The organism is Streptomyces sp. NBC_01264 (genome assembly GCF_026340675.1).
GTDB lineage: Bacteria > Actinomycetota > Actinomycetes > Streptomycetales > Streptomycetaceae > Streptomyces.
Genome location: NZ_JAPEOX010000001.1, coordinates 688,417 through 745,612 on the forward strand (window position 1 = coordinate 688,417; position 57,196 = coordinate 745,612).

Sequence of the window (57,196 nt, forward strand, 5' to 3'; positions counted from 1 at the left end):
GGCGGGAACCTGCTCGGGCCGGGAGCGTGTGTACCTGCACGTGAGAGTGCCGGTGCGGGACCGGTCGTGAACCTCGGGGAGAGCACCCAATGCAGCACACAGCAAGCATCGGCCGGAGCGCGGCGGCCCTGGCGACGGTCCTGGCGGCCGCCGCTCTGATGACGGGCTGCACGCCGACCGCCGACGGCGGCGGAGCCGCGGCCCCGTCGGCGCCGAGCACGGCCTCGCGGCCGGCCGGGGCCACACCCACCGACGGCGACAAGGGCAGAACGACCAGCGGCGGCGGGACCGGAGGTTCCACGGGCGGCGCGTCGCCCTCGGGCGGCTCCACCTCCGGCGGAACCGGCGGGACGGCCGGGACCGGCGGGACAACTGGGACCGGCGGAACCGGCGGCGGGACGCAGAAGCCCTGTGCGGTCGGCGACATCGAGGTCTCCGAGGCGCACCAGGCCGACGTGCGCCCGCCGGGCACGGGAACCGGGGCCGCCGTCGTCTCCGTCATCAACACCTCCAAGTCCCCCTGCAAGGTGTACGGGTACCCGACGGTCACGGGGGCGGGCAACGGTTCCCCGGAGAAGGACAAGCCGCTGGCCACCACCCACACCGGCCCCGCCGCGGCCAACGTGATGCTGGCCCCGGGTGGCCGCGCGTGGACGAAGCTCGCCTTCGTCCAGGTCCAGGGCGAGGCGGACGGCTACTGCGTGTCCGGCGCGACCCCGGGCTCGTACCCGACGGCGGTCATCGGCGTGCTCGGCGCCGGGCAGCACCAGATCGCCATGGACGACGGCGTGTTCGCGTTCTGCGACGACAAGGTGACCGTCACCGCCTGGTCCTCCGTCAAGCCGTCCTAGGACGGACGGGCGCACCGGTCCCGGACCGGCCCACCGGCCCCGGACCGGTCAGAGGGGCTTCAGGCGGGTGCGCAGCAGGCAGAACTCGTTGCCCTCCGGGTCGGCCAGGGTGTGCCAGCTCTCGGCGCCGGTCTGGCCGACGTCGGCCGGACGGGCGCCGAGGGCGAGCAGACGCTCCAGCTCGGCGTCCTGGTCCCGGTCGACCGGGCTGACGTCGATGTGCAGGCGGAGCTTCCCCCTGCGCGGGTCGCTGCTCGGGCTGAGCACGAGGGTGGGTTGCGGACCTCCGAAGCCGGCGCCGGGCGGCCCGATCTCGATGCTCCCGTCGTCCTCCCGGGAGAGTTCCACGTAGCCGAGGGCCTCGCTCCAGAACCCGGCGAGGCGTTCGGGGTCGGTGCAGTCGATGACCAGCTCACTGATGCGGCTTACCATGCCCGCCAGTGTACGAAGACCGCCCCGCCCCCGGTCCGGGAGCCGCGCCGGGCACCGGACCGGGGGCCGGTAGCGCTACTTGATGACCTCGACCTTCTTGTCGCCCGCGGCCGCGTACGCCGACGCGCTCGCGCCGAGGGCGGTAACGGTGAGGGCGAGCAGGACGGATACGGCGGCGGCAGCCGTGGCGCGCTTGCGGGTCGTCTTGCGGGTCATGAGGTCCCCCTGATGGTGTGTGGTGGTCGTCCCCGCAGCTTCGCATCCGTTCCCGGGGCCGACAAGTGAGCCCGGGTCGGACGGATCAGGCGAGTGGAGGCGGTCGGCGTGCGCGCGATGGTGTTCGAGCGGTACGGGGAGCCCGGCGAGGTGCGGCAGGTGGCCGATCCGCTGCCGGCCGCCGGTGGCGTGGTCGTACGGGTCGAGGCGACGGGGCTGTGCCGCAGCGACTGGCACGGGTGGATGGGCCACGATCCGGACATCACGCTCCCGCACGTGCCCGGCCACGAACTGGCCGGTGTGGTCGAGGCGGTGGGCCCGGGAGTCGTCAACTGGCGGACCGGGGACCGGGTGACGGTTCCGTTCGTCTGCGCCTGCGGCAGCTGTCCCGAGTGCGCCGCGGGGCAGCACCAGGTGTGTGCCCGGCAGACACAGCCGGGATTCACTCACTGGGGGTCCTTCGCCGAGTACGTGGCCCTGGAGCACGCCGACGTCAACCTGGTGGCGGTGCCCGGGGAGCTCTCGTACGACACCGCGGCCGGGCTGGGCTGCCGTTTCGCGACGGCCTTCCGGGCCGTCGTCGCCCAGGGGCGGGTGGCGCCGGGCGAGTGGGTCGCCGTACACGGCTGCGGCGGGGTGGGGCTGTCGGCCGTGATGATCGCGGTGGCGGCGGGGGCCCGGGTGGTGGCCGTGGACACCGCTCCGGGGGCCCTGGAGTTGGCGCGGGCCTTCGGGGCCGCGCACTGCGTGGACCCAGGGCGGGTCGACGTGGTCGAGGCCGTACGGGACGTCACGCGCGGCGGTGCGCACCTGTCGCTCGACGCGCTGGGTTCCCCGGTCACGGCGGCGGCGTCGGTGGCCGGGCTGCGCCGGCGCGGACGGCACGTACAGGTCGGGCTGCTGCCCGCGGCGCAGGGGGTCGCGGCGCTGCCCATGGAGCGGGTCATCGGCTGGGAGCTGGAGATCCTCGGCAGCCACGGGATGGCCGCGCACGCGTACCCGCCGATGATGGAACTGGTCCGCTCCGGGGTGCTGCGGCCGGACCTGCTGGTCGCCTCCACGATCCCGCTGGACGGGGCACCGGCCGCGCTGGCGGCGATGGGGACGGCGCCGGGACACGGCATCACGATCATCCGGCCGTGAGGGGCTTGTGGTGCCGGGAGGGCATGGCTACATTCCTTGATTACACGTGTAAGCACGAGATGTGGCCACGCGAATCGGCCACTCCTCCCACGCGTCCCCTCGTGCCACCCGCACGCTCCCTTCACACCCCTCGTCCCCCTCCTTTCCACCCTCCGCGAGAGGCAGCACCACCATGTCCACGACCCCCGCCGACCCGGTTCTCGGAGTCGCCGTCCCCGCGACCGCGACCGACCGGGGCAGCAGGCGCAGCGGCACCTCACCCTCGGAGTCGCGCTGCTCGGAGCCGCAGCCGCGCTCGCGCTCGTCGTGCGGAGGGACGTGACACAGCCGCCCTTCCAGGGGCTCGACGACCGCCGGCTGTCCTGGATGGGCGGACCACACGACGGGTTCCCCTCCGTGGTCGCCGCGCTGCTGAACTGGTTCGGGGGCCCGGCCGGCTCGGTCGTCCCGCTCGCCCTGCTGCTCTTCCTGCTCGTCCGGCGGCGCTGGGTGTCGGCGGGGTTCCTCTTCGTCGTCTACATGGCCGGAAACATGCTCGTCGTACAGGGCCTCAAGCACCTGGTGGACCGGCCGCGCCCGGAGAACCCGCTGGTCCGGGTCGACCACGGCTCCTTCCCCTCCGGACGCGCGGCCGGTGCGGCGCTCCTGGTCGTCATCGTCGGTGCGGTCCTCGTCCCCGCCGCCCGGCGCCGGGCCTGGTGGATCGGCGGCGCGGTCTTCGTCGCGGCGATGATGTGGAGCCGCACCTGGCTGCACGCGCACTGGCTCAGCGACACCTTCGCCGGAGCGGTGGCCGGCGTGGGCGCCGGGCTGGTCGCCTGGTGGCTCTGCGCCCCCGCACTGGCCCGGGAGGCCGGGCGGCACGCGGAGCGCGGGCTGCGCTAGGGCGTCTCTTGTACGGCTGCCGGCCGGGGGCGGCGCAGCCGCGGTACGGTCAGGACGGCCGCCAGGGCGGCCGCCACGAGCACGGCCCCGATCGTGAGGATCCAGACCGGGACGCCCCCGGCCGTGAGCAGCTCGTCGGTGTACTCGACCCGGCGGAACGGGGCGTCCCCGGCGGTGGCGCGCAGTTCGTGGTCGCCGTCGATCCGGGACGGGACCGGGAAGCTCTGGTCGATCGCCGTCAGGAACACCGGCTCCGTGCCCGCGAATTCGGCGACCGGTCCCTTCGGGGTGATCCGTCCGGCGAAGGTCACCTCCGGCGCGTCGCCGCCGATGGCGGAGACGGGTTCCATGCGGTGCTCCGCCAGGACGTACAGGCCCAGGGACTGGGCGCTTGCGGCGAGCCGTGACAGCCGCATCGGGTAGACGAGCCGGTCGCTCTCGAAGCGGATCAGCAGCGGATCCAGGGTGCCGCGCAGGGTGGCGCCGGGCTCCCGGGGGGCGAGCCGTACGGCGACGTACTCCCAGCGCTGGTCCACGTACGGCTTCAGCTCGGCGGTGAGCCGGTCGGGGAGTTCGAAGCCGTTGGCCTCGAGCCAGTCGCCCAGCGCCCCGGGGTCGGTCGCGGTCAGGCGGGCCACGTCGAAGTCGCCGAGCCGCTCCCGGCCGATGACGCCGACCTCGGCCCCGGCGCTTCCTGGCGGCGGCGCTCCGGCCGTGTCCCCCCGGCCCGAGTCGAGGGGCCAGTCCCCGCGCCGGGGCCAGAAGTAGCCGCGGGTGCGGTACTCGGGCCCGGTCAGGTCGACCAGGTGCGAGAAGAGCCCGGCATCGCCGAGGCGCACCGTGGCCCGCCCGGGCACCGGCATGACCCAGGCGGCCCGCTTGGCATCGCCGCCGACCGTGAACTGCATGGCCACCTGCTCGGTCCGGCCGTCCCAGCGGACCACGGAGGCCTCCCGGGAGACTCCGATCCGCGAGGTGCCGTCCGGGACCATGGCCCCGCAGCCGCAGGCGTAGGCGGGGCTGACCAGGGACCCCAACTGCGTCGCGAGCAGGGCGAGGAGAAGGAGTCCGGCCCTCCGCCTGATCCACGCGACCGTTCGCCGTCCTGCCACTTGCATGCCCGCCACCCGCACGCCTGCCGCCCGCGCCCTTGCCGTCCGCACCGTCTCCCCCGCATTCCTCGCCCGGCCGGCCGAGGGGCCGCCCACGGGCGGACCCGTCCGCCCCGGTCTCAGACGGCCGGCACCTCGATCCGGTTCCGGCCATCTGGGCGCCACCTGCCGGTCACCTCCTCCTGTCAGGCTGCGGGCACCCCAGAGTTGTATATACAACTTCTCCGAGGATGGATGGCAGGAGCCACGATGTCCGTACCGGCGATTACCCGCCCGCCCGCGCCCTGGCTGCGCGACAACTGTCCCTGCGCCGAGTGCCGCGACCCGCGCACCGGCCAGAAGCTGTTCCAGATCACCGAGCTGCCCGCCGGCCTGGCCGTCGGCGCCGGTGCGCGAAGCGCCGGCCCCCGACGGCGGACCGGGCTGGGAGGTGGTGTGGCAGCCGGACGGCCACCGCTCCGTGTACCCGCTCCAGTGGCTCGAAGCCCACGGCCCGGACGGAGCGGAGTACCGCGCGGCCGGGGACGGACGGACCGAGGCGGACAAGGAACTGTGGGCGGCAGGTGACCTGGAGGGGCGGATCCCGCAGGCCGGCTGGGACGCCTACATCAGCTCCCGCGAGGTCCGCGAGCAGGTCCTCGACAGCGTGGTCCGGCTGGGCTTCGCCCTCCTGCGGGAGGTTCCGTGCCGGGACCGGATGGTGCTGGACGTGGCCCGGACCTTCGGCTTCGTCCGCGAGACGAACTACGGGGAGCTCTTCGAGGTCCGTGTGGAGGCCGACCCCAACAACCTGGCCTTCACCGGCGCGCTGATCACCCCGCACACCGACAACCCCTACCGGGATCCCGTACCGACCCTCCAGCTGCTGCACTGCCTGCGCAACGAGGCCAAGGGCGGCGACTCCGGACTGGTCGACGGCTTCCACGCCGCCGCGCTGCTGCGGGAGCGCTCCCCGGAGGCCTTCGAGGTGCTGACCCGCGTGCCCGTGGAGTTCGCCTTCGCCGACGCGCACTGCGAACTGCGGGCCCAACGGCCCCTGATCGACGTGGACCCGCTCGGGCGGATCCGCGAGGTCCGCTTCAACAACCGCTCCATCTCCACCCTGCACCGGCCCGCCGCCGTGCTGGAGGAGTTCTACGCGGCCTACCGCCTCTTCGGCGAGCTGCTGGAACGGCCCGGGCTCCGGCTCGACTTCCGCCTCGCCCCCGGGGACTGCGTGGTCTTCGACAACACCCGCCTGCTGCACGCCCGTACGGCCTTCGCCGAATCGGGGGGCCGCCACCTCCAGGGGACGTACGCCGATCTCGACGGGCTGCTCTCCACCCTTGCCGTCCTGCGCCGCGAAGGAGCCTCCGCGTGAACGACCACGACCACGACAACCCCGACTCCGGCGCGGTCGACGCGCTCGCCCGCCTCTTCGAGGGCGAGGGCAGCGCCGAGTACTTCGGCGAGGCCGTCACCCAGGCCGGGCACATGCTCCAGGCCGGGGCCCTCGCCGAGGCCGCCGGGGCCCCCGCCCACCTGGTGGTGGCGGCGCTGCTGCACGACATCGGGCACTTCCACGGAACCGTGACCGGCCGCGACCTGATGGAGGGCGGCCAGGACAACCGGCACAGCCACACCGGGGCCGACTGGCTGGCCCGGTGGTTCGGGCCGGAGGTGACCGAGCCGGTCCGGCTGCACGTGGCCGCCAAGCGGTACCTGTGCACGGCCGAGCCGGGCTACTTCGACCTGCTCTCCGAGGCCTCCGTGCACACCCTGCGCGTCCAGGGCGGCCCGATGACCGCCGAGCAGGCGCGGGCGTTCGAGGCGCTCCCGGGGGCGGCCGACGCGGTGGCCGTGCGCCGCTGGGACGAGCAGGCCAAGGACCCCGACCTCGCCACCCCGGACTTCGACCACTTCCGGCCGCTGCTGGAGGCCCTGCTGATCGAGAACGCCTGATCAGGGGCTGAGCGGGCTCGGCGGGCTCGGCGGGCTCGGCGGGCTCAGCAGGCTCGGCGGACTCGGGGGGCTCAGCGGACCGAGCAGGCGTCCCAGCGCACTGGCGGCGGTCGTGTGCACGGTGAAGGACACCGTCCCCGGCAGGTAGCGGTCCTGCGACCACTCCACCGGGACGCCGGCCGGGTCCGTGGACCGGCGCCGTTCGCGCAGCAGGGCCTCGCCCGCCGGGCAGCCCAGCAGCCGTGCGTCGTCCGCGTCGGCCGCCGCGATGTCGATGGTGTGATGGGCGTCGGCGAAGAGGACTCCGTGCCGGGCGAGCTGCTCGGAGTACGAGACCGTGTCCGGCGGCATGTCCGCGACCAGTACGCCGACCGGCTCCGGGTACGTGGTGCGCTCCACCATCACGGGCACCCCGGACAGGGTGCGCAGCCGCAGTACGCGGTACACGAGGGCGCCCGCGTCGATCCGCAGGTGCTCCGCCTCCTCGGCGTCGGCCTCGCCGCGCTCCACGGCCACGGTCCGCCCTCCGGGTTCCTCGCCGAGGGAGCGGGCCCACCGGGTGAAGCTACGGAGCTCCGCGACTCCCCCGGCCTCCCCCGCGCCGCCGCCGAGGACGACCCGGCGGGTGCCCCGCCGCGAAGTGATCAGCCCGTCGGTCCGCAGGGCGGCGAGGGCCTGGCGCACCGTACCCCTGGAGACCCCGTAGCGGCGGGCGAGCTCGTCCTCGGCGGGCAGGCGCGCGCCGGATCCGTACTCGCCCGCGGTGATGGCGGTCCGCAGGTCCCCGGCGACCTTCAGGTAGAGCGGTGTCCTGGGGGCCGGGTCGCGCGGTGCCTCGTTCACGGGGCCAGCCTGCCATGACCCGGGCGGGGCGAAAGGCCCGGGAGGTCGGGACGTTCCACCCGGTATTGAGACGATGCCCGTCATCTAAATTCGAAGCGTGACCGGAAGGACCGGTGGCCGTGGCACGGCCCGCGCGGCGGGAGCCGCACACCAACGCGTAGAGGAACCACACATGTTCGGCATGATCATCGACACCACCCCCGACACGACCGCCGGCGCCGGCCCGGCGCTGCGCCTCGACCCCGAGGGCGGCCCGTTCCGCGAGCTCGCGGCCGTCCGGATCCAGGTGCCGGCCGGCGGGACGATCCCGGCCCACGCGCACGGGGCGTCCGAACTGCTCCTCACCGGCGTCACCGGGACGGTCGAGGCCTCGTGCGGGTGCGGCGCCAAGACGGTGGCTCCGGGCACCTTCGCGATGCTGCCCGCGGGCAAGGAGATCACCCTGGTCAACCACGGCACGGAGCCGGCGACGGTCCTCGCGGTGTTCTCCCAGAGCGAGTTCACGCAGGGACTCCCGCGCGCCGCGGCGAAGGGCTGCGGCTGCCAGGGACACGGCGGCTGACCTCCCGGTCCCCTTCGGGCGGGCCGCTCTTTACTGGCCACCGGCCTGATCCCATACTTCTCGCGTGAGAACGACGGATAAGCAGCCCCGCACCAGTCCACTGGTGCCCGACGCGGTGGCCCGGGAGATCGCCCGGCACGACTGGAGCTCCATCGACTGCGGCTGCGGCCGCCCGGCCGGGCATCTCGATCACCTCGCGGACACGTTGTGGGACGCGGCCGAGGGACACCCGGCCGCGTTCCGCGCCCTAGAGGGCCATGCCTTCCACACCGGCGTGCTGCGGCCGCCCGCCCCGGCGGTGTCCGGGGTCCTGATGGCCGTCTGGGCCGCCGGCCCGCCCCGGCAACTGACGCGCGAGGCCCTCCTGTGGGCACTGCTGAGCCTGCTCGGCGCCGAGGACGACGGCTCCTCGCACGAGGCCGGGCTGTACGGCCAGTGCGCCGCGCACATCCGCGCCGAGCTGCCGGGCCTGCGCGAGGCGGCGGCCCGGTGCCCGGGCTCCGTCTCGGCCGCCTACGCGGACGGCATCCTGCGCCTCCTCGACCTGACGGCCTGACTGACTGACCGCGTGACGGCCTGATCGCCTGACGGCCTGATCGCCTGACGACCCGACCACCTCACCGCCGACTGCCCGGGTGCCCGGCCCCGGTGCCGGGCCCGACCGGGTCCGGCACCGGGGCGCTTCAGGACCTGGGTGCGGGCACCAGGCAGTCCCGGAGGGTGGCCGACGTGACCTCGGTGAGGGAGGGCGCGAAGGTGCGTACCGGCGACGCGGGGACCTCCAGCAGGGACGGGACCACCAGCACGCCGCAGCCGGCCGCCTCCGCCGAGGCCGCGCCGTCCGGGGAGTCCTCGACCGCCACGCAATTCCACGGCTCCACGCCGAGGCGCGCCGCGGCGGCCCGGTAGGGGTCCGGGTGCGGCTTGGTCAGGGAGGTGTCGTCCGCGGACAGGGTCAGGGCGAAGGGCACGTGGGCCAGCGAGCCTCCCACCACCGAGTCCACGACCACCCGCGGCGAGGCGCTGACCAGCGCGAACGGTATGCCTTCGGCCTCCAGGGCGGTGAGCAGCTGCTGCGCGCCCGGCCGCATCGGCGCGCCCTCCTCGACCCGGCCGAAGAAGCTCTCGGTCAGGACCCGCGCCACCTCCCGCACGTCCCCCGCGCCGGAGACCCGTACGAGGTGCGCGGCGGTGTCCTCCACCGCCCGGCCGACCACCTCGGGCGCGTCGGCGTCGGTCAGGGCGTGGCCCAGGTCCGCGGCGATCTCCACGGTGGTCTGCCACCACAGGACCTCGGTGTCGACGAGGGTTCCGTCCATGTCGAAGAGGACGGCGGCGAGTCGGGTCATGAGGCTTCTTCCGGGTCCGAGGCCGTGGCCGGGGCCTCGGCCGTGGTGGCGACGACGAGGACGGGGCGTTCGGCCAGTCCCACGGCCGCCCGCGCGCCCGGTACGAGCGCTCCCGCCTCGCGCGAGGGCAGGTCGGCCTTGACCCGGATGCCGTCGGGCAGGTCCAGGTGCAGCCGGGTCACCGACCCGAAGAACGAGGCCGAGACGACGGTTGCCGCGCCCCGCTCGTCCGCCGTCACCGTGACGTTCTCGGGGCGTACGAGGACCTCGACGTCCGGGGTCGAGGGCACCGGGCCGTCCACCGGCAGCCGGGAACCGGCCACCTCCACCGTCCCGGAGCCGGCCAGCCGTCCGGGGAGCCGGTTCATGGTTCCGACGAACTCGGCGACGAACGGGGTCGCCGGCCGCTCGTACAGCTCGGCCGGGGCGGCGCACTGCTCCAGGCGGCCCGCGTTGAGCACGGCGACCCGGTCGGCCATGGACAGCGCCTCCTCCTGGTCGTGCGTGACGAACACGGTGGTGATGCCCAGGGAGAGCTGGAGCCGGCGGATCTCCTCGCGCAGACCGGACCGCACCTTCGCGTCGAGCGCGGAGAGCGGCTCGTCCAGCAGCAGGACGCGGGGGCGCAGGGCGAGGGCGCGGGCGAGCGCGACGCGCTGCTGCTGCCCGCCGGACATCTGGTACGGGTACCGGTCGCCGTGGTCGGGCAGGCCGACCAGGTCGAGCAGTTCGGCGGCGCGCTCGCGGCGGGCGGCCGCGCCGACCTTGCGGACCCGCAGGCCGAAGGCCACGTTGTCGCGGGCGCTGAGGTTCGGGAAGAGGCTGTACGACTGGAACACCATTCCGGCGTCACGGCGGTTGGCCGGGATCCGCGTGATGTCCTGTCCGTCGAGGAGGACTTCGCCGGAGTCGGGCTGCTCGAAGCCGGCGACGACGCGCAGCGCAGTGGTCTTTCCGCAGCCCGACGGGCCCAGCAGGGCGACGAGTTCGCCGGGCTCGATGGTGAGGTCGAGTCCGTCGAGGGCGACGGTGGAGCCGAATGCCCGGCGCAGGCCGCGGAATTCGACGCGCGCTCCGCCGGGTGCCGCTTCGCTTTCCGCGGACTTCCTGGCCTCGGGAAGGGTGAGGGACATGCGGGTCAGGACTCCTTGCCGGAGGTGCGGGAGGTACGGGAGTTTCGCGAGGGGCCGGGAGACACGGTAGCGGGGGCGGTCCCGGCCCGGGAGAGGAGGAGCAGCAACAACCAGGTGATGAGGAGGCTGAGGACGGAGACGGCCACCGACATCCGGGCATGTGCTCCGGAGATGGACACGATCCACACGGCGAAGGGCTGGAAGCCGAGCAGCGAGGCGATCGTGAACTCTCCGAGGACCAGGGCCAGGGTGAGGAAGGCGGCTCCGGCGAGGGCGGTCCGCAGGTTCGGCAGGATCACGCGCAGGACCACGTAGGGCCAGCTCGCGCCACAGCTGCGGGCGGCCTCGACCAGGGTCGGGACGTCGACGGCGCGCAGGCCCGCGTCGAGGGAGCGGTAGACGAAGGGCAGTGCGAGCACGGTGTACGCGAGGACCAGGACGAGGGGGAAGTCCGGGTTCTGGACCGCGAGGAAGGTCTGGTAGAGCGGAGTCCTGGAGAGGTGTTCGGGACCCCACCGCAGCACCGTGGTGATGCCCGTGACCAGCGCGATCGGCGGCACGACCAGCGGCATCATGCACATCACCTCCACGACCGGGCGCAGCCGCGGCGAGCCGATGCGTACGGCGACCAGTGCGGGCACGGCGAGGAGCAGCGACGCGGTGATGGTCGCTGCGGCGAGGCACAGGGAGAGCAGCAGGCTCCGGGTGAACCCCTCGGCGCCGAGCAGCTGGGTGTACGCCTCGAAGCTGATGCCCTGGCCGGGGACGTGCACGGTGAAGACGAAGGAGGCGAGGAGCGGGAGCAGGAAGTACGCGCCCGCGAGCGCGAGCACGGCTCCGCGCCACACCCGGGGCCGGGAGCCGGAGCGCAGCCGGCGCGGCGCACGGGTCCGGGGATCCGCGGCGGCCGGGGCGCTCGGAGCCGCCGGGGCCGCCTCGTCGTTCGGGGCGGGCGTCGGGGTCATCGCAGCCATCGGGCGCTCCGTCGCTGGAGGGGCAGGTAGACCGCCATGACCAGGCCGGCGATCACGATCATGTCGAGGCCGAGGGCCAGGGCCACGTTCTCCTGGCCGGTCAGCACGTTCCCGGACAGGGCGTCCGCGATCTTGAGCGTGACCAGCGGGACGGAGCCGCCGACGAGGGCGGCGGCCGTGGCGTGCGCGGCGAAGGCCGTACCGAAGAGCAGCACGAACCCGCCGAGCAGGGAGGGCGCGAGGACGGGCAGGCCGACGTGGCGCCAGAACTGCCATCCGCTCGCCCCGTTGTTCTGGGCGGCCTCGCGCCACTGCGGGCGCAGTCCGTCCAGCGCGGGAACGGTCACCAGCACCATGAGCGGGGTCAGGAAGTAGAGGTAGACCACGGTGAGGCCGGTGAAGGAGTAGAGGTTCCAGCCGAGGCCGGTCAGGTCGGCGAGCTGGGTGACGACTCCGGAGATCCCGACGGTGGCGATGAACGCGAAGGCGAGCGGGACCCCGCCGAAGTTGGCGAGGACGCCGGAGGCGGTCAGCGTCGCCCCGCGCAGGGCGCGGGAGGGCGAGGTGACGACGGCCTGCGCGATGAGGACGCCGAGCACGCCGGCCACGAGTGCGGTGAGGCCGGAGAGCTGGACGCTTCCGATGAGCGAGCCGAGGTAGGGCCCCTGGAGGGAGCGCGCCAGGTGCTCGCCGGTCGCTTCGGTGGCGCCGCTGACCGGGTCCGTACGGGTGACCGCGCCGAAGGCGATGGCGCCCAGCGGGACGCCGAAGCACAGGCCGGTGAAGACGAGGAGCGGGAGGGCGGCCAGCCAGGTGCGCGGGCCGCGCCGCCGGCGGCGGGTGGTGCTGCCGCCGGCGGTCCCCGTCGTTGGGGGGATGGTGGTGGAGGCGGACATCAGCTGAGGGCCTTGTCCCACTTCTCGGCGAGGGTGGCCTTGGCCTTGTCCAGCTCGGTGGAGGCCGGGAAGGTCGGGGTGCCCTGGACCTGCGGGAGCTTGGTGACGGCTTCCTTGTCGACGGTGCCGGCCTGGGTCATGGCGGGCAGCAGCACGGGACGGGCGAAGCCCTTCAGCCACAGGTTCTGGCCCTCGGCGCTGTACAGGAACTCCATCCACAGGCGGGAGGCCGCCGGGTGGGGGGCGTCCTTGTTGATGGCCTGCGAGTAGTACTGGGCGTAGACGCCGTCGGTGGGGATGGCCACCTTCCAGTCGACGCCCTTGCCCTTGAACTGCTCGGCGTAGCCGGCGTTCAGGTAGTCCCAGTCGATCGAGATGGGGGTCTCGCCCTTCTCGACGGTGGCCGGGGTGGACTCGACGGGGATGAAGTTCCCGCTCTTCTTCAGCCGGCCGAAGAAGTCGATGCCGGGCTGGATGTCCGCGAAGGAGCCCTTGTTCGCGAGGGCCGCCGCGTAGACGCCGCCGAAGGCGGAGCCGGACTTGGTCGGGTTGCCGTTGAGGGCGACCTTGCCCTTGTACTCGGGCTTGGCCAGGTCGGCGAAGGACTGCGGGCAGTTCGGGATGCGGGCGGCGTCGCAGCCGATGGAGACGTAGCCGCCGTAGTCGTTGTACCAGCGGGCGTCCGCGTCCTTCTGGGCGGCGGGGATCTGGTCCCAGGCGGTGACCTTGTACGGGGCGAAGAGGTTCTCGGCGGCGCCGCTGCGGGCGAAGGCGATGCCGAGGTCCAGGACGTCGGGGGCGCGGGTCTGGCCCTTGCGGGACTTGACCGCGGCGATCTCGTCGGCGCTGGAGGCGTCCGGGTTCTCGGCCTTGATCTTGACCTTGGGGTACTTGGCCGCGAACGCCTTCTGGATCTCGCCGTAGTTCGCCCAGTCGGCGGGCAGCGCGATGACGTTCAGCTCGCCCTCCTTCTCGGCGGCCGCGACGAGGCCCTCCAGGCCTCCGAAGTCGGCGACCGAGGTGGCGGCGCCGGGCTGGGTCTTGTTCTTGCCGTCGCCACCGGCGGAGCCGGCGGTCTTGTCGGGTGCGGCGCCGCACGCGCTGAGCGTGGTGAGCACGGCGGCACTGAGCAGGACGGCCGCACCGCGACGGGCGGAGGAACTGAGCACGGTCTCTCCCGGAGACGAAAACGCATGAGCACGCTGGGGGAAGGATTCACTTGTCTGAACAAGTTGGCTCCAGTTCGCCCTGGGTCGCTGTACGGACGGTGAACGGCGGCTGTCGCGTGGAGCACGTCTCGACGAAGACCGGAGACTGGCCGGATACAGCCATGACGGAAGACCTCAAGATGATCTTCGGACCCGGCACGGCCTAGGCTGGTGGCGGGCGACAGGCATCGGGCAGTGCCGCCGGTGCACATATCCACGCGAGGGGGAACAGGACACCATGGCTACGGTGCGGTATCTGGAGATCGCCGAGGCGCTGCGCCGCTCGATCCTGTCCGGCCAGTACCCGGTGGGTGCCCAACTGCCCTCGGAGAGCGACCTGGCGGCGCACTGGTCGGCCTCGCGCGGCACCGTCCGCCAGGCCGTGGCGACGCTCGCCGCCGAGGGGCTGATCGGCTCGCGGCAGGGGGCCCGCAGGATCGTCCTGCGCCACGAGCGCAAGCACAGTTTCGGCGAGCTCAACAGCTTCGCCCAGTGGGCCGAGGGAGTCGGCCACCAGGCCGCGAGCCGCTTCCTGTCGCGCACCCGCCGCCCCGCGACGACCGAGGAGGCCGACCGGCTGGCCCTGCCGCCCGGCACGGAGATCCTCGCCGTCCTGCGGCTCCGGCTGCTCGACGGGGAGCCGACGATGGTCGAGCGGACCACCTACGCCGACTGGGTGGCGGCGGCGGTCGAGCAGATGCCCGAGGACTGCCGCTCGGTGATGGACGGACTGGCGAACGACTCCGGGATCGTCGCCCACTACGGCGAGCACCTCATCGACGCGCTTCCCGCCGGCAGCGAGGACGCCCGGCTGCTGGAAATCCGCCGCGGCAGCCCGCTTTTGCGCCAGCGGCACGTCTCCGCGACCCGTACGGGTCGCCCCATCGAGTGGTCCGACGACCGTTACCGGGCCGGCAGCGTCACCTTCAGTGTGAACAACTCGGCAGTAGCAACCCCGTTGGAGCGCCGGGCCGGGGACCGGTAGGGGGCCGGGAGGGAGCCGCCGTCACCGCCCCGCCCCGAGTTCGGCGGCGCTCTCCGCGACGGCTTCCGGGAGCCAGTCCGCGACCCGCCCGAAGCGGAAGCCGAGCCCGGCGGCCCGCCCGTTGTCCATCGCGTAGGCGCGGTCGAAGGAGAACGGCGAGGCCTCGGACCCGGCCGGGACGGTCCGCAGGCGCGGCGCCCGGCCGACCCGCTCGGCGACGGCCCCGGACAGCCCGAGCACGTCGAGCTCCCCGTGCGAGGCGGCGTTCACCGGCCCGGTGAAGTCCTGCTGCCCCGCCCAGTGGAGAAAGCGGGCGATCTCGTGGTGCTGGATGAAGGAGGTGGGGTACGGGGCCGCGTGCACCGCCACCGGGATCCCGGCGGCGATCCGCTCCACGTAGTGCGCGAGCCGGCCGGTGAACTCCGCCCGGCCGCCCCCGAGTACATGCGCGGTGCGCACCGCGACGTGACCGAAGGCGGGCTCCGCCCCCAGGACCTGCTCGGCCCGCCGCTTGCCCTCGGCGTAGGCGCGCGCCTCCGGGGTGGGCGGCGCGGGGTCGTGGACCTCCATCGTCGAGGTCATCACGTACCGCCCGGTGAGGCCGGCGAAGACCCGGCGGGCGGTCTCCGCCTGCCGGGGCGTGTAGCAGACCTGGTCGAAGACCACGTCGAAGGTGCGCTCCCCCAGCGCCGCGCGGAGCCCCGCTTCGTCCTCCCGGTCGGCGATCAGGTGGCCGACGCCCCGGGGCGGGGAGGCGGAGCCGCGGTTGAGGACGGTCACCTCGTTCCCGGCGTCCCGCTCGAGGGTGACCAGGTGCTTTCCGAAATAGCGGCTTCCGCCGATGACGAGAATCTTGTTCATGTCCGGGACTCTGCCGCTGTACGGTCCCCAGTGGAACTACCGGAATGCTGTTCGCGTCGTAAGGGAAACTGATGATCGATGTGCAGCGGCTGCGCATCCTGCGCGCCGTGGCCGAGCACGGCAGCTTCAACAAGGCCGCCGCGGCACTGCACCTGACGCCCTCGGCCGTCTCCCAGCACATCGCGGCGCTGGAGCGCGGCCTCGGGCACCCCGTCGCCGTGCGCAGCACCCGAGGAATCACCCTCACCGAGCCGGGCCGGCTGCTGGTCGAGGCGGCGGAGGCGGTGTCGGCCGAGCTCGACCGGGTGCGTCACGAGATCGACCGGGTCACCGCCGAGCGGCCCCGGCTCACGGTCGCCACCTTCGTGAGCGGCGGCCGGAAGCTGCTGCCGGGCGCCCTCGCCCGGTTCGTGGCCGCGCACCCGGAGGTGGAGCTGACGGTCCTGGAGGCGGAGCCGGAGGAGGCTGTCCCGATGGTCCGCTCGGGCGCCGCCGATCTGGCCCTGACCTACCACTTCGACGGACCGCTGCCGCTCCGGCCGGGGGCCGCGCTCGACTGGCTGCCACTGCGGGAGGATCCGCTGGCGCTGGTTCTGCCGCCGGGGCACCGGTTCGCGGGGCGCGCGTCGGTCGCCCCGGCCGAACTCGCCTCCGACCGCTGGGTGCTGGGCTGCCTGAAGACGGAGGCCTACCTGCGGCGGTACGCGGAGGGAGCCGGTTTCGAACTCCGGGTGGCGGCTTCCACCACCGACTACTTCTTCGCGCGCTCCCTCGTCGCGGCGGGCGTCGGCGTCGCACTGATCCCGCGGATCGCGCTGCCCGCGGGGGGCGGGGTCGCGGACGGGGATGCGGGCCGGGATTCGGGCAGGGATGTGGGCTGGGATGCGGACCGGGATTCAGGCCGGGACTCGGGTCGGGACTCGGGCCAGGACTCGGGCCGGGACTCGGGCCAGGATTCAGGCCGGGATGTGGTCGGAGAGCAGGATGTGGTCGGAGACCAGGATGCGCACGGGGCCGGGGGCGGGTTCGGCCAGGAGCCCGGGGAGGGCGATCTGGCAGGCCGCGGCGTGGCCGTCGTACCGGTGGAACCGCCCTGCCCCGCACGGCACATCGGCGTGCTGACACCGCGACGGCGCCGTCCGCAGCCCTACGCGGCGGCCCTGGCCAAGGCCCTGACCGGGGCGGCGTCCGGGATTGCGCCCCGGGTCGGGCCCGGGGTGGTGCGGCCGTGATCCGGCTCCTGTGCGGCCTCGCCGCCAATCCGGCCCTGCCCGCCGATCTCCTCGACCGGCTGACCGACCTCGCGGGCCGCGTCCCCGATCCCGACGAGGACCTCGCCCGCACGCTGGCCGGCGCACCGACCTCATCGACCGGCAGGTCCGGATCCTGGCCGCCGGCGACTCGGCCGCGCTCGGGCTCGCGCAAGCCGGTCTGCTGGACCCCGTCGGCATGGACCCCCTCGACCGGCCGTCGGTGCCCCTGGCCCTGCTCGACGCGGACGCCGGACCGCCCGGGTGGGCCCGGGCCCTCGCCGCGCATCCCGACCCCGCAGTCCGTGGCCGGCTCGCGGACCCGCAGCCCGTCCCCTTCCCCGACGCGGCAGGTGGCCCGTTGGCCCGAGAGCGGGATGCAGAGCGGCAGCACACCGCCGCGCGCGTGGCCATGACCGGGCGCGCAGCGCCGCCCGCGCACGACGGTCTTCCCCATCAGGGCCGGTGGGTCCGCCACCGGACCGACCGGAAGGAGGATGAGCACGTGACCCTGATACCCGAGTCCCGGGGCTGCGTGATCCTCGATCCTCCGGCGTTCGTCCAGGTGGCGAAGCACCCCGGACTCAGGGCGGGAGGGGTGGGGATGGGCGAGTTGGAGGCGCTCCTCGCATGCGAGTGCGCTCGCGCCTGACCGCCGCCTGACTGATCGGAGTGGGTCAACGCACCCAGTTCCGCGAGCGCATCGGCGACCTGCTCCTGGCCAGTGACTGCCTGTTTGCGAGGCTGCCATCACAAGTGCTGTGGTGGCGAGGAGTTGTGCTGACGTTGTTTAGGAGGCCGGCGATGGGTGGGGTCCGGCGTGTGGAGGAGGATCGCTTCGTGACCACCCTCATTCCGCCTCCCGGGCCCGACCGGCACCGGGCGATCGTCAGCGAGGTCGCCCTCCTGTGGGCCGCGCACCACCCCGGGCCGTTCCCCGACGTGCCGTTTGACGACAGACACGATCTGGCGTACCTGGATTTCACCATGGCCGGCTGCGTCATGACGTACCTCAGGAACGGTGGTGTTCCCGGCCCGGGCGACGCCGAGGTTCTCCGGGACTGCCTACCGGAGCTCCGTGCGGCCGTAGCGCTGCTGGCGCGTTCGGCGGAGTACCAGGAGGGACTCAGGGCCTTCAGGGGCTTGGTTGCGATGGCCGAACTGATCCTGGCCGACGGGGCGTGAGCCGGTTTCCGTCGTCAGAGAGGCCGAGGTCTCTCGGGCGGGCGGCCCCGGCGCCACGGTCCACGACCTGCCCGCGAAGAAGGCGGCGGGCCGCAAGCCGCGCAGCGCCGCGACGCGGTAGAAGCGGTAGCGCTCCACCTCGTCGGGTAGTGGCTCGCCCCGAGATTGCTGGCGGTAACCACCCGAAGGGGCAGCCCTATTTCAGCCAGAGTCAGGAATTCAGCCAAGAACGCCACCTTTGATCATGCTGCCGCACTGGGAAATCCAAGATCCCCGGCAGAGCCAAGCTCAGTCCAGCGGGCAGATCGGACTCAGGGCCTGGAGGTTCTCGATCCCACTCCGCAGCTTCTCGCTGCTCAGCAGGGCGGCCGTCACATCGGGATGCACGTTGGCTTGAGGGGTCTCCGCCTCCTTGGTGTCGGCCTTCCCGTTGAAGGTGACGGTCTGTTGCCGGAGCACGGACTGCAGGGCCGGGTCGTCCGCCTTCCCGGCGGCGGTGGTCATGCCGCCGGCCAGTTGCCGGTACGCGGCCGCGAGGTCCTGAGGTGTCCGCGCGTCCCGCACGCGGAGCGCGTCGTTCGCCGCGAGCGCCTCGGAGCAGCCCGCGGGCTTGCCGTCGCCCGTGGTGGCCACCACGACGGTCACGGTGGCCGCGGCGGCCACCGTGACGGCGGCGGCGGTGACGCCGGCCTTGACCGTGACGGTCGTGGCGAGTTTCCCGAAGAAGCCGCTGACCTTGCCGCCGGCAGCCGCGGCGGATGCGGTCAGCGGTGGCGACAGGACGAGCAGGGCAGCGGCCACGGCCGCCTTGTCGCCCTCCAGGAGGTGCCGGGTCTGCTCCTCGGCGTGGACGTAGTAGGCGTGGTCCTTGCTGAGACCGCTGCGCAGGGCGGCGATCCGACCCAGGCCGTAGAGCTCCAAGGCGACTGATCCGGACCCCGCGGTGAGCGCCGCGGACACCGCGACCCGGACGAAGTGCGAGGTCAGCGACCACTGCTGGCCGGCGTTCAGGCTCCGCGCGACCATCAGCAGGAGATGCGGGTCCGGCCAGGTGGCGACGGCCTCACGCCGCGCGAGCGCGGCGTGCAGTCCCTCGGCGGCCGTGGCGGTCGGCGTGGGGTCCCAGGCCAGGTCCCGCACCGCGGCCGCCGCGTCACTGGTGATTGCGTAGGCATCCCCCACCTGGACGACCAGCCTCCGGTCGAGCAGTTCCTGCCCGGTGCCCGCGTCGTCGGGGTGCCCGGTGACCGGTGCGAACCATGCGGGGGCAAGCGGCGTACCGAACGTGGCCAGTGCCATCAGGACCCGTCGGGCCGGTTCGCTCAGGGCGACCGCCAGCGCCGCCGCCTGGTGCCGGGGACTCAGCTGGACGGGGTCGAAGGCAGGTGGCTGGTCGTGCGGTCCCTTGTCGGCGTGGTCGCGCCAGTCGTCCGAGGCCTTGATGAAGCGCGCGTACAGCAACAGCCGCTGCGGCCGCCCCTCCGACATGTGGTAGGCGAGGTCGAACTGGAGGTTCTGCAGGCCCTCCGGGCCCAGCTGCAGGCCCAGTTCGGAATTGAGCAGCTCGATTGCCGCGGCGCGGGGCAGGGGCTGCACGTGGTGGGCGGCCGCGGCGTCGGGCAGTGTGCGGTAGGGGGACGTGAACAGGAAGGTGCAACCGGAGAAGGTCTGCAGCAGTCGGCGCAGGTCGGCCTCGCCCAGGGCGCTGTCGACCACGGTGATGTGCACGTCGTGCACGGCGGCGACGGCCTGGCGCAGTTCGGTCTCGTCGACCTCGCGCAGGAAGCGGTGGCCGAAGAAGACCGTGGCCAACCGCTCGTACAGGGTCGCCAAGGTCCCGGTCTCCCCTGTTCGGGGGCGCAGCACATGGCCCCGCGTCCCGCGGGCGCGCAGGCGCTGATGCACTGCGTCCGCGATCGCGCTCTTGCCGACGCCTCCTTCCCCGTACAGTTGGACGCTCGTGCCTTCGGTCAACTGGGAGACGACGGTGTCCACGAGTGCCTGGCGGCCGAGCAGCTTGACGTCGGCGGGCGCGGCCAGCACCTCGGGCTGACGAGGGGGCAGCTCCGCGAGGCTGGGGACCCGGGTGTAGCCGCCCTCCTGGAACACCAGGTTGATGGCGTTGTCGCCCTGGCTGACGATGCCGTGGTTGACGTCGACCACGACGTTGCGGGCACCCGGGACGGAGGCGGTCAGGTCCGCCGGAGCCGGCCTGCCGGCCCGGTCCTCCGGCGGGATCCCTGCCGTACTCATCGGCGCACGGTGTTCGTCGCGCCGTCCCCGTTGGACACGATCCCCGTCATGTCCCCGCCCACTGCCACCGTGCGCTCACCGCTCGTCGCCGCCCTCGGCACGGGCAGCAGGGCCGCCAGCTCCGCGCGCAGCTCGGGGGAGTCCCGCAGCACCTGCCGGATGCGCAAGCGCAGGGCCGCCACAGCGTCCGGGTCGTCGTCCGCCTCCGCCAGATCCGTCACCGCCACATCCAGTGCCGGGCGATCCGGGTTGTTCCGGCGCAGCCGTTCGAGTAGACGCTGTCCGAGGCGCACGGTGGCGCCGGCGGCCTCGTCTTCGGCCCGGGTCAGCACCGCGGCGCCGTAGGCGCTCACAGCCGCGCTGATCGCCGGGACGGCCTGACCCAAAAGGATCTCGATCTCGGACACGTGTACCCCCGTAGTCGTGTCGACACATCTGATGCCCAGGGAAAGCGACTGCCCCTCGCTGCAGTGGCCAACCACTGTGTACCGAGAACCTCCCGACGTCGCCCCCTCCTCTCACATTGGCGAGAAATCGCTGGGTCATCTTCGAGCGGCGTCCACACCTCGATCAGGCCCTCCGGGTGGCCGTACGGGACCTCCAGGTCCCCTTCGCGTTCCCGGTATCTCCGGGACGGAGCGCGGCATAGCAGAGCAAGGCGTTTCACTCAGCCGCGATCAGGTTGGGGTTCGGCGAGCGCCACGGCCGTGACGAGTTCCGCCTCCAGGACCTGCGCGACCGCCTCGCCGGTGTGGACTGGGCGGACGACGACGAGTTCGCCGCGTACGGCCTCACCGAGGACGAGACCGCCGAGCTGCGCACCTGGCCGCCGCTGGACCGACGACCTCGACCAGCGCCTGCACGATGCCGACGGCGACGGTGGCCACGACGCCTGAAGGAGTGCTCTGGCCCGGGAAGGTTCGTGGGATCGGGGCCACCAGAAACGGCTTCGGGACTCGTAGACCGGTGTTCAGGAGTCACGACGTCCTTACCTATGTCGGCCCTGATGAGCCCGGGGATGCGTCGCACATCGCCGTCGGGCTGTTCGGACGTTCCAAGCGCCACCAGGACGGCACCAAACTCCACGTCGTCCACGTCGAGGACAAGCGAGGCTCGGCGGCTCCGGCGTAAGGAGCCGCGGTTCACCGCAGGACGTCTCCTACCAGTGGGTGAGATTGAAGACCTCCACGCAGTAGGGGTCGGTCTCGTCCGACGGGTTGTACTGCAACTGGTCGTTGGCGATGAGGCTGGGGAGCGCCGCGGACAGACCCGTGACGGCGGAGACGACCGTGCCGTCGCGGTCGCGCAGGCGGACGTCGAGGCCGATGGTGTCCGCCAGGCCGCCGCCGGCGAGGTACAAGCGTGCGCGTTCCTCGTGGAGCAGGAGGAACCCCAGCAGGACGATGCCGTCCTGGTTGTCGGTGTCCGCGCTCGGCGCGATGCCGGTGGCCGCGGCGGCGTGGAGAGCGTCCGTGAGGTCGAGTTCCGCGGGGTGGGCGTCAAGGAGCAGTCGCACGGCGTCCACCGTCACGACGGGGATACCGGGGATATCGGGGATACAGGGGATACAGGGCCGTCCGGCCGAGGGGCCGTCCGAGGCGTGGGTGCGGTCGCCCGGGGCGTGCCGTACGAGCTGTCGTACTGCAGCCGGCAGCCCGGCGGCGGGGACCTCGTTCCCGTCGCGGTCCAGCAGGGGGACGTCGTATGCGGTCGGGGCGGCGGCGTCCCCCACGACGACGCGCACGAGGTCCCGGCGATGCCGCAGAGGCAGTACGCCCCTGACCACGGGGCCGCCGCCCAGCCGCGTGGCCGCCAGCCGGAGCAGGGCCCGGGTGGCTGCGGCCTGGCGCTCTGTCGGTGCGTCGTCCCCTTCCTCCCAGCGGGCCGCGGGCTGTGCGGACCGCTCGTCACCGGAGGAGGCCGAGGGGGGCGGGGGCGCGTTCACGTCTCGTTCACCGCGTTCGGGCACTTTTTGCGGGCCACCCGCTCGCAGTAGGCGGTGATCGTGCCGATCTTCTGGCTCTTGTCGGCGAGCTTGTAGACGCTGTCGGCGAGCTTGTAGTCGTACTGGGCGATGACGGTGATTCGGGCAAGGACCGTGCCCAGTCTGTTGACCGGGTGGGGTGAGGCCGGAGAATCCGCCGCCCCCGACAGAAGCACGGCTGCCGCCGCCGCGGAGCACACAGCAGCACGGGTCCGAAGGCGCACGTCATTCTCCTCGAACATGCCCGGTCCCACGCAGGACACAGGATCGATCACAGGATGGAGCAACCCCCGCATGCTGGGACGAGGATGTCCGGGAAGTCCACCCGTGTCGCCCACGAGGGTTCGGTTCTGCCCGACGAATGCTCCAGCTGTCTGCTTGGCCGGTCGTCAGGTCGGGCATGAGGCGGGATGCCCCTACGCATCCGGCGTGGGTGCGGCTGGAGCCGCACTTGCCGCGGCCGGGCTGCGTGGGCGTGGGCGTGGGCGTGGGCGTGGCTGGTGCGGATTCGTCCTGCCCCGGGGCTAGTGGACGGGTGATTGTCCGCGACGTAGTCCACCCGGAGCCGCGTTCTGCGCCACGGCGCCGTGGTGAGCCGAGGAGCACCTCCGGACCGGCTGCGCGCGATGGCCGCGCGGCACGGCGTACGGATCCTCGCGCAGGTGCCCGCCAACCCGGACGCGCCGCCCGCCCTGTTTCGGACACCGCCGAGGCGGCCGCGGCCAACCCCTCCCTCCCGCGGGCGGCGATGGAGGAGTTGCTCACGCGCGCGGGCCGGACCGCCTGACGGACGGGGGCCGCCGGTCAGGGAGCGGCCGTCATCGGCCCCTCCAGGAGCGTGGGCTGCTCGCCCTTCGTGACGACGACGGGTATGCCCCCGGTGGACTTCTCCAGCCACGCCTTGAACTCCGCCGAAGCGGCACCCTCCGCAGTGGTGGTCACCTCCAACGCCGCCCCGTGGCTGCCCGCGACGCTGTAGATCGGGAACGCCCCCTTCAGGTCGATGAGCTCGTCACCGGCGTCCCGGAGGGTGCGCTCCGTGTACGTGCTCAGGTACAGGTCGGCCCGGGCCGGGTCCGCTGAGGGATCGGCCGCGTGCGCGGCCTCCACCAGGAGCCGCCCGCGGGCCAGGTCGGTCACGCACAGGGCGACCCGGCCCGCCGGGTGGTCGACGATCTGGGTGGAGTAGATGTCGGCGAAGGCGCCCTCACCCTGCTCCCCGATGGCCTGCGAGAGCCGCTCGCCCTCGGGGGTGTTGGCCGGGGTGCCGTCGATCAGCGTCGGCGGCGCATGCGACGCGGTGGGGTCCTCCACCGGGCAGGAGCGGTCCGCGCGGGACGGGGCGGCCACCGGAGCGGGGCCGCCCGGATCGGCCACGGCCGACTCGGCCGGCCCCTTTCCGCAGCCGGTGAGCAGCACGACGGCCACGCCCACGGCCACGGCGGCGGCCGCGCCGCCCTTCACCCTCGCCCTCGCCTTCTCCACGCACAGATGTCTCCGGCTGGTTCCACGCACCATGAGCAGTTCTCCCTCGTACTCCGTTGCCCGGTCGGCACGGCTGTGACGTGCGAGGGGCTCCCCCGGTTCCCGGCGCCGAGCAGTCAGCGCCGTGAAACCCGCTCGACCCGGCCATCTCCTTGAGGCGACCCTACGAGCATGGAGTTCTTCTGCTACCACCGCGACCGACCCGGCTCCGTAGCGTTGCGCAACGAGCTGCGGGAACAGCACTGGTCCTACATGGACCGTTACGCGAAGGAGCTGATCGCCCGGGGCCCGACCCTCGCCGGCGACAGCGGCGCTCCCACCGGCAGCGTGCACATCATCGACCTGCCCGGTCCCGTAGATGCCCGTGCGTTCGCCTTCGCCGAGCCGGGCTACCAGGCCGGTGTCTACCGGGACGTGCTGCTGCGGCGGTGGAGCAACACGCTGGGGCGCACCATGTGGGACTTCCCCGGTGGCCGGACCGGCGGCAACCGGTACCTGGTGCTCGGCCTCGGCTCAGGGCCGGCCGCCGACCTCGCCGTACCGGCCGAACACCGGGACGAGCTGATCGCCTACGGGCCGCTGTTGTCCGACGACGGCGCCACCTGGCTGGGCACGGCCGCGTTGCTCCGGGCACCGGACCCGGATGCGGCGGGTGCCGTCCTGAGCCGGGACCGGTACGCCAACATCGAGGTGCACAACTGGCAGTTCGGCGGGCGGCCGTCATAACCCGGGGAAGTCCGTCAGTCCGTCAGTCCGGCAGCCAGTGCAGCTCGTGCGCCAGGGTTTTGGCGACGGCACGGATACGGCGGTGGAGTGGCGACTGCTCGCTCGGGAGGACCAGGTGGATCGTCAGGCTGGGCGCGCCTCGCAGTGGCCGCCAGGTGAGACCGGCCGGTTGCACCGTGGCCGCGGCTTCTCCGGCCGGGGCGAGGGTGGCCCCGTCGCGCAGGTCGCGCTGGGACGGGTCGAAAGAGACCGCGGGCGTGTGGAATCGGGGTTCTGGCCGGATGTCTCGGAACAGTGCGGACAGCTGATCGTGGATCACGGGGTTGGCCGCACGGTCCGGGAGTCGCAACGGATACGTGGCCGCGTCGGCGATCTCGATCTCCGGGTGTTCGGCCAGCGGATGGCGCTCCGCCATCTGGACCCCGATGCGCGCAAGCCGCAGCAGGTACCGGCGCACGCCACGGCCCGGCTGTTCACCACGGGTGATCCCGGCATCGATGCGGCCGTCGGCGACCGCGTGGGAGATCTCCGGGGTCGCCATCGGGACCGCGCCGACCTCGAGTCCGCTCGTTCCGCGCATCATCCTGTCCACCAGGGCCGGTACCGTCTCGGCCCCGGTGCTGAGGCTGTATCCGATGCGCAGCGTGCCCAGTTCACCGGCCGCCGCGCTCCGGGCGGTGTCCCACGCCCGGTCCAGCGCCGGCGGCGCGGACTCCGCCAGCGCCGCACCGGCCGCGGTCAATACGACGCTACGCGTGCTGCGGACCAGCAGGGCCGTCCCGAGTTCCGCTTCCAATCTGCGCATCCGGGCGCTGAGTGCGGGCTGTGCGATCCCGATCCGTGCGGCAGCGCGGGTGAAGTTCAACTCCTGTGCCAGCACCAGGAAATACCGCAGGCTCACCGTGTCCGGCGCCACGCACCCTCCCTGCCGATTGATAACGATCCGTTCTGAGCCTAGCCCGAACCGATCTTTCCCTCGACCGCGGATCAAGCCCTAACCTGCGGAGGCCGGGATCGATCGATCGGAGTGCCGATCCGAGTCAGACGTGTCCGGCCGAACACAGGAGGTTTCCATGGCCAAGGGCTACTGGGTCAGTGTCTACCCCGCCCTTTCCGACCCTGAGGGGCTGACCGCCTACGACGAGCTGGCCGGTCCGGCCGTCCAGGCCGGCGGCGGGCGCCTCCCGTCCCGGATCCCCTCCCACGGCGGTCGAGTCGTCGCCCACGAGGCCGGAATCGCGCAACGCGTCGTTCTGATCGAGTTCGACAGCTTCGAGCAGGCCGTCGCGGCGTACGAGAGCGAGGCGTACCAGAAGGCGCTGGCGGCCCTCCCCGACGGCTTCGCGCGCGACTTCCGCATCGTCGACGGCATCGACTGAACTAGACAGGAGCCGAGGGCGAGGGATCCGGGCCTGTGCACGCCGTCACCTCATGGAGATGCGCCTCCACCGGTCCCAGGTGCTGGTCGTGGGCGAGGACGATCTCGTCCGCGAGGTCGAGGATGCGGATGTTCCCACCGGAGAACTGAACGGTGATGCCGGTGGCGAAGTCGAGATTCCCGTCCTGATACCGAATCTCTCGAACGGAGAGGATCTGCTGGCCGATGAACGGGCTCATCGGGAAGTCCGGCAGATCGTCCTCGACCGTGGTGTGGCCGTATTCGTCCATGCCGTAGGAGCCGTGGGGCTGGTCGATCTCCAGCGCCAAGCCATCGCCGGGCGTGTGGAAGCGGACGGGGCCGAGGCCCTCCAGGTGCAGCCACATGTGCAGGAGGGACGGCTCGGTCTCCTGGTAGTGGTGCCAGGACGTCGTCACCTGCAGCAGGCGCCTGCCGACCATGGCCTCAGGGTTGATCATCCGTTGATGATTTCACGGCGGTCTGCGACTCGGAGGGGGCGGGTCGCCGCAGCGACGGAGAATCGGACCTCACGGGATACGTCGCCATCGGCATGACACCTACTGACTGGGGGCGCCGCCGATGAGGTAGTCCACCCGGCGGCGCAGCCCGTTCCAGCGCCGGTCGTGGTGGTAGGCCCGTTTGATGGCCCGGGCCCGGGCTTTGGCTCGGTCACGGTAGACGCGCCGGGCCCACGGGGACGCCGGGCGTGCCAGCCGTACGGCGGCGACCATCGCGATGAGGGGAACGACCGCACCGAGAACGGCCATCCGGGGCTTCCCCTTGAAGAGGGCCACGACCGCGAAGAGTAGGTTCAGTACCACCGTGGCGACCGCTGTCAGGCGGCTGCGTTCCTCGTCGGGCGTCAGCCCGTCCACCCCCAGCGGAAGGAACCCGCAGAGCAGCAGCGATGCCAGCGCCGCCGTCATGATGACGACCTCGACGCTGATCGTGCCCTGCTTGGTCCAGTAGACGTCGCTCAGGTGCAGGATCAGTGCGAACTCGTCCAGGACCAGCCCCGTCCCCATCCCGAACAACACCGCCGCCACCGCGGCCCCCCACCCCGACTGGCCGGCCGCGGCGATGCCCGTGAAACCGCCGACCGTCATCAGGATCACTCCCGGAACCGCGTGGTGGACGTGGAGTCCGCCCGGAGTGACGTTGCGGAACGGCCCCTTCCCCGCGCGGATCATCCGGGTGATGACCCGGGTCACGGCGAAGGCGACGACGAACGCCGACAGCGCGAGGAGCAGCGGCAGCTTCCCCGGCTCCAGGACGTTGCGGTACCACCAGTGGCCCATGCTGTCACCCTCCCGGCCAGGGCCGCACCGCGCACGACGGGAACCGCCGTTCGGGCCGGGGCCCGCCAACCGCCTGACCCATCGCCATGATCCCCGTAAGGTGCGCAGTAGTGATCACCGATGACGGGAGCGGGCGTGACGCGGCTGGGGGACGAGCGTCGGCGGCGGAGCGGGGTCGTCGGGTACTGGCGGGCGGTCGAGTTGTTCAGCCCGCAGAAGGTGCCCGCCCTGTCCGTCCGGGATCGGGTCTACGCGGGCGAGCCTGACGGGCCCATGCCCTGGGAGGCCGGGCATCCGTTGCGGTCCGTCCCGGTCGAGCCGGGCTACGGCTGGCAGCACGTCGTCTACGGCGGTGCCTACGCGCTCGCCGCCGTACGCGACACCCTGCTCCGCGTCTTCGGGGAGAGCGGCGAGGACCACGACGGCCGGATGAACGGCGAGAGCGCTCTCTTCGCGCTGACCGTCACCGACGAGGGCCGGCTGCTGCTGGACTCCCCCGTCTTCTCCTCCTGTGCCTGGGCCACCGGCCGGGCCGTGTCCCCCGGCCCCGGCAGTCGCGGCTGGCTCGACGGGTTCGAGGAGGAGGCCGACGCGTGGGTCGCCCGGGCGTCCGCGCTCGGCGAGTCCGCTTCCGCACCCGTGGAGAGCGAAGAGGAGGACGAGGACGCCTCCCCCGTCGGGTCCGGCGTCATCACGGCCGGTCACCTCCTCGATTTCAGCGCCGAGCTGGCCGAAGCCTGGGGTGTCTCCGTACCGCTGGACCCCGCCGGGGTACGCGTGCGCAGCGTCCCCGTACGGCTGGACCGCGCGGCCGACGCCGCCGACCAGCAGGACTTCCTCAACAGTTTCATCGCCGCCGACCTCGACCTCGTGGCCGGCGAGCTCGCCTCGCACGATCCCGGCCCGGGTCTCGCCGCGTACCTCACCCCCGGCGCCGCCTTCGACAAGACCCGCCGCATCGACCTGCGCCGCAATCCGGGCGTCGCGCTCGCCGGAGTCGCCCCCACCCGTACCCCGCTCGGCCGCTGGCCCGCCGACCCCGCGCACGCACTCGCGCTGAGCCAGCAGTTCGCCGTCAACGCCATCCACACCGAGCTGGCCCCGGGCGCCGGCATCTTCGCCGTCAACGGCCCGCCCGGCACCGGCAAGACCACCATGCTGCGCGACTGCTTCGCGGCGGCCGTCGTCGAGCGGGCCCGCCGCCTCGCCGAGCTGCGCCTGCCGTCGCAGGCCTTCGCGGAGCAGGCCCCGTACGTGTGGAAGAGCGGCGACTACACCCGTACGGTCACCCCGCTGCGCCCTGAGTTCACCGGCTTCGAGATGGTCGTCGCCTCCGCGAACAACGGAGCCGTGGAGAACATCTCCACCGAGATCCCGGCCCGCGAGGCACTCGGCAAGCAGTGGCGGGACGAAGCCGACTACTTCGCCGAGCAGGCGACCCGCCTCCTCAAGGGCGAGCCGGCGTGGGGCGCGGTGGCGGCCCGCCTGGGCAGCAAGAAGAACCGTCTGGAGTTCGTCAACCGTTTCTGGCACGGCAAGTACCGCCAGACCGACACCGATGCCCCGCCCCCACCGTCCGTCCCCCCGCAGCCGGACGGCCGGGGCCGTCGGCCCCGCAACGCCTGGGTCGACAGCGGCAGCGGCCTCTCCCACCTCCTGCGCCAGTGGCGCGACACCCCGCAGGCGGGCGTGTGGCGCGAGGGAAAGCAGCGCTTCGAGGCCGCACTGTCCGAGGTGGAGCGGCTGCGCGCCGAACGGATCGTCGCCGCCGAGGCGTACGAAGGGCTCTCCACCGCGTACGAGGCCCTGCGCAAGGCGCAGCGCGCCCTACCGCAGCACGAGGCGGAAGTGGCCCGCGTAAGGGAGACCCTCCCGCCCGCCGAGAACGCGCTGGCCGCCGCCGAGCAGGCCCTGGCCCGGGCCGAGCAGACGCACCAGGCGCACCTGGCCCGCCGCCCGGGGTTCACGGTCAGCCTCTTCACCCTGGGCCGGGCGGCGCGCACCTGGCACGCGGAGGAGGCCGGGGCGGCGGATCTGGTCGCCGACGCACGCCGGGACCGTGATGCCGCGCAGGCCGCGCGGGACGGCGTACGGGGCGCCGTGGGCGCGGCGTCGGCCCGCCTGCGCACCCGCGAGGCGGCGAGGGAAGCGGAACGGGCCCGTGTCGCGCAGGCGGAGGAGACGGTCGCTGCGGCCCGCACGCGCTGGGGCACGTCCGTACCGCAGGACGCGTGGCTCACCGACCAGGACGCGGCCCGCGAGCTCGCGGCCCCCTGGTCCGACCCCGAGATCACGGCCGCCCGCACGGAGCTGTTCCTCGCGGCCCTCCACCTCCACCAGGCCTTCCTGCGGTGCACGGCCCGCACTATGTACGCCAACCTGATGGCCGGCATGGACGCGGTCGCCGGAGCGGTTCCGAGGACGGTGCCCGAAGCTCACCTGCGGGCGGCGTGGCAGAGCGTGTTCCTGGTGGTCCCGGTCGTCTCCACGACGTTCGCCTCGCTCGACCGGGTCTTCGGACGGCTCGGGCCGGAGGCGCTGGGCTGGCTGTTCGTCGACGAGGCCGGTCAAGCGACGCCGCAGATGGCGGTCGGCGGCATGTGGCGGGCCCGGCGCACCGTCGTGGTCGGCGACCCCCTCCAGCTGGAGCCGGTCGTGGTCCTCCCGTGGACGGCGCAGCGCGCCCTACGGGACGACTTCGGCGCCGCCGAGGAATGGTCGCCGGGACGCACCTCGGTGCAGCAGCTCGCCGACCGCTCGAACCGCTACGGCACCCTGCTGCCGGCCGAACTGCCCGACGGTAGCCACGAGGTGTGGGTCGGCTCGCCGCTGCGGGTGCACCGGCGGTGCGACGACCCGATGTTCTCCATCAGCAACGCCGTCGCCTACGACGGCCTGATGGTCCAGGGGACGGCGGAGCGCGACCCGTACGTCTACCGGCCGACGAGCAGCTGGGTGAACGTGACCGGCGCGGAGGCGGACGGGCACTGGATCCCGGAGGAGGGCCGGGCGCTGCGGCGCGTGCTGGAACGGCTGCGCGACCAGGGCGGCGTGGATCTGGCCCGGGACGTGTTCGTGATCAGCCCCTTCCGGCAGGTCGTGGCGGGCGCGAAGGGGGTGTGCCGCGATCTGATGCCGGCCGAGCGCGTGGGTACGGTCCACACGACGCAGGGCAAGGAGGCCGACGTCGTCATCCTGATCCTGGGCACCGACCCCGGCCGCCCGGGTGCCCGCGCCTGGGCCGCGTCCGCCCCGAACCTCCTCAACGTCGCGGTCAGCCGCGCCAAACGCTGCCTCTTCGTCATCGGCAACCTGGAGGCATGGCGCGACCAGCGCTTCTTCTCGACCTTGGCGGAGTCCCTCCCGGCACACACGTGGCAGGCACCGGGCCTGCACCAGCAGGGCTAGGCCGCCTCTTTCGGATCGAGCCCGGCCGGGCAGCGCCGGCTACGGCGCTCCACGCGTGGCCAGTGCGGTTCGGGCCAGCCCGCGCAGCCAGGCGTGAGCCTGGTCGGTGTCGTAGCGCTGATGCCACGACAGGTACATCGCTGCCGAGGGCAGTTCGAGGGGGATGGGGAGCACGGTCAGGCCGAGGTCGGCGACCGCTGACCTCGTGGTGGCCTCGGGCGCAGTGATCAGGAGATCGGAGTCGCGCGCGAACTCCAGCGCGGCCGCTTCCGTGGGTGCGGTCGCCACCACGCGGCGGGTGAGGCCGAGCCGCGCGAGGGCCTCGTCGAGGGCGTTGCCGAGGTTTCCGCGTCGCGAGACGGTGACGTGCTCAGCGGCGGCGTACTGCTGTGCGGTGACGGTTCCGACGCTGGTGAGGGGGTGTCCCTGGCTCACGATGATGACGAGGCGGGTCTCGCCCACCTTCTCGGCACGGATGTCCGGTGCCCCCGGGAGGTTGGCGTTCGCCTCCAGGTCGACCTCGCCGCGCCGCAGTTCAGGGGTGTCGATGCTCGATTCCCCGACAAAGCGCAAACGCACGCCCGGCGCCTGTGCGCGTACGGCCGCGAGGAGTGCGGGGCCGCTCAAGGCGACCAGGGAATCGTGCCAGCGGAGGGTGAAGGTGCGCTCCAGCGTTGCCAGGTCGAGTTCACGGCTCGGCGCCAGCACCCCTTGGACCTGCTGCAGCAGCTCGTGCACCTGTTCCCGTACGGCGATCGCGTACGGCGTCGGGGTCATCGTGCGGCCGGTGCGCACCAGGATCTGATCCCCGGTCGTGCGCCGGATCCGGCCCAGACTCCGGCTCATCGCGGGAGCGGTGACGTGCAGGCGCGCGGCCGCCCCGGCCACGCTTCCCTCCTCCAGTAGCGCGTCGAGCGCGGTGAGCAGGTTCAAGTCCAATTGCATGCGAGTAATCCTAGCCGTGCTTGACATGCATTTGAAGTTAACTATGGGGCTCTATACCTTCGAGACAGAGGCCAGGACGCAACGACTGCCCAGCCTCACCACCACCCCACCACCTCTCCTCAGACAGGAGCACCACCATGTCCGAAATGCTTCAGGCCACCGACGTGGTCTCCTCCGACGCCTACCTGCTCGAGCAGACCGAGGTCGCGGTGCGTGCGGCCGGTTCGGTGCTGCGTGAGCGTTTCGGTGGGGTGGTGCGCTACGAGACGCGTGAGGAGCTGATGCGTGCGCTCGCCGCCAATGACGACGCGGCCCTGGACATCCTGCGGCCCCGCCTCACCGGCCTGCGCCCGGACGCCGGCTGGGTGGAGGACGAACTGGACGGCGGCGCGCTGCCGCCCGGCGAGTGGTGGGTCGTGGACCCCGCCGAAGGCAACGTCAACCACCTGCACGCCCTGCCCGACTGGGCGGTGACCGCCACCCTCGTACGGGAGAACCAGCCGGTGCTCACCGTGGTCCACCTCCCGCTGACCGGCGAAACCTACACCGCGCTCACCGGCGCCGGCGCCCACCTCGAGGGCCGGCCACTGCGCGTCTCCCCGACCACCGACCTCGGCCTGGGCATCGTGGCCACCAGCCAGGCCCGGCCGGACGAGGACGAGACGGTCGTGCGCCGCGTCGGCTCCTCGATCACCGCGATGCTCTCGGGCGCGCTCGTCGTCCGCACCTCCGTACCCGCCACCCTGCACCTGGCCAACGTGGCCGCAGGCCGCATCGACGCCTTCTGGCAGTACGCCGGCGCCCGGGCCGACCTCCTGCCCGGCGCACTCCTCGTCACCGAGGCCGGCGGACGGATCACCGACACCCAGGGCCGCCCCTGGACCCCGCAGAGCGAAAGCTTCCTGGCCACCGCCCCCGCCCTCCACACCCAGGCCGTCACCACCCTCTCCCACTGACCCCGACCACCCCACCCCCCACACCCAGGCCGTCACCACCCTCTCCCACTGACCCCGACCACCCCACCCCCCACACAGGCAAGGACCCCATCACCATGACCACGATCGCAGTCCTCGGAAACGGCCGCGTCGGCGGCAACCTGGCCACCGCCCTCACCCGCGCCGGACACCAGGTGGCCGTCGCGGACCGCACACCGGGCGCCGCCGCCCACGCCGCCCACGCCGCCCGGATCGTCATCAACGCCACCCCCGGCGCCGGATCCCTCGAACGCCTCACCGCCCTGCGCGAAGACCTGCGCGACAGAATCCTCGTGGACGTCTCCAACGCCACCCTCGACGGACCGGACGGACTGCCTGCCGACCTCATCCACCCCGGCTCCAGCCTCGCCGAACAACTCCAGGAAGCACTCCCCGAAACCCACGTCGTCAAGACCCTCAACACCATGCTCTTCCCCGTGATGACCGCACCGGCCACACTCACCCAGACACCGACCGCCTTCCTCTCCGGCGAAGACCCGCAGGCCAAACACACCGTCCGCGACCTCCTCATCGACCTCGGCTGGCAGAAGGAATGGATCACCGACCTCGGCGGAATCCAGACCGCCCGCGCCACCGAAGCCGCCATCCTCTTCGTCCCCCACGTCATCCGGGCCAACGGATTCACCCCCTTCGCGATCTCCATCACCCGCTGATCCCCGACCACGCACTTGGCCCGCGTGGCGAGGGACGCGAAGCTGGTTTTCGAGACGGGGGCGGGCAGCGAGGGCCGTCAGGCTTCCGCCGGCAACAGCTTCCTGATCGCGGCGACGGCGGTCCGCGGGTCGTCGGCGTGGCAGCGGACCGTACGGACCTGCGTACCTCGCCCCCACAGGTCCACGGCGGTGACCGGTTCGGTCAGCGTGACGGTGATCGAGGTCTGCGAGGCGACGGCCACGTCCAGCACCCCGTCCTCGGACCTGTTCGCGCCCGGGAAGCGGAGGTCGTGGCGGACGGACTCGATCCGGTCGAGGGGGATCCGCAGATCCAGCCGTGCACCGCGCCTCACCCGCAACTCGCCCGGCCGCACCACGTGGGGGCGGGTGACGGCGGCGGCATGCAGTCCCAGGACAAGGAACACCGTGTAGAGGTCGAGGAGCAGCATCACCAGGTGGGCCACCGGATGCGCGGCGAGCATGAAGGACACACCGACCGTCTCGATCGCGAAGAAGAAGACCATCCCGTACATCGTCGACGCCTGGGCCCGGGCGTAACCGACGGCTACGTCTTCGTCCCCGACCCCGTGCGCGCGCCGGGTCGCCCACATTCCGAGGCTGGCCATCCACCGCCCCTCGTGTGCTGCCAGCCGCCGTGCCCGTGCGATGAGTTCCCCGATGCTCATGCGCCCCAGTAGATCAGGCCGTTAGCAGCGGATCGCAGCCGCCCGCAACCCTCGCGGGCCCCGCAAACGGGGGCCGGGTGTGGCGCTCGGCACCATGCCGTCACGGGCGCGGCCGGTCCTACCGTGGCGGGCACCGCGGGACTCCCCGGGTGACGGGACGGCCCCGTCCTACGCACCGCCCGCCACCACCTTCCCCGCGCGCCTCCTGGAGGCTCCCCCGTGCCACCGCCCGCCCGTTCCGCCGCCGCCACCACCGTCGCCGCGGCCGTCGTCCTCCTGGCCTCGGCCCTGCCGGCCCTCCTCGCTCCCCCGGCCGCCGCCGGTGTGGGCGACGCCCACTGCGCCCGCCGCGCCCGTCTGCACGTTCCGGGCGCCGAACTGGTGGAACCACGACGCGCAGTTCGTCATCCGGCTGCCCGACCGCTGGAACGGCGGACTCGTCGTCGCAGGCTCCCCGGGCGTGCGCGAGCAGTACGCCAACGACCGGGCCATCGGCGACTGGGTGCTCGCCCGCGGCTACGCCTTCGCCGCCACCGACAAGGGCAACACCGGGGCCGCCTTCCACCGCGACGGGCAGACCCCCGGGGACGCCGTCGCCGAGTGGAACACCCGGGTCACGGAGCTGACCCGGGCCGCCCGTACGGTCGTCGCGCAGCGCTACCACCGGGCGCCGAGCCGCACCCTCGCCACCGGCATGTCCAACGGGGGCTACCTGGTGCGCTGGCAGTTGGAGAACCATCCGGAGCTGTACGAGGGCGGGGTGGACTGGGAGGGCACCCTGTGGCGGGCCGACGGGCCGAACCTCCTCACGTTCCTGCCCCCGGCGCTGGCCGCCTACCCCGTCTACGCGGCGGGCGGCCCGCAGGCGGGGCAGGCGCACGAGGCGATGCTCGCCGCGGGCTTCCCGGCCGGCTCGGAGTTCCTGTGGCCCTTCCACCACAGCTACTACTGGGACCTCACCCAGCGGATCTACCGTGAGGAGTTCGATCCCGGCTTCGACGGTGCGGCGGAGGCCGGGACCCCCTTCTGCGCCCCCGGCACACCGGCCTGCGACGCCGATTACGCCTACGCCGACCGGCCCGCGGAGGTCCGGGGCGCCGTCGCGAAGACGGCCCTCACCGGCCGGATCGGCAAACCGCTGATCACCCTGCACGGCACCCTCGACGTCCTCCTGCCCATCGCCCGGGACTCCGACGTCTACGCCGAGATGGTCCGCCGGGCCGGCCGCGGGGCGCTGCTGCGTTACTACCGCATCGAGGACGGCACCCACGTGGACTCGCTCGTCGACGCCTTCCCCGACCGGCTGCGCCCCCTGACCCCCTGCCACCGCGCCGCCTTCACCGCACTGGAGGACTGGATCGGCCGCGGTGTGCGGCCGCCGCTCGGCCACACCGTCCGACGGGATCCGGCGGCCTCCCCGGCGGCCCTGCTGACCGGTTGCCCGCTCGACGCGTGAGGCCGGACCGGTGCGGGCCGCCGTCGGGTCCACCTCGGCACCCGCCCGCCCGCATGGTGATCGTCTCCATACGGGCGCCCCCGAGTGTGGCGTGCGGCACCGTGGGCGGCGCCCGGCGCCCTCCCTACGCTTCCAGCCATGACGAGCGAACTTCCTTCCCCCACCCCGCTGCCGGGACGCGTGGCCCTGGTGACGGGCGGCGGCAGCGGCATCGGCCGGGCGTGTGCGGTGGCCCTGGCCGAGGCCGGGGCGGTGGTGCACGTGGCCGATGTCGACGCCGCGGCGGCGAAGGCCGTCGCCGGCCTCGTCGGCGGGTACGCCCACGCCGTCGACCTGGCCGATCCCGCCGCCATCGGGGAGCTGCCCCGCGCCGTCGACATCCTGGTCAACAGCGCCGGGCTCCAGCACGTCGCCCCGATCACCGAGTTCCCGCCCGAGCGCTTCGCCCTGATCCAGCAGGTGATGGTCACCGCGCCCTTCCTGCTGCTGCGCCACGTGCTGCCGCACATGTACGCCGCCCGCTGGGGCCGCGTGGTCAACATCTCCAGCGTCCACGGACTGCGCGCCAGTGCGTACAAATCGGCCTACGTGGCGGCCAAGCACGGGCTGGAGGGGCTCAGCAAGGTCACCGCGATCGAGGGGGCCCCGTACGGGGTGACCAGCAACTGCATCAGCCCCGGCTACGTCCGCACCCCCCTGGTCGAGGGGCAGATCCTGGACCAGGCCGCCGTGCACGGCATAGCCGCCGGGGACGTGCTGTCCGAGGTGCTGCTGACCCGGTCGCCGATCAAGCGGCTCATCGAGCCTGAGGAGGTCGCGGCGGCCGCCCTGTGGCTCTGCGGTCCGCACACCGGGTACGTGACGGGCACCTCGCTCCCGCTGGACGGCGGCTGGAGCGCCGGCTGACCCCGTCCGGGTGACAGCCCGTGCGCCGCGCCGCGGGGAGCACCGGCGGGTCCCGTACGGTCCCGCACGTGACCGATGCGAACCAGCCCCAGAGCCCGAAGTTCCCGACCGATCCGGCCGCCCCGGCTCCCCCGAACGTCACCACCGGACCCGACGCGCTCCGGGTCCTCGTCCTCGCGGGTTCCTCCCGCGAGGGCTCCGTGAACGCCCGGCTGGCCGCGCTCGTCGCCGGTCAGGTCGAGCGGTCGGGCGCCGTCGCGGACCTCGCCCGGATCGGGGACTTCGTGATGCCCACCTACGACGGCGACGCCGAGCAGGCGGACGGCCCGCCCGCCGGGGCCGCGGCCCTGCGCGAGCGGCTGCTCGCGGCGCAGGCCCTGGTGATCGCCTCGCCCGAGTACAACGCCTCCGTGCCCGGCGTCCTGAAGAACGCCGTCGACTGGGTCTCGCGGTTCCGGCCGCAGCCCTTCAAGGACAAGCAGACGCTGCTGGTGTCCGCCTCCCCGTCGACGATCGGCGGGAACCGCGGGCTCTGGGCGCTGCGGGTCCCGCTCGAACACCTCGGGGCCCGGGTGTACCCCGACATGTTCAGCCTCGCCATGGCGCACTCCGCCTTCGGCGAGGACGGCGAGCTGACCGATGCGGGACTGCGCGAGCGGCTGGCCGACACCGTCGACTCCTTCCTCGCGCTGGCCGAGGCGGACACCCGCTACCTGTGCCTCCAGCGCCGCTGGTACGAGTTCCTGGGCGACGAGAGCAGCGCTCCCGTGACCCAGCGCGCGGAGGGCTGACGGGCTGCTCAGGGGGTGCCTGAAGGAGCGATCCGCGCGCGGGTTAGCATATGAGCGCCGCCTAGCTCGAAAGATAATTCTGTGACTGTCAATGACGACTCGTTCACCAACTGGAAGAACCGCGAGAAGATCGCGGAGTCGATGATCCCGATCATCGGCAAGCTGCACCGGGAGCGGGACGTCACGATCCTGCTGCACAGCCGCTCCTTGGTGAACAAGTCCGTGGTGAGCATTCTCAAGACCCACCGTTTCGCGCGCCAGATCGACGGCGAGGAGCTCTCGGTCACCGAGACCCTCCCCTTCCTCCAGGCGCTCACCACCCTCGACCTCGGTCCCTCGCAGATCGACCTCGGCATGCTCGCCGCGGCGTACGCGACGGACGACCGCGGTCTGTCGGTGGAGGAGTTCACCGCCGGCGCCGTCGCCGGCGCCACCGGCGCCAACAAGATCGAGCGCGGCGAGGGCCGCGACGTGGTCCTCTACGGCTTCGGCCGCATCGGCCGCCTCGTCGCCCGCCTGCTCATCGAGAAGACCGGCTCCGGCAACGGCCTGCGCCTGCGCGCCATCGTGGTCCGCGGCGGCGGTGAGGCGGACCTCGTCAAGCGCGCCTCGCTGCTGCGCCGCGACTCGATCCACGGCCAGTTCCAGGGCACGATCACGGTGGACGAGGCGACCAGCACGATCATCGCCAACGGCAACGAGATCAAGGTGATCTACGCCAACGACCCGTCCGAGGTCGACTACACGGCGTACGGCATCAAGGACGCCATCCTGATCGACAACACCGGGAAGTGGCGCGACCGCGAGGGCCTGTCCAAGCACCTGCGCCCCGGTATCGACAAGGTCGTCCTGACGGCTCCGGGCAAGGGCGACGTCCCGAACATCGTGCACGGCGTCAACCACGACACGATCAAGCCGGACGAGCAGATCCTGTCCTGCGCCTCCTGCACCACCAACGCGATCGTCCCGCCGCTGAAGGCGATGGCGGACGAGTACGGCGTTCTGCGCGGCCACGTGGAGACCGTCCACTCATTCACCAACGACCAGAACCTGCTGGACAACTACCACAGCGCCGACCGCCGCGGCCGTTCCGCGCCGCTCAACATGGTCATGACGGAGACCGGCGCGGCCTCCGCCGTCGCCAAGGCGCTGCCCGACCTCAAGGCCCCGATCAGCGGCAGCTCGATCCGCGTCCCCGTCCCGGACGTCTCGATCGCGATCCTCAGCCTGCGCCTCGGCCGCGAGACCACCCGCGAAGAGGTGCTCGACTACCTCCGCGAGGTGTCGCTGACCTCGCCGCTGAAGCGCCAGATCGACTTCACCACGGCGCCCGACGCGGTCTCCAGCGACTTCATCGGCTCGCGTCACGCCTCGATCGTCGACGCGGGCGCGACCAAGGTCGACGGGGACAACGCGATCCTCTACCTCTGGTACGACAACGAGTTCGGCTACTCCTGCCAGGTCGTCCGGGTCGTCCAGTACGTCTCCGGGGTCGAGTACCCGACCTACCCGGCGCCCGCGGCCTGATCCTCCAGGGCCCGCCAGGACCGGATGTACCGGACGCCCCCCGAGTGACCTGTGGTCACTCGGGGGGCGTCCGTGCGTCCTGGCCCGGGGGCGCGGCGGCGCGGGCCGCCGCGAGCTGGGTGCGCGAGCGGACGCCGAGCTTGCGGTAGACGCGGCTCAGCATGCCCTCGACGGTCTTGACCGAGATGAACATGTGCTGGGCGGCCTGCTGGTTGGTGGCGCCCTGGCAGATCAGGTCCGCCAGGCGCGACTCGGACTCGGTCAGCCTGCTCGCGCCCGGTGCGGGTCCCGTGGCCAGGCCCGATGCCGGGGCCGAGCCGCCCGCCCGGTCGAGCAGCTCCCGGGTCAGCTCCTGCCAGGGACGGGCGCCGGTGTCGTCGAAGACGGCCCGGGCCGCCTCCCAGGCCGTACGGGCGGCCGCCTGGCGTCTGCGGGCCCGCTCGACCCGGCCCAGGGCGAGGAGCGTACGGGCCTGCTCCAGGGGCAGCCCCAGCCGTTCGAAGGCGGCCGCCGTGCGGTGGAGCAGGCCGCTCGCCTCCTCCACGTCGCCGCCGCGGGCCAGCAGGATCCCATGGGCCCGGTCCAGCGCGGCCCCCGGTCCCGAGTCGGCTCCGGCCCGGCCCGCGGCGGGCCGTACGCGCTCCAGCAGCGCGCTGGCCAGGTCGAGGCGGCCCGCGCAGGTGAAGGCCTCCACGGCGTCCGGCTGCCAGCGGAACATCCCGGGGTCGGCGAGGGGGACGTGCCGCTCGGCGTCGGCGACGGCCGTGAGGGAGGCCACCGCGTCGGCGACGTCCCCGGTGTGCAGCTGGACCGCGCCCATGACCCAGAGGTTGCGCGACACGTACAGTCCGTCGCCCTCCTCCTGTGAGGCGCGGGCCCCGCAGGAGGCGGTGCGCAGGGCGGCCGCGAAGGATCCGGCGGCGCTTTGCGTCAGCGCCGCGGTGTACCAGGCGGGGCCCATGGACAGGCCGGCTTCCGTGGACAGCCGTACGGCCTGATCGGCCCACGCCAGCGCCGGGGCGCACGCCCCGAGGCGGGTGTCGACCTCGGCGAGGCTGCGCCAGATGTCGACCAGGTCCTCCGCGTCTCCCTCGTGTTCGGCGAGCGCGAGCAGTTCCACGAGCCGTTCGCGGGCTTCGGCCAGCCGGTCGTCGAAGACGGCGTGCCGGGCGGCGAGGTACTGGGCGCTGTTGCGAATGCCGGAGTGCTGGGCCGGGATCCCGAGGGCGAGGGCCTCGGCGAGCGTGCCCGGCGCATCGGCGGTGCCCAGGACGCGTTCCATCCGGGCGCGCATGGTCAGGGCGGCCGCCTGCAGGGGGCGGTGGCCTCCGGCCGCGGCGAGTTCGGCGGCCCGGCCGGCCGCGCGCAGGGCCCGCTCCGGGGCCGAGTGGGCGACGTTGGCGGCGATGGCCGCACGGAGCTCGACGGCGGCGAGCAGGTCGGGGTGGCCCGCCGCGAGTTCCCGGCAGCGCGCGAGCAGCGGCTCCAGATCGGTGATGGCCTGGCCGTGGGCGTCGACGACGGCGAGCAGCGCGGTGACCTGATCGGTGGGCTCGGCCCTGCTGGCGGTCAGCGCGTCGGCCGCCTGCCGGGCGATGTCGACGGAGCCGGCGCAGGCCGCCTCCTGGGCCGCGTACGAAAGCCTGCGGATGCGCATCGCGGACCGGGCCGGCGGGGTGATCTCGGCGGCGAGGAGGAACAGTTCGGCGGCCAGGGAACGTTCTCCCGCCTCGCGGGCGGTGGTCGCGGCGGTCTCGGTGTCCTCGGCCAGCCCCTGGTCGGGCAGGTCCGCGGCCAGGGCCCGGTGGCGCACCTCGTGGACGGGGTCCCCGACGGCCCGCGCCAGCGTCAGGTGGGCGGCCGCGCGCAGCGGCCGGGCCCCGGAGCGGGCGGCGGCCCGGGCGAGGGCCGCCGCCGTGAAGTGGACGGCGCTCGCCGCATCCACGCTCAGCACCCCGGCTTCCCGGGCCTGGGCCAGGTGTTCCTCGGCGTCGGAGCGGCCCGCCCGCAGGAGCAGCGGCAGCGAGGGCCGGCTCGTCAGTGCGGCGAGCATCAGGGTGTGCCGGGCGTCGTCGCCGAGCGTGGAGCGCAGCCAGGCCCCGGCCGCGTCGACCGTCTGCGCGGTCATGACCGGCCGCTGCCGCTGGGAGGCGGGCAGCCGCGCGAGTGCCGTACAGGACACGGAGGTCAGCAGGGGGTGGCCGCCGCAGTGGCTCTGCAGGGGGCCCGCCCAGCGGGTGGGCAGTCCGTGCGCGTCGAGCAGGGCGGCCGTCTCCTCCGCGTCGAGCGGGTCCACGTCGACCTGTGCGGGATGCCCGCCGAGCAGCCGGGCGGCGGACTGCGCCCGGCCGTGGACGCGTTCGGTGACGATCGCGGTGAGCCCGGGTGCGGCGAGGGTGCGCAGGGCGTAGCCGAGGACGTCGGCGCTGGCCGGGTCGAGCCACTGGGCCCCGTCCACGGCGAGGATCCAGCGGCCCGTGGCGAGCAGCGCGGTCACCGCGAGGCGGGCGGGCAACTGCTCGGAGGCGGCGAGCGGTTCGTCGGCGCCCCGGTGCAGGATCCGGTCGACCACCTCGCTCTGCCGGCCGGAGAGCACCGCGAGGTGGGCCGGGCCGCAGTGGGACAGCATCTGGGCGAGCGCGCCGAAGACGTGGCCGCGGTCCTCTTCGACCGCCGTGACGCGCAGCACCGTACGCCCGGATCCGGATCTCGTGCCGGTGCCGCTGCCGCTGCCGGGGACCAGGGTGCGCAGCACCTCCTCCAGGACCGTGGTCTTGCCCGCGCCCCAGGGACCGGCGAGCGCCACCCGCCCCTCCCGCTCCAGCACGGCGGCCGCGCGTCCGGCCGCGCCCGAAACCGCGTACCGGCCCCCCGCGACCGGCACGGGGCCGGCCGCGGAGTCGGCCGGGCCGGACGGGTCGGCCAGGTCTGCCGGGTCGTTCACGTCGCTGTCTGGCATCACGAGGAGGCACCGTAGGCGGCGCCGGTTCCCGTGACAACGCCGGGTACCACCGGGCCGGGGGATCAAGGGTTTCCCCTGATGCCAAGGGGTCCCGCTCCCGGCGATGGTGGTGCGACGGCGGGCCGTCCGCGCTCCGGGTGAGGGGTGGCAGACCCGGAGCACCGCAGCCCCCCACGGGAGGAGCGGGGGCGCGGTCCGGACGGCTCGCCGTACAGCTCCCCGGGCCCGGCACGACGGGCCCGGGGAGCCGTACGCGCGTGCGCCGCGCGGGGCCGCCGCCCGCGCCGCGCACGCGTGAGCCCCGGCCCCGGCCGACGTGGTAGGACAACGCCGCGGGCCGGGGCAAGGCCGGTTGGGCCGCACGCGGCGTACCGGACGGCCCGCGGTCGACGCCATCGGCAGCAAGGGATTCCTCCGATGCTCGCGGTACCGGCCCGGGATCACTCTGTTGGCCACCCCGGAGTGCGCAGACGCGGCTCCCCGACCTCCGCACTCCGGGGACGTGAACGGGTCCCGTGCTCCCCCACGGGACGCGCATCCGTACCGGCCTACCCCTCCGGTCCGCCCCCCCATGAAGGGATTTCCGTGCGAAATCTGCCCAACAGGTCCAAGTGGGCCTCCGTTGCCGCGGCCTCGGTCACGGCCGTCGTCGCGCTCGGCGGCCTCAGCGCCCTGCCCGCTCAGGCCACCCAGGCCGCGCGGCCCGGACCGTCCGTGTCCCCGCAGGTCCTCGAGGCCATGCAGCGCGATCTCCGCCTCTCCCCCGAACAGGCCCGCGACCGGATCGCCGACGAAGCGGCGGCCAGCAGGGCCGCCACCCTCATCCGGGGCCGGGTCGGCGACCGGGTGGCGGGCATGTGGTTCGACTCCTCGACGGGACGGCTGAACGCGGCCGTCTCCAGCGCCGCGGACGCCGCGCTCGTACGGGACGCGGGCGCCGTCGCCCATCAGGCCCGCTACAGCCCGGCCGAACTGGCCGCCACCACCCGGGCCGTCAGCCGCGACATCGGCGACGGGATCGCGGGCGTGGTCGCGTGGGGTCCCGACGTGCGGAACAACCGGATCGTCGTCACGGTGGACCGGACGGCGCGCAACGCCTCCACGGACGCCTTCGTGGCCCGCCTCGCCGCCATGGGCGGCATCGTCCACGTCACGGAGACCTCCGACAGGCCGCAGCAGCAGGCCGACGTCACCGGCGGCGACAAGTGGGTGCCGGGCAGCGAGAGCCCGTGCTCCATCGGCTTCGCCGCCACCCGGGCCACCGGGGGCGCCAAGACCTTCCTGACGGCAGGTCACTGCACCAACGACGTCAACCAGGCCGCCTACGGCAAGGACGGGACCCGCGTGGGCACGTCCAACAAGGACGGGCAGAGCAGCATCAACGCCCGGGAAGGCGACATGGGCGTCGTCGACGTGGACCAGTCGGGGTGGAACCTCTCCCCGTACGTCGCGGGCGACTCGACCCACACCGCCATCGCCGTCACCGGATCCGCCGACGCCGTGGTCGGCACCGCGATCTGCCGCTCCGGGCAGACCACGGGCATGCGGTGCGGCGAGGTCACCAAGGTCAACCAGAGCGTGGACTACGGCAGCGTGGTCATCGACGGCCTGTCGTACTCCAACGCCTGTTCCGCGGGCGGCGATTCGGGCGGCGCGTACGTCACCGCGACCGGCGGCAAGGCCGTCGGCCTGCACTCCGGCGGCGGCAGTGCCACCTGCACCTCGGGCAGCGGGGAGAAGTTCACCATCTTCCAGCCCGTGGTCGAGGCCCTGACCCGGTTCAACCTGGCCCTGGCCGTCACCACCCCGCAGCCCGGCAACGTCACCGTCTCCGCGGTTTCGGCCCAGAACGGCGTCATCGGCGCCCGGATAGCCGAGCTGAAGAACACCGCCGAGGGTGGCACGGCCCCCTACACCTGGTCCGCGACGGGCCTGCCCGCCGGCCTGGCCATCGCCTCCGACACCGGCAGCATCACCGGTACCCCCACCACGGCCGGAACCTCCAACGTGACCGTCACCGCGACCGACAACGCCGGCAAGACCGGGTCCGCCTCCTTCTCCTGGACGATCACGACCGCGGGCACCGCCCTGTCCGTGACCAACCCCGGCAACCAGAGCTCCGCCGTCGGCGCCGCGGCCACCCTGACGGTCAAGGCCACCGGTGGCACCGCGCCCTACGCCTGGTCCGCGACGGGCCTGCCCGCCGGTCTGAGCATCGGCTCCGCGACCGGAACCGTCACCGGCACCGCCACCACGGCCGGCACCTCCAACGTGACCGTCACGGCCACCGACAACGCCGGCAAGACCGCGTCCACCACGTTCTCCTGGACCGTCAGCACCGTCACCGGCACCAGCCCCGTCCTGACGAACCCGGGCAACCAGACCGTCTACATCGGCAAGCCCGTCAGCCTCGCCCTCGAGGCCGCCGGCGGCACCGCGCCTTACGCCTTCAAGGCCACGGGCCTGCCCGCCGGCCTGAGCCTCAACGCCGCCACGGGTGTCATCACCGGCTCCCCCACCACCTGGGGCTTCGGTGGCAGCACCCTCACCGTGACCGACGCCGCGGGCAAGTCCTCCTCGGTCAACGTCACCTGGAACGTCTACTTCTAGTCCGCTTGCGGACCCGCCGCACCACCACACCCCGGAGGCAGTCGGCACCACCCGGCGGGGCCCTGGCCAACACCCTGGCCGGGGCCCCGCTTCGGCGCGTTCCCCCGTCTCCCGCCGCCCCGGGTCAGAGCCAGGCGGGCCGGTCCGTCCCCCAGCGGGAGGGGCCCCGCTCCCAGCCGGGGCCACCGAGCGGCGAAGCCGCGTACCGCAGCGGCCCGTACCCCGATGCGCTCTCGCGCAGCCACGGCTCCGGGGTGTACCCCGGTACGGCGGCCCCGGCGCCCGGGACCTCGCGGACCAGCCATGACGCCGTCCCCGCCAGGGAGAACCGCAGGGCCTGCCCACCGCCCTCCGCGAGGGCCCGTAGGACTCCGGCGGCGGCCAGGTACCCCGTCCCGTGGTCCAGTGCCTGCGCGGGCAGCACCCCGGGGCCCTGCTCGTCCCCGCAGACCGCGGAGATCCCGTACCCCGCCTGCACCAGCGAGTCGAAGCCCCTGCGCCCCGCCCAGGGGCCCTGCCGGCCCCACGCGCACAGCTCGGCCACCACCAGGCCGGGCCGGCGCGCCAGCAGTTCCTCCGCGCCCAGTCCGTACCGCTCCAGCGCTCCCGGCCGGTATCCGCACATCACCACGTCCGCCCCGGCCAGCAGCCCGTCGAGGACCGTCCGGTCCCCCGTCTCCCCCAGGTCGAGGAGCGCGGACCGCTTCCCGAAGCCGGTGTCGGCGTACGCGTCGTCCGACTCGGGGAGTCCCGGGGAGTCGATCCGCAGCACGTCCGCGCCGAGCAGTCCGAGCGTCCGGGTGGCCACCGGCCCCGCGATGACCCGGGTCAGGTCGAGCACCCGTAGGCCCTCCAACGGCCGCCCGGTGCCTGCGGGGAGCGCTCCCAGGGGCCGCCCGCCCGCGCCCGGGCCGGTCCGTTCCACGAGGGGTTGCGGCGCGCCGTACTCGCGCGTCACGGCCACCGCCAGCCCGCCCGCCGCGTAGACCTCCTCCTGGACGTCCACGGCACGCCGCCCGGCGATCGCCGCGGCCACGCCCTCCCGGGTCCCGGCGCCGAGTACCCGTACCAACGCGGTTTCGTGGTGGGGGTAGTTGGCGTGCGTACGCACCCACCCGTCGGCGGCCCGCCAGAATCCCGACAGCGGCGCGAACGTCACGGGCGGCCGGCCGTCCACCAGCAGGTGGCGCTCGCTGACGAACGCCGTGGCCACGGCCCCCTCGTCGACCAGCAGCGGGGCCACGTCGTCCGCCCCGCCCCCGGCCCGTACGGCGGCCAGCTCGGCGGCGGCCAGCGCGCACGCGCCCACCGTGGCCCGCGCGAGTTCGCGCACGGGCAGCGGCCCGTCCCCCAGCCCGCTGGGCCCCTGGAAGCCGACCCGCTCCACCAGCTCCCCCGGGCCGCCCAAGGCGGCCCATGCCTGTCCGGTCCCACCGTCACGACTCGTCATGCCCCCATCCTGCCCGCCGCACCGCGGCGGCCGCGGTGCGGACCGCGACCCCGCCGGGCTTGGCGGGCTTGCCGGGTCCCCGATCGGGCGATGTAGCGCTCCAGGGCGTCTCGATTTCCCCCGTACGGCGTTACACGACGCGGAACATGAACATCGCCTCGGCTGCCTCGTCTTCCGTCGCGGCGCAGCCGGCGCGTGCGGGCCGGGGGCGGCCGGTGGCCCGTACGAGGGAGCACGATGACCGACCCGACCGCGGTGGACACCTGGCGTGGAAGGCTTGCCGCACACTGCCGTGACGTGTGCGAGGCGCCCGCGTTCTCGCTCACCGTTTTCGCGGTGATCCTCTTCAACGCCGCACTTCTGGGGGCCGAGACGTACAGCGGCCTCTCCTCCGAGTACAGCGGCCTGCTTTCGGCGACCGAGCGTTTCTGCGTGATCGCCTTCACCCTGGAGATGCTGATCCGGCTGGGCGCTCACGCCGACCGGCCGAAAGCTTTCTTCCAAGACCCTTGGAACGTCTTCGACTTGCTCGTCGTCTCCTCGGCCTTCATCCCGTTCCTTCGGGAGAACACCACGCTCCTGCGACTGCTGCGGCTGGCGCGGGTCCTGCGGACCGCCCGGTTCATGCCCCAGTTGCGGGTCCTGCTGGTGGCGGTGGGCCGCAGCCTGCCCGGTACCGTCAGCTTCCTGTTCGTGGGCGCGCTGATCGTCTACGTGTACGCGATGGTCGGCTGGATCTGCTTCGCCCACCACGACCCGCAGCACTACGGGTCCATCGGCCGGGCGGCGCTGACCCTGTTCCTCCTGATGACGCTCGAAGGGCTCGGGGACGCGGTCCACGCGGGGCTGGCCATCTCCCCGCTGAGCCTCCTCTACTACGCCTCCTACGTGCTCTTCGGATCCTTCGTCCTGGTCAACGTGCTGATCGGCGTGGTCCTCAACGCCCTGGAGGAGGCAAGGGAGATGGAGGAGGAGGCCGAGAAGGAGGAGAAGCGGGCCGCACTCCTGGCCACCCAGTCGCCGCCGGACGCGGCCGACGAGCTCCTGCTGCGGATCGCCGCGGTACGCAGCGCGCTGGACGACATGGAGACCCAGCTCGACACCGTGCACTCCACGTCGGCGGCGATGACGGTGTCCTCCGCGACGCCGGCCCACGCTTCGGCGGGCGCCCGCTAGGGCCGCACCCGAACCCCTCCGGCCGGTCGGCCACCGCCCGGCCGGAGGTCGGCCGGCCAGGCGTGCGTGCCGGGAACTGCGCCTCAGCGAGCGGTGCGGCGCGCGTCGAGGACCGCGGCGAACTCGTCGAGGGTGAGGGCACGGAGCTCCTCCTCGTCGACCTTGATGCCCAGCCGCTCGTGAAGGGCGATCGCCAGCTCCACCACCATGAGCGAGTCGGTGACCAGATCCCGCATCAGGACACCGCCTTGAACCTCCTCCGCCGGGAATTCGAACATTTCAATGAGGATCGCACCGATCAGGTCGACCGAGGATTCTTCTGCGGAAGTGGTCACGGAAGTCATGGTGGTCGCAGAAGTCACAGAAGTCATGGAATCCCTCATTTGCGGTAGTGCGGCCCCGTGCGTCAGGGTGGCGCCGATGGCCGGAGAATCAAGGAGAATACTCGTGTCGGAAAGCGTGACCGGTGTGCTCGAGGTGGGGTCCGCGGAACTCCGGTACGCGAGGGAGTGGCTCGGGGAAGCGGGCGAGGGCGTCTGGGACCGGCTGCTCGACTGGCTGATGGACGATTATTTCCGGCTCGACGTCACCGGGTGGGAAAACATTCCGGAGGAAGGGCCGGCCCTGTTCGTGGCCAACCATTCGGGGGCTTGGGGGCTCGACGCGTTCATCCTCGTCAAAGCACTCGCCCGCCATCTGGACCGCCCTTTGCGCGTACCGTCCGCCGCCCCCGTTTTCCGGTTTCCGGTCATTCGTTCGTACGCCCGGAAAGGCGGCGCCATTCCTCTCGATCCGACGCTCGGGCTGGAACATCTGACCGCCGGGGAACTCGTGGGCGTGTTTCCCGAGGGGACCTCCGGCCTGGAGAAGCCCTTCCGTGAGCGCTACCGGCTGCGCCCCTTCAGCCCCGGGTTCGCGGTGACCGCCATCCAGGCCGGCGCACCCGTCGTGCCGGTGTCCGTCGTCGGCGCCGAGGAGGCCTGCCCCAGGCTCGGCGAGATCCCGGCCCTGGCGCGCCTGTTCGACCTCCCCTACTTCCCGCTCACCCCGCTCTTCCCGCTGCCCGCGAAGTGGCTCATCACCGTGGGCGAGCCGATCCCCGCGCCGCCCCGGCCCGAGTCCTTCGCCGCCCGGTCGGCCGCCTCCCGGCGGCTGTGCGCCGAGGCCCAGGACGCGGTCCAGTCCCTGGTGGACAGGGAGCGGGCCAGGCGCGCGACGCCCTTCTGGTAGCCCCGCCGGGCCGGCGCCGACCGGCGATCGGCCGGGCCCCGTCCGGCCGAAGACCGCCCGGACGGGGCCCGGTTCACGTATCAGTCCACCAGTCGGCGTGCGGCCCGGCCGACACCGTCGGCCGCGTGCGCGCACCGCTCCGCATGGTCCAGGAGGATCATGCGGAAGTCCTCCCCCGCCTCGTCCCGGTCCCAGCCGTCCGCCCCGGCGCAGGCCGCGAGGCTCTCCGCGTGCGCGGCCAGCCGCTCCGCACTGGCCCGCGCGAGGGCCCCGTACGCCCCGGGCGCGCAGCCGCGTACCGGAACCGGCACGGCTGACGGGCTTCCGACCGTCACCCGCCCGTCGCCCGGCCCGCCGGGGAGTTCCGCGAGCGCCACGAGCAGCGAGCGCGGGTCGAGCCGGCCCGGCAGCCGGCCCGCGGTCAGGTGCGGGGAGACCACGAAGGGCCGGGCCGCCGCGGTGATCCCGCGTACAAGCTCCTCGGCGACGAGCACCGCGAGGCGGGTCGCCGCGCACCCTCCGGGTGCTCCGCACAGCGCAGACGGCCAGATGCCCGGGCCGTCGCCCTCCTTCGGTGGAGGGAGCCAGCCCGGCGCGCACAGGATCTCCGTGCCCGCGGCGATCCCGAGGCCTTCCCAGACGAACGGCGCCCGCACCCGGTGGACGGAGGCGGCCACCGGAGGGTAGTGCCGCAGCGCCCGGGCCACGGCCTCCTCCGGAGCGGCCGCCGGGTCCAGGGCGTGCAGGGCCAGGGCCTGCAGGACCGTCGCGGTGGCGGCCTCGGAGACGAGGGAGAGGGCGTGGGCGAGCGCCGCGACCGCGGTGTCCGGGCAGGTGCCCGCCGCGACGAGGCGGCCGGCCAGCGAAGCGGGGTCGGGGCCCTCCAGGTAGCGGGCCGTCCGGCGCCGCAGGGCGGCCGTCAGGTCCGCGCGGGCGGCTCGGTTCTCCGCCGCCGCGGACCGGGCGACGATCGCGCTCAGCAGGGTGTCCTCGGCAGCCGCTTCGCCCGCCACCAGGCGCCGGCTCAGCCGCGCCATCACCTCGTACCAGCCCTGCCACTCCAGGGTGCCGTCCCCGCGCCGGCCCGCGACGGCCTCGTCCACGTCCCGGGCCACGAGGGCGGGCAGCCCGCCGTCCGCTGCGGCGACCTCCGAGGTCAACTCGGTGTGCGGGGAGAGCCCGTACCGGCGCCCGGCGGCCGTGAGCCCCGCGGCGGGCTCCAGCGCCCCCTCCTCGCCGGCCCGGACGAGGAGGGCCTCGCAGACCGCGGGGTTCAGCGGTACGAGGAACTCCCCGAAGGGGGTGCGCACCCGGACCGGGCGTCCGGAGCGGGCGCGCCGCAGGTGTTCCAGCAGGGACCGCGTCACCCCTTCGGGGCTCAGCAGGTCCAGGCCCAGCGCACGGGCCGCGGCATCGCTCCAGGGCAGCCGCCGGGCGACCATCGCGGCGCCGAGCACGGTGCTCTCCAGGGCCCAGGCGCTCTCGGGGGCGGGCGTCGCCCCTGGGGCTGAGGTCATCTCGGGGACGGGCACCATCTCGGGGGCGGGCATCGTCTCGGGGACGGGCATCATCTCGGCTTCTCCCGGGGTCACTTGTCGCGCAGCATGTAGGGCTGGTTGCCGACGATGCGGCCGTCGTAGGCGCCGATCAGCGCGTTGACCTTCTCCCGGTGGTGCGCCATGGGGCCGCGCAGGGTGTCCGAGTAGGCCTGTGGGGCGTGCGACAGGGGGTAGTCGTACGACTCGTCCAGCCAGGCCAGCTCGACCCAGCTGTCGGGGATGCCGTTGGGCGAGGCGGGCCCTCGTCCGTCGAGCATCGGGATCACGTCGTGCTTGTTGACCAGGCTGATCACCTGGGTGGTGTGGTCGGCGGGGCGCTTGCCGTCGATGGGCGAGCCCAGCGTGATCACGTGCGTGACCTGGTAGCGGGAGGAGACCTCCACGTCGGCCGCGAGGTTCATCGCGGTCAGCCCGCCGAGGCTGTGCCCGACGAGCATGATCTCCGACCCGGCCGGCACCCCGGCCCGCAGCAGGAGCTTCCTTGCGGCGCGGGTGTACGTCGTATCGGTGCGCAGCAGCCCGTCGAACGCGCCCACCAGGTCCTGCGGGGTGCTGTTGCTCAGCAGGGCGAAGCTCGTTCCGGGCAGCAGCAGGACGTGGCGGACGGCGCCGTCGGTGCATTCGACGCGGCGCAGCAGGACCAGTCCGTGGTTGCCGAGGGCGCCGATGTCGGTGACGTAGCTGACGATGTCGTTGGCGGAGGTGGCCAGCACCTTGGCCAGGATGGAATCGGCCTCGGCCCGCTCGGCCCGGCCGGGGCCGGGATTGAGGTACTTCAGCAAGGTGCTCGGCAGTCCGAAGAACGGATCGGTGGTCGGCACCCCGCCGGCGAGCGTCACCCAGGAGAAGCCGTCGTTGACGGGGTTCTCGTCGAGCAGGCTCAGCAGGGCCAGCAGCTCCATGATCACGGGACTCACGGTGGTGAGGGCCCGGGTGACCCCGAGGTGCTCAACGAGCGCGTACATGGCGCGCAGCGCCTCCAGCCGGTTCCCGGCCACCACGGCGTCGGTCAGCCGCCTGGCGAGCGGCGCGTCCAGGTTGGGGTGGTCGGAGGCGATCGCGCCGATCCGCAGGGCGAAGGCGTCCACGGCCAGGGCCACGGCGGCCGGCCTGCGGTACGTCACGATCCCGGCAAACCGGGCCAGTTCCCCGAGCAGCCCGCCGTGGGACCCGAAGCCGAGCCCCGACGGGCCGGCCAGCGCCCGGGCACAGGACACCGCCGTTCCGACGGCCCAGCCGGGGCGGCGCAGCGCCTCCAGCGCGAGGCGCCGGCTGCTGAGCGCGCCCGACAGCTCGGCGCCCGCCTGTTTCGCCGTGAGGGCGGCGTCCGCGAGCAGGACCGAGGCCGCGAGCAGCAGCTCGGGATCGGTGCGGGGCGGGGCCTCGGGAGACGGGGCCTCGGTGGACGGGGCCTTGGAGGACGGAGCCTTGGAGGACGGAGCCTTGGAGGACGGAGCCTTGGAGGACGGAGCCTTGGAGGACGGCTCCGGCCGGGCGGCTTCCGCGGGGTCGAAGACCGCTTCGGGGTCTGAGACCTGTCCGGGCTCGGGGGTTTGCGTGGGCTCCGAGGCCCGTAAGGGTGCGGCAGCCCCTGTCGTCTTCGTCGCGCCCTCGGCCTTCGCCGGCGCTGCCGACTCCACCGGCCCTGCCTCCACCGACCCCGCCGCCTGCCCGGCCTCCGCGCGCCCGGACCCGCACGCGGTCCCGGCGGGGTCCGCGGGCGCCTCCGTGGACCCTGGCCCCGCGGGTGTCGAGCGAGCTGCCGTGTCCACCGCTGGTGCGGTCACGTTCCCACCTCCCGTGCCTGCGCAACGGCTTCGCCTGGTTCCGTTGCCCGAACGGACATGCTGGCACCGTGCTCGGTCCGTTCCGCGCGGCAATCCCCGGTCGCCGCGCGGCCCGCACCCGCGCCGTGGACGCGGTGAACCGCCGGATGCCCGTGGGGACCGTGGCCCTCGGGGCATCCGGCGGCTTGGCGGCACCCCCCGGGCCGCCGTTCATTCGGTGATCACCAAGGGATGATCTCCGCGCTCACGCGTTGACGCGGGCGCGGATCACACCTGTACGGACCACCGGGTCTCGTCCCCCGTCAGAGCGGTCGGGAGGGCTGGTCGCGCCAGAAGCCGCACTGGTGCGCGGCCTCGAAGGTCCGGTCGAGCCGGTCCCCCTTGGGTGCCAGGGTCAGTACCGTGCCGCCCGGTCCGGTCGCCGATCCGGTCCCCGGTCCGGTCGCCGGCCAGGCCGTCTGGCCCGGGACCGCGGGAACACCATGGCGGGCGAACGCTCCCCAGTAACGCTTCATCCGTGTCGCCAGGGCGACTTGGACGGCGGTGAGGGAGCGCTCCCCCATGGTGAAGTCGTGCAGGTAGGCGAGCTCGGCGCTGTGCGCGTTCGACTCGTCCAGGCCCGGGACCTGCGCCCCCGCCAGGGTCGGCGAATCGGGGTCATCGAACTCGTAGGCGAAGGTGGGCACTTGCCGGGCGAACGACTGCGCCGTCCGGGCGGTTTCGCAGGCGAAGGTCGAATCGGTCATGACCGCCGACAGTGCCAGGTACGGGGATCCGTGCGCGGCGACCGGATAGCGGGCGAGGATCTCCGGTCCGGCCGCGCCGTAGCCCGCCAGGACCTGCCGCGCGTACTGCTCGGCAGTCAGGCCGGGCTGGGTCAGCGCGACGAAGAAGCGCGCCTCGGAGCGGGTGCTCCCGATCAGGACGGGGACCTTGTTCCAGGCCCCGGCCGCGATCGCGGCGGCCGGGTCCCGCGGGAGCAGCCCGTCGCCCGACGCGGGGCCCGAAGTGGCCCGCGTACGGGCCGCGTCCACCAGCGACTGCCCGGAAGCCGCCCGCAGGCAGGCCGCGATGCCGGCCGGATCGGGACAGCCCGCGCTCGCGGCGAAGGCCCGCGCCTCGGACTCGGCCCGCGCCCCGTCGGGGGTACGCAGCAGCGTGCACGGCCCGCTCTGCAGCACGGCCCGGTGGAAGAGCCCGGCCGCGGACGGGGCGGCCAGCAGTCCGCAGACCGAACCCGCGCCCGCGGACTGGCCGGATACCGTGACCTTGCCCGGATCCCCGCCGAAGGCCGCGATGTTCTCCCTCGTCCAGCGCAGCGCCTGGATCTGGTCCATCAGCCCGAAGGAGCCGGAGCGCAGCGCGTTCTCCCGGCCCAGTTCGGGCAGGCCCAGGTAACCCAGCTGTCCGAGGCGGTAGTTGATGCTCACCACGACGGAGCCGGTCAGCTCCGCCATCGTGCGTCCACCGAACTGCATGCCGGTGCCCTGGCTGTACGCGCCCCCGTGGATCCAGAGGATCACCGGCAGCCGGGCCCCGGCCCGGTCCCGGCCCGGCCGGTACAGGTCCAGGTACAGGCAGTCCTCACTGACGGCCGCAGGGTCGCTCAGCCCGAACGGCGAGAACTGCAGGCAGGCTGGGGCCTGTTCGACCGCTTCGCGCACTCCCCTCCAGCGCGGGGGCGGCTGCGGGGCGCGCAGCCGGTTCTCCCCGACCGGGGCGGCGGCGTAGGGGACGCCGAGGAACTCCTGTGCCCCGTCGTGGGCACGGCCGCGCAGCGCGCCCTGCGCGACGGAGACCACCGGGCGGGACGAGCCGTCCGGGACTCCAGCGGCGGATCTGCCGGGAGACGCGGCCGCCGGGAGCGCGGTCGCGATCAGCGCGGCGAGGCCGAGTACCGTGCCGAGTAAGGGTCTTGACGTGAGAAGCCGGGTGATCCGGTGCGAGGGCCGTGGCATCCGTACTCCTGGGTTCGGGACGATCCGGGGGCGATCCGGGGGCGGGGCGATCCGCAGGTGGGGCGATCCGGGGGGCGGGGCGCGGTATGCCCGCCCCGCCCCCGGAAGGCCGGCTGGTGCGGGGAGTTACGGGCGGAGCCCGGCGAGCAGGGCCGCGGTGACGGCGAAGTCGACCGGTCCGGTGTTCCAGTCGGCGTTCATCGGGCTGACGGCGATCTTCCCGGCGCTCACGGCTTCCACGTCGCTGCCGCGGGCCGGCGTCTTGAGGTCCACCTTCACGCCGACCTTCCAGGTGCCGTCGCCCGCGTCGGTGAAGTCGGCCTTCAGGAGCGCCTGCGCGTCCTGGAAGGTGGTGGCCACGCCGGCTGGGGTTCCCTTGCCGTCGGCGCCGACGACGGGGTGGTTGACGTTGAGGCCGATTCCCTGGGGCAGCAGGGGGCCGCCGGAGCGAGCTCGCGAGCGCAGCCGGTCGATCAGCTTGACCGCGAAGTCGAGCGTCGGGCCCATCGCGTTGACCGTGGTCACGGGGTCGGGAGCGGTGACGCCGCCGGTGCTCAGCGCGATGGCGGGTACGCCCGCGTCCAGTCCGGCGATGGCACCGCCGACCGTGCCGGAGTGAGTGGCGAGCGCGGCCACGTTCGGGCCGAAGTTGGTCCCCGACACGACGAGATCGGGCGCTCGCCCTTCGAACACCTCGGAAAGGCCGAAGCTCACCGAGTCACCGGGGGTTCCGTCGACCGCCCACACCTTCGGCTCGGGGTGGCGGACCGTGAGGGACGGGACGTTGGACGTCTTCGTACCCGCGCCGCTCTGGTTGGTCAGCGGGGCCACCATGGTGACGTCGTGCCCGGCGGCGGTCAGCCGAGCGAAGGCCAGGCGGATGCCGGGGGCGTTGTAGCCGTCGTCGTTGGTGAGCAGGATCCGCAGCGGGGCCGCGGGCACCGGTGCGGGCGCCGGTCCGGCCTGCGGCTCGGCCGCGGCGGCGGGCACCGTACCGGCGAGGGCCGGCGCGCAGAGCAGCAGGGCGGCCAACGGCAGAACTCGCTTGCGTTGCACGGAACGCTCCTTTGAAGAGGGCGGAGAAGCTGAACGGGGTGAGGGTCGGAAAGGGTGGGCCCGGCGGGCTCGCGACCCTCGGCGCGAGCCCGCCGGAGTGCGGGCCGGGCCGCCGCCTGGGAGGGGCGGACCGGAGGATGCGGGGGGCGAGGCCCGGAGGGGACGGGGCCCGGAGGGTCAGCGCACGCTGCGGATGGGGAGGATCGCCAGTGCGCCGATCAGCGAGAGCGCTCCCCCGACCAGGAACAGCGGGGTGTAGCCGCCCAGGGTGGTGACCACGGCGGAGGCGACGAACGGGGCGATGATCTGAGGCCCGGCGTTCGCGATGTTCAGTACGCCCATGTCGCGGGCGGCGTCCTCGGCCCGGGGCAGCACGAGGGTGACGAGCGCGGTGTCGACGGCCATGAAGCAGCCGAAGGCCAGGCCGTTGAGCGCGCTGAAGACGAGCATGCCCGTCCACGTCGGGCTGACGACGGGGACCACCATGACCAGCCCGGCGAGGGCCGCCGAGACGCCGACGAACACCTTGCGACGGTTCCAGCGGTCGGACAGCAGTCCGCCGACCACCGTGGAGACGGCCATCGCGACCATCGACACGGGCGTGAGGATCGCCATGCCGGCCGGCGGGGCCAGCCCCGCGGGAAGCGCGATGTGGTCGTCCAGGATGTAGAGCTGGTATCCGACCACCGAGAAGTACCCGAGGACCATCAGGGCGCGCCCTATGAAGGCCCACCGGAAGTCGTGGTTGGCGAGCGCGGAGAGGAAGGCCTTGAGCTGGGCGCCCTTGGGCGCGGCGGGCGCGTCCGGGGCGGGCTCGGATCGCGGTACGTCCCGGCAGAAGGTGGTGAGCAGGAGCGCGGCGCCGGCGATGACCCCGCCGAAGACGAGGTAGCCGGTGCGCAGGTGCTCCGCGGTCTGGGAGGCGATCAGCACGCCGACCGCGCCGCCGATGGGCAGACCCAGTCCCACCAGCGCGGACGCGGTACCGCGTCGGGCGGCGGGCACCCGGTCGGGCACGATCGCGGTGACGGCGGCCTGGTAGATGTTCATGGTCGCCTGGACCAGGCACCAGCCGATCCCGACGAGCAGTGCGGTACTGACGCTCCCGACGACGGCGAGGCCCACGAGCGAGCCGATCGCGCCGCCCAGGACCCAGGGGTTTCGGCGGCCGCTGCGGTCGGAGAGGGCGCCGGCGATCGGGTTGAACGCGGTGGCGAAGATCGCGCTGATGCCGCCGATCAGGCCCAGCACGGCCACCTTGTCGTCACCGGCGATCTCTTCGATCTGGGTGGGCAGGAGGACGGAGCCGACGCCCATGTAGACGGCCATCATCGCGGAGTTCGCGACCAGCAGGAGGAGCAGGAGCCCGCGTCCGCGGGAGGGTTCGGGATCCGCCTGGGCGGTCGGGTCGATGATCTCGTTCGTAGCCATGACGACTCCTCGGGGGACGGAGCGGGGAGGTGGCGCGGGGGGACCGCCGGTGCGGTGCGCGGGGAGGGCGGCGACGCCGGGGCCTGTCGCCCGGGAGGGCGTCGCCGGGAGGTGCCACGCCGAAGCGCGGGGCGGCTGACGCGGTGCGGTGCGTTTGCTCTACGCGGTGCGGTGCGGTGCGCGGTACCTGCGGTGCGGTGCGGTGGGTTGCCCTGCGGTGGGGGATGCAGCGCGGGTGGGGAGGTGGTGCGGTTGCCGTGCCGTGTCGGCGCGGGGTGGCCGACACGGTGTGAAGTGAGGCGGCGATGTTGTTACACGTGTCACCTCAGGTGCTTGGACACTGTGTAGCACCCGTTCCCCGGTCTAGCCAAGGGTTGGCGCAGACCTCCGTACAGATCGTGACCCGTATACGAAGTCCAGGTGGATCACGTGTAACCAATTCAATGCAGCCCCGGGGCAAGTCCAACCGGCCGAGAACCTTCTTGCTCTTGTGGCGACGGTCACGCGTCCGCAATACTCCGCACCGACCCAGCCCAACCGAAGCCCACCCATCTCTGCGGCTCCCGGTCACGGCGCCGGCAGCCCGGGGGTCGCACACCCGGGACAGCCCGGTCTACACAGGCACCACCGAGACCCCGGGCACCCCGAACGGCTCGCCCGACCCAGGCAGCTCAAGCCCCCGGGGCTGCTGGGGCACCCCGAGCAACTCGGACACGCGGCCCGGACACGCCGACCAACCCAAGCAGCGCGGCCGACTCAGGCCACTCGGATACCCCGAGCAGCCCAGGCCGCAAGGCCGGCTCAGGCGGCCCCTACACCCCGAGCAGCTCAGGGCACGGCCCGCTCGGGCAGCTCGACCGACTCGAGCAGCCCGGCCCGCTCGGGCAACTCAGACCCCGGGCGGCTCAACCGGCTCGGACACCCCAAGCAGCCCACACAGCTCCGGAGGCACGGCCAACTCAGGCCGCCCGGACACCCCGAGCAGCCCAGACAGCACGACCGGCTCAAACCCCGGGCCGCTCAACCGGCGCGGACATCCCGAGCTCACGTAGCACGTCCGGCTCAGGCGGCCCAGGCACCCGAGGCAGCACGGCCCGCTCGGGCAACTCGACCGACTCAGACAGCTCAGACCCCGAGCAGCTCAACCGGCCGGGACACCCCGAGCAGCCCAGGCGGCCAGGCCGGCTCAGGCGGCCAGGGATCCAGAGGGCGGGGCATCTGGATCCCTGGCGTCCCGAGCCGCCCGGACCCACGGAAACTCCCCGGTCCGCGGAAAGCCACTGGGAAACCCCCGGCCTCCCGGAGCCGCCCAGACGACCGCGACTGGCCGCCCCGGCCCGCCGGCCGACTTGGGCGCCTGCGCCTACACTCCGGCAACTCGGCCGATCCAGCAGACTCAACCGACCCGGCTGACCCACTCCGCCGGAGCCCAGGCCGTTCGCTCCCGCACCGGGCGTCGCACTCCGACCGACCTGCCAGGACCCACCCCACCCACTCGACCACCCCCGCCGCCCGAACCCTTGCGGCACCGATCCGATCGCCCTCTCCCATCGTCTCCGCCCGCCTCCTTCTCCCCCTCCACCGCTCACTCCCCACCCGCCACTTCCGCGCGGCTTCACCCATCGGCTTTCCGCTCACC

At 73.3% G+C, this 57,196-nt stretch carries 50 protein-coding genes and 2 pseudogenes; 24 read left to right on the forward strand and 28 right to left on the reverse strand.

Going from position 1 to position 57,196, the window contains the following annotated elements:
• The first annotated feature begins 89 nt into the window (after positions 1-89).
• The gene (locus OG435_RS03135; RefSeq protein WP_266875157.1) at positions 90-851 is read left to right on the forward strand and encodes a DUF4232 domain-containing protein; all 762 of its coding nucleotides are present in this window, start codon (positions 90-92) and stop codon (positions 849-851) included.
• A 48-nt stretch (positions 852-899) separates the two neighbouring features.
• On the opposite strand, the gene OG435_RS03140 is transcribed toward OG435_RS03135, so the two are convergent.
• Entirely contained in the window at positions 900-1,283 is a 384-nt protein-coding gene (locus OG435_RS03140; RefSeq protein ID WP_266875158.1) for a VOC family protein, read from the reverse strand.
• A gap of 75 nt (positions 1,284-1,358) precedes the next feature.
• The gene (locus OG435_RS03145) at positions 1,359-1,499 is read right to left on the reverse strand and encodes a hypothetical protein (protein ID WP_266875159.1); all 141 of its coding nucleotides are present in this window, start codon (positions 1,497-1,499) and stop codon (positions 1,359-1,361) included.
• A gap of 108 nt (positions 1,500-1,607) precedes the next feature.
• Here OG435_RS03145 and OG435_RS03150 point away from each other — a divergent pair, with 108 nt between their 5' ends.
• Positions 1,608-2,642, forward strand: a complete 1,035-nt coding sequence (locus OG435_RS03150) for a zinc-dependent alcohol dehydrogenase family protein (RefSeq protein ID WP_266875160.1) — start codon at positions 1,608-1,610, stop codon at positions 2,640-2,642.
• Positions 2,643-2,960: 318 nt separating this feature from the next.
• Complete coding sequence (locus OG435_RS03155) at positions 2,961-3,527, forward strand: phosphatase PAP2 family protein (RefSeq protein WP_266875161.1); 567 nt, start codon at positions 2,961-2,963, stop codon at positions 3,525-3,527.
• On the opposite strand, the gene OG435_RS03160 is transcribed toward OG435_RS03155, so the two are convergent.
• Complete coding sequence (locus tag OG435_RS03160) at positions 3,524-4,645, reverse strand: DUF2330 domain-containing protein (protein ID WP_266875162.1); 1,122 nt, start codon at positions 4,643-4,645, stop codon at positions 3,524-3,526. The genes OG435_RS03155 and OG435_RS03160 overlap by 4 nt on opposite strands.
• Positions 4,646-4,888: 243 nt before the next feature.
• On the opposite strand from OG435_RS03160, the pseudogene OG435_RS03165 reads away from it, so the two are divergent.
• The 3 genes and pseudogenes from OG435_RS03165 to OG435_RS03175 all read left to right on the forward strand — a co-directional run.
• Positions 4,889-4,993 (forward strand): annotated as a pseudogene (locus OG435_RS03165) (gamma-butyrobetaine hydroxylase-like domain-containing protein); the annotation flags it as partial.
• Between the two features lie 34 nt (positions 4,994-5,027).
• Complete coding sequence (locus tag OG435_RS03170) at positions 5,028-5,999, forward strand: TauD/TfdA family dioxygenase (protein ID WP_266875163.1); 972 nt, start codon at positions 5,028-5,030, stop codon at positions 5,997-5,999.
• Positions 5,996-6,580 carry a phosphonate degradation HD-domain oxygenase gene (locus tag OG435_RS03175; protein ID WP_266875164.1) on the forward strand — a complete coding sequence of 195 codons (585 nt, stop codon included), beginning with the start codon at positions 5,996-5,998 and terminating at the stop codon, positions 6,578-6,580. The genes OG435_RS03170 and OG435_RS03175 overlap by 4 nt, the downstream gene beginning before the upstream one ends.
• Here the strand turns inward: OG435_RS03175 and OG435_RS03180 are convergent, their stop codons facing one another.
• Positions 6,581-7,423: a GntR family transcriptional regulator gene (locus OG435_RS03180; RefSeq protein WP_266875165.1), complete on the reverse strand. Its 843-nt coding sequence runs from the start codon at positions 7,421-7,423 to the stop codon at positions 6,581-6,583. It lies immediately after the preceding gene.
• 172 nt (positions 7,424-7,595) lie between these two features.
• Here OG435_RS03180 and OG435_RS03185 point away from each other — a divergent pair, with 172 nt between their 5' ends.
• Together OG435_RS03185 and OG435_RS03190 are read left to right on the forward strand one after the other, a co-directional pair.
• Positions 7,596-7,985 carry a cupin domain-containing protein gene (locus tag OG435_RS03185; protein ID WP_266875166.1) on the forward strand — a complete coding sequence of 130 codons (390 nt, stop codon included), beginning with the start codon at positions 7,596-7,598 and terminating at the stop codon, positions 7,983-7,985.
• A 64-nt stretch (positions 7,986-8,049) separates the two neighbouring features.
• Positions 8,050-8,541 carry a hypothetical protein gene (locus OG435_RS03190; RefSeq protein WP_266875167.1) on the forward strand — a complete coding sequence of 164 codons (492 nt, stop codon included), beginning with the start codon at positions 8,050-8,052 and terminating at the stop codon, positions 8,539-8,541.
• Positions 8,542-8,668: 127 nt separating this feature from the next.
• Here OG435_RS03190 and OG435_RS03195 read toward each other — a convergent pair whose 3' ends face one another.
• From OG435_RS03195 to OG435_RS03215, 5 genes are read right to left on the reverse strand one after another with little or no spacing between them, the layout of a single operon-like run.
• Complete coding sequence (locus OG435_RS03195; protein WP_266875168.1) at positions 8,669-9,334, reverse strand: HAD family hydrolase; 666 nt, start codon at positions 9,332-9,334, stop codon at positions 8,669-8,671.
• On the reverse strand, positions 9,331-10,467 hold the full coding sequence (locus OG435_RS03200) for an ABC transporter ATP-binding protein (RefSeq protein ID WP_266875169.1): 1,137 nt from the start codon (positions 10,465-10,467) through the stop codon (positions 9,331-9,333). Before OG435_RS03200 ends, OG435_RS03195 begins: the two co-directional genes overlap by 4 nt.
• Before the next feature lie 5 nt (positions 10,468-10,472).
• A complete protein-coding gene (locus tag OG435_RS03205; protein WP_266875170.1) occupies positions 10,473-11,441 on the reverse strand; it encodes an ABC transporter permease in 969 nt (322 codons plus the stop codon).
• Positions 11,429-12,337, reverse strand: a complete 909-nt coding sequence (locus tag OG435_RS03210) for an ABC transporter permease (RefSeq protein ID WP_266875171.1) — start codon at positions 12,335-12,337, stop codon at positions 11,429-11,431. Before OG435_RS03210 ends, OG435_RS03205 begins: the two co-directional genes overlap by 13 nt.
• Positions 12,337-13,506 carry an ABC transporter substrate-binding protein gene (locus OG435_RS03215; RefSeq protein WP_430625567.1) on the reverse strand — a complete coding sequence of 390 codons (1,170 nt, stop codon included), beginning with the start codon at positions 13,504-13,506 and terminating at the stop codon, positions 12,337-12,339. Before OG435_RS03215 ends, OG435_RS03210 begins: the two co-directional genes overlap by 1 nt.
• Positions 13,507-13,783: 277 nt before the next feature.
• Between OG435_RS03215 and OG435_RS03220 the strand changes: the two genes are divergently transcribed.
• Positions 13,784-14,530 (forward strand): GntR family transcriptional regulator, encoded by a 747-nt coding sequence (locus OG435_RS03220; protein ID WP_266875172.1) that lies wholly within the window; start codon positions 13,784-13,786, stop codon positions 14,528-14,530.
• A 21-nt stretch (positions 14,531-14,551) separates the two neighbouring features.
• Here the strand turns inward: OG435_RS03220 and OG435_RS03225 are convergent, their stop codons facing one another.
• Entirely contained in the window at positions 14,552-15,391 is an 840-nt protein-coding gene (locus OG435_RS03225; protein ID WP_266875173.1) for a reductase, read from the reverse strand.
• A 71-nt stretch (positions 15,392-15,462) separates the two neighbouring features.
• Here OG435_RS03225 and OG435_RS03230 point away from each other — a divergent pair.
• The 3 genes and pseudogenes from OG435_RS03230 to OG435_RS03240 all read left to right on the forward strand — a co-directional run.
• A pseudogene (locus OG435_RS03230) lies at positions 15,463-16,209 on the forward strand (LysR family transcriptional regulator); the annotation flags it as partial.
• A gap of 631 nt (positions 16,210-16,840) precedes the next feature.
• Positions 16,841-17,293, forward strand: a complete 453-nt coding sequence (locus tag OG435_RS03235) for a hypothetical protein (RefSeq protein WP_266875174.1) — start codon at positions 16,841-16,843, stop codon at positions 17,291-17,293.
• Positions 17,294-17,418: 125 nt separating this feature from the next.
• Positions 17,419-17,826 (forward strand): hypothetical protein, encoded by a 408-nt coding sequence (locus tag OG435_RS03240; RefSeq protein ID WP_266875175.1) that lies wholly within the window; start codon positions 17,419-17,421, stop codon positions 17,824-17,826.
• A gap of 288 nt (positions 17,827-18,114) precedes the next feature.
• Here the strand turns inward: OG435_RS03240 and OG435_RS03245 are convergent, their stop codons facing one another.
• The 5 genes from OG435_RS03245 to OG435_RS03265 form a co-directional block, all read right to left on the reverse strand.
• A complete protein-coding gene (locus OG435_RS03245) occupies positions 18,115-20,079 on the reverse strand; it encodes an ATP-binding protein (RefSeq protein ID WP_266875176.1) in 1,965 nt (654 codons plus the stop codon).
• The gene (locus tag OG435_RS03250) at positions 20,076-20,486 is read right to left on the reverse strand and encodes a hypothetical protein (protein WP_266875177.1); all 411 of its coding nucleotides are present in this window, start codon (positions 20,484-20,486) and stop codon (positions 20,076-20,078) included. The genes OG435_RS03245 and OG435_RS03250 overlap by 4 nt, the downstream gene beginning before the upstream one ends.
• Before the next feature lie 752 nt (positions 20,487-21,238).
• Positions 21,239-22,024 carry a hypothetical protein gene (locus tag OG435_RS03255; RefSeq protein WP_266875178.1) on the reverse strand — a complete coding sequence of 262 codons (786 nt, stop codon included), beginning with the start codon at positions 22,022-22,024 and terminating at the stop codon, positions 21,239-21,241.
• Entirely contained in the window at positions 22,021-22,287 is a 267-nt protein-coding gene (locus OG435_RS03260; RefSeq protein ID WP_266875179.1) for a hypothetical protein, read from the reverse strand. Before OG435_RS03260 ends, OG435_RS03255 begins: the two co-directional genes overlap by 4 nt.
• A 580-nt stretch (positions 22,288-22,867) precedes the next feature.
• Positions 22,868-23,581 carry a hypothetical protein gene (locus OG435_RS03265; protein WP_266875180.1) on the reverse strand — a complete coding sequence of 238 codons (714 nt, stop codon included), beginning with the start codon at positions 23,579-23,581 and terminating at the stop codon, positions 22,868-22,870.
• Between the two features lie 138 nt (positions 23,582-23,719).
• On the opposite strand from OG435_RS03265, the gene OG435_RS03270 reads away from it, so the two are divergent.
• Complete coding sequence (locus OG435_RS03270) at positions 23,720-24,274, forward strand: YciI family protein (RefSeq protein ID WP_266875181.1); 555 nt, start codon at positions 23,720-23,722, stop codon at positions 24,272-24,274.
• Positions 24,275-24,296: 22 nt separating this feature from the next.
• On the opposite strand, the gene OG435_RS03275 is transcribed toward OG435_RS03270, so the two are convergent.
• Entirely contained in the window at positions 24,297-25,190 is an 894-nt protein-coding gene (locus OG435_RS03275; RefSeq protein WP_266875182.1) for a LysR family transcriptional regulator, read from the reverse strand.
• 157 nt (positions 25,191-25,347) lie between these two features.
• Between OG435_RS03275 and OG435_RS03280 the strand changes: the two genes are divergently transcribed.
• Positions 25,348-25,653, forward strand: a complete 306-nt coding sequence (locus OG435_RS03280; RefSeq protein WP_266875183.1) for a DUF1330 domain-containing protein — start codon at positions 25,348-25,350, stop codon at positions 25,651-25,653.
• Between the two features lies 1 nt (position 25,654).
• Here the strand turns inward: OG435_RS03280 and OG435_RS03285 are convergent, their stop codons facing one another.
• On the reverse strand, positions 25,655-26,131 hold the full coding sequence (locus OG435_RS03285; protein WP_266875184.1) for a hypothetical protein: 477 nt from the start codon (positions 26,129-26,131) through the stop codon (positions 25,655-25,657).
• Positions 26,132-26,230: 99 nt separating this feature from the next.
• Positions 26,231-26,971, reverse strand: coding sequence for a hypothetical protein (locus OG435_RS03290; protein WP_266875185.1), 741 nt, complete (start codon positions 26,969-26,971; stop codon positions 26,231-26,233).
• A gap of 135 nt (positions 26,972-27,106) precedes the next feature.
• Between OG435_RS03290 and OG435_RS03295 the strand changes: the two genes are divergently transcribed.
• The gene (locus tag OG435_RS03295) at positions 27,107-30,379 is read left to right on the forward strand and encodes a DEAD/DEAH box helicase (protein ID WP_266875186.1); all 3,273 of its coding nucleotides are present in this window, start codon (positions 27,107-27,109) and stop codon (positions 30,377-30,379) included.
• A gap of 39 nt (positions 30,380-30,418) precedes the next feature.
• Here OG435_RS03295 and OG435_RS03300 read toward each other — a convergent pair whose 3' ends face one another.
• On the reverse strand, positions 30,419-31,324 hold the full coding sequence (locus OG435_RS03300) for a LysR family transcriptional regulator (protein ID WP_266875187.1): 906 nt from the start codon (positions 31,322-31,324) through the stop codon (positions 30,419-30,421).
• 137 nt (positions 31,325-31,461) lie between these two features.
• Between OG435_RS03300 and OG435_RS03305 the strand changes: the two genes are divergently transcribed.
• Both OG435_RS03305 and OG435_RS03310 read left to right on the forward strand, forming a co-directional pair.
• Positions 31,462-32,280 (forward strand): inositol monophosphatase family protein, encoded by an 819-nt coding sequence (locus OG435_RS03305; RefSeq protein WP_266875188.1) that lies wholly within the window; start codon positions 31,462-31,464, stop codon positions 32,278-32,280.
• A 95-nt stretch (positions 32,281-32,375) separates the two neighbouring features.
• Positions 32,376-32,972, forward strand: coding sequence for an NADPH-dependent F420 reductase (locus tag OG435_RS03310; protein WP_266875189.1), 597 nt, complete (start codon positions 32,376-32,378; stop codon positions 32,970-32,972).
• Between the two features lie 77 nt (positions 32,973-33,049).
• Here the strand turns inward: OG435_RS03310 and OG435_RS03315 are convergent, their stop codons facing one another.
• Positions 33,050-33,658 (reverse strand): hypothetical protein, encoded by a 609-nt coding sequence (locus tag OG435_RS03315; protein ID WP_266875190.1) that lies wholly within the window; start codon positions 33,656-33,658, stop codon positions 33,050-33,052.
• Between the two features lie 322 nt (positions 33,659-33,980).
• Here OG435_RS03315 and OG435_RS03320 point away from each other — a divergent pair, with 322 nt between their 5' ends.
• The 4 genes from OG435_RS03320 (at position 33,981) to OG435_RS03335 (ending at position 38,338) form a co-directional block, all read left to right on the forward strand.
• Entirely contained in the window at positions 33,981-35,114 is a 1,134-nt protein-coding gene (locus OG435_RS03320; RefSeq protein ID WP_266875191.1) for a 3-hydroxybutyrate oligomer hydrolase family protein, read from the forward strand.
• Positions 35,115-35,252: 138 nt separating this feature from the next.
• Positions 35,253-36,020, forward strand: coding sequence for a 3-hydroxybutyrate dehydrogenase (locus OG435_RS03325; protein WP_266875192.1), 768 nt, complete (start codon positions 35,253-35,255; stop codon positions 36,018-36,020).
• Between the two features lie 68 nt (positions 36,021-36,088).
• Positions 36,089-36,811 carry an NADPH-dependent FMN reductase gene (locus OG435_RS03330; RefSeq protein ID WP_266875193.1) on the forward strand — a complete coding sequence of 241 codons (723 nt, stop codon included), beginning with the start codon at positions 36,089-36,091 and terminating at the stop codon, positions 36,809-36,811.
• Between the two features lie 81 nt (positions 36,812-36,892).
• Positions 36,893-38,338 carry a glyceraldehyde-3-phosphate dehydrogenase gene (locus OG435_RS03335; protein WP_266875194.1) on the forward strand — a complete coding sequence of 482 codons (1,446 nt, stop codon included), beginning with the start codon at positions 36,893-36,895 and terminating at the stop codon, positions 38,336-38,338.
• Positions 38,339-38,393: 55 nt separating this feature from the next.
• On the opposite strand, the gene OG435_RS03340 is transcribed toward OG435_RS03335, so the two are convergent.
• Positions 38,394-41,297: a helix-turn-helix transcriptional regulator gene (locus OG435_RS03340; RefSeq protein WP_266881514.1), complete on the reverse strand. Its 2,904-nt coding sequence runs from the start codon at positions 41,295-41,297 to the stop codon at positions 38,394-38,396.
• A gap of 588 nt (positions 41,298-41,885) precedes the next feature.
• Here OG435_RS03340 and OG435_RS03345 point away from each other — a divergent pair.
• Positions 41,886-43,910, forward strand: a complete 2,025-nt coding sequence (locus OG435_RS03345; protein WP_266875195.1) for a putative Ig domain-containing protein — start codon at positions 41,886-41,888, stop codon at positions 43,908-43,910.
• A 124-nt stretch (positions 43,911-44,034) separates the two neighbouring features.
• On the opposite strand, the gene OG435_RS03350 is transcribed toward OG435_RS03345, so the two are convergent.
• Entirely contained in the window at positions 44,035-45,360 is a 1,326-nt protein-coding gene (locus OG435_RS03350) for a CoA transferase (protein ID WP_266875196.1), read from the reverse strand.
• A gap of 237 nt (positions 45,361-45,597) precedes the next feature.
• On the opposite strand from OG435_RS03350, the gene OG435_RS03355 reads away from it, so the two are divergent.
• Positions 45,598-46,536 (forward strand): ion transporter, encoded by a 939-nt coding sequence (locus tag OG435_RS03355; protein ID WP_266875197.1) that lies wholly within the window; start codon positions 45,598-45,600, stop codon positions 46,534-46,536.
• 83 nt (positions 46,537-46,619) lie between these two features.
• Here the strand turns inward: OG435_RS03355 and OG435_RS03360 are convergent, their stop codons facing one another.
• Positions 46,620-46,871, reverse strand: a complete 252-nt coding sequence (locus OG435_RS03360; RefSeq protein ID WP_266875198.1) for a phosphopantetheine-binding protein — start codon at positions 46,869-46,871, stop codon at positions 46,620-46,622.
• Between the two features lie 112 nt (positions 46,872-46,983).
• On the opposite strand from OG435_RS03360, the gene OG435_RS03365 reads away from it, so the two are divergent.
• Positions 46,984-47,766: a lysophospholipid acyltransferase family protein gene (locus OG435_RS03365; protein WP_266875199.1), complete on the forward strand. Its 783-nt coding sequence runs from the start codon at positions 46,984-46,986 to the stop codon at positions 47,764-47,766.
• An 80-nt stretch (positions 47,767-47,846) separates the two neighbouring features.
• On the opposite strand, the gene OG435_RS03370 is transcribed toward OG435_RS03365, so the two are convergent.
• The 5 genes from OG435_RS03370 to OG435_RS03390 form a co-directional block, all read right to left on the reverse strand.
• Positions 47,847-49,358 (reverse strand): hypothetical protein, encoded by a 1,512-nt coding sequence (locus tag OG435_RS03370; protein WP_266875200.1) that lies wholly within the window; start codon positions 49,356-49,358, stop codon positions 47,847-47,849.
• Positions 49,355-50,965 carry a lipase family protein gene (locus OG435_RS03375; protein WP_266875201.1) on the reverse strand — a complete coding sequence of 537 codons (1,611 nt, stop codon included), beginning with the start codon at positions 50,963-50,965 and terminating at the stop codon, positions 49,355-49,357. Before OG435_RS03375 ends, OG435_RS03370 begins: the two co-directional genes overlap by 4 nt.
• A gap of 449 nt (positions 50,966-51,414) precedes the next feature.
• Positions 51,415-53,070 carry a carboxylesterase/lipase family protein gene (locus OG435_RS03380; protein WP_266875202.1) on the reverse strand — a complete coding sequence of 552 codons (1,656 nt, stop codon included), beginning with the start codon at positions 53,068-53,070 and terminating at the stop codon, positions 51,415-51,417.
• 126 nt (positions 53,071-53,196) lie between these two features.
• Entirely contained in the window at positions 53,197-54,126 is a 930-nt protein-coding gene (surE, locus tag OG435_RS03385) for a 5'/3'-nucleotidase SurE (protein ID WP_266875203.1), read from the reverse strand.
• Positions 54,127-54,303: 177 nt separating this feature from the next.
• On the reverse strand, positions 54,304-55,557 hold the full coding sequence (locus tag OG435_RS03390) for an MFS transporter (protein WP_266875204.1): 1,254 nt from the start codon (positions 55,555-55,557) through the stop codon (positions 54,304-54,306).
• Positions 55,558-57,196 lie beyond the last annotated feature (1,639 nt).

Coding starts and splice junctions, on each gene's coding strand:
- OG435_RS03340 (WP_266881514.1), bottom strand. CDS start 41,297: ATGCCAGACAGCGACGTGAACGACCCGGCAGACCTGGCCGACCCGTCC.
- OG435_RS03200 (WP_266875169.1), bottom strand. CDS start 10,467: ATGTCCCTCACCCTTCCCGAGGCCAGGAAGTCCGCGGAAAGCGAAGCG.
- OG435_RS03245 (WP_266875176.1), bottom strand. CDS start 20,079: ATGAGTACGGCAGGGATCCCGCCGGAGGACCGGGCCGGCAGGCCGGCT.
- OG435_RS03210 (WP_266875171.1), bottom strand. CDS start 12,337: ATGTCCGCCTCCACCACCATCCCCCCAACGACGGGGACCGCCGGCGGC.
- OG435_RS03195 (WP_266875168.1), bottom strand. CDS start 9,334: ATGACCCGACTCGCCGCCGTCCTCTTCGACATGGACGGAACCCTCGTC.
- OG435_RS03205 (WP_266875170.1), bottom strand. CDS start 11,441: ATGGCTGCGATGACCCCGACGCCCGCCCCGAACGACGAGGCGGCCCCG.
- OG435_RS03355 (WP_266875197.1), top strand. CDS start 45,598: ATGACCGACCCGACCGCGGTGGACACCTGGCGTGGAAGGCTTGCCGCA.
- OG435_RS03225 (WP_266875173.1), bottom strand. CDS start 15,391: ATGAACAAGATTCTCGTCATCGGCGGAAGCCGCTATTTCGGAAAGCAC.
- OG435_RS03285 (WP_266875184.1), bottom strand. CDS start 26,131: ATGATCAACCCTGAGGCCATGGTCGGCAGGCGCCTGCTGCAGGTGACG.
- OG435_RS03160 (WP_266875162.1), bottom strand. CDS start 4,645: ATGCAAGTGGCAGGACGGCGAACGGTCGCGTGGATCAGGCGGAGGGCC.
- OG435_RS03220 (WP_266875172.1), top strand. CDS start 13,784: ATGGCTACGGTGCGGTATCTGGAGATCGCCGAGGCGCTGCGCCGCTCG.
- OG435_RS03290 (WP_266875185.1), bottom strand. CDS start 26,971: ATGGGCCACTGGTGGTACCGCAACGTCCTGGAGCCGGGGAAGCTGCCG.
- OG435_RS03135 (WP_266875157.1), top strand. CDS start 90: ATGCAGCACACAGCAAGCATCGGCCGGAGCGCGGCGGCCCTGGCGACG.
- OG435_RS03280 (WP_266875183.1), top strand. CDS start 25,348: ATGGCCAAGGGCTACTGGGTCAGTGTCTACCCCGCCCTTTCCGACCCT.
- OG435_RS03350 (WP_266875196.1), bottom strand. CDS start 45,360: ATGACGAGTCGTGACGGTGGGACCGGACAGGCATGGGCCGCCTTGGGC.
- OG435_RS03300 (WP_266875187.1), bottom strand. CDS start 31,324: ATGCAATTGGACTTGAACCTGCTCACCGCGCTCGACGCGCTACTGGAG.
- OG435_RS03270 (WP_266875181.1), top strand. CDS start 23,720: ATGGAGTTCTTCTGCTACCACCGCGACCGACCCGGCTCCGTAGCGTTG.
- OG435_RS03235 (WP_266875174.1), top strand. CDS start 16,841: ATGGACCCCCTCGACCGGCCGTCGGTGCCCCTGGCCCTGCTCGACGCG.
- OG435_RS03315 (WP_266875190.1), bottom strand. CDS start 33,658: ATGAGCATCGGGGAACTCATCGCACGGGCACGGCGGCTGGCAGCACAC.
- OG435_RS03140 (WP_266875158.1), bottom strand. CDS start 1,283: ATGGTAAGCCGCATCAGTGAGCTGGTCATCGACTGCACCGACCCCGAA.
- OG435_RS03310 (WP_266875189.1), top strand. CDS start 32,376: ATGACCACGATCGCAGTCCTCGGAAACGGCCGCGTCGGCGGCAACCTG.
- OG435_RS03265 (WP_266875180.1), bottom strand. CDS start 23,581: ATGGTGCGTGGAACCAGCCGGAGACATCTGTGCGTGGAGAAGGCGAGG.
- OG435_RS03145 (WP_266875159.1), bottom strand. CDS start 1,499: ATGACCCGCAAGACGACCCGCAAGCGCGCCACGGCTGCCGCCGCCGTA.
- OG435_RS03380 (WP_266875202.1), bottom strand. CDS start 53,070: ATGCCACGGCCCTCGCACCGGATCACCCGGCTTCTCACGTCAAGACCC.
- OG435_RS03390 (WP_266875204.1), bottom strand. CDS start 55,557: ATGGCTACGAACGAGATCATCGACCCGACCGCCCAGGCGGATCCCGAA.
- OG435_RS03325 (WP_266875192.1), top strand. CDS start 35,253: ATGACGAGCGAACTTCCTTCCCCCACCCCGCTGCCGGGACGCGTGGCC.
- OG435_RS03185 (WP_266875166.1), top strand. CDS start 7,596: ATGTTCGGCATGATCATCGACACCACCCCCGACACGACCGCCGGCGCC.
- OG435_RS03305 (WP_266875188.1), top strand. CDS start 31,462: ATGTCCGAAATGCTTCAGGCCACCGACGTGGTCTCCTCCGACGCCTAC.